Raw genomic sequence first — 57,671 nt, forward strand, 5'->3', positions numbered from 1 at the left:
CACTCATCGCGTCGCGGTACTCGCGGTAATAACGCTGCGCTTCTTCTTGCCGATCAAGTCGCCACAGCGAATCAGCCATGTTCAGCATCAGCACCGTGCGCTTGCCGACAGCCTCTACGCCGCGATAAAACTTAAGTGCCAACTCATCTCTACCGCCCTCGGCCAGATAAAAACCCAGGTCGTTGTACGCCTGAACATTTTGCGCCGGGGGATGGCACGCCATGTAGGACTCTGGACTTAGAAAGTTCAGGCTCGATTCGATGGACTCTGCGCGGGACTGCGCAGCTTTGATGGTCGAGATATATTTCAACCACTCCTTCGGGGACTCCGTTTCCAGGATAGGCGTAAGGACTTCACCATCTTCCGAAAACCACTGATTACCCACCCATTTGCCGAGACAAAAACGAGGGGAACGCTCGGCCAGCACGCAACCGGTTTCCATGGAGATCACATCGCAATGCTGTTGCGACACGAGTTTTTCTTCTTGATTCTCGTCCGACAACATGCCGAAGACCACCGGGTCGAGCAATAAGGTTTTATTGTCAGGACTGAGCCAATCCGAGTGCCCATCGGCGCCAACATCAGCACTGAAGAGCGGGAAGGTTTTGCCGTTGGCGGTGAACCATGCGGTCGCCGAATCCACACCGGGCATCGTCCATTTTGTCGCTCTAAACGTCACGGAGTGCCCATCGATACCGACTATTGGCGGGTCCTCGGCGAGGGCACTTGTGGCGGCAAGAAGGCAGCTGATCATCAACACCCATTTAAGGCTGGCCATAGACGATCCTCTTCACCGCCGGGCTTTCTGACATTAACTGTCTCTTCGTAACGCCATAGGCCTTGATCAACTCTTCCCGAGATCCCTTCGAGCCAAAAGAGCGTTGGTTATTATCGAAGCTGTATTGCTCCAATCGCCCTGCTGTCGAGTAATACCCATGCCACTCCGCGCAGGCACCACAACCGCCATATCCGCCTATCGAAACAAGACTGCCCTTGGTGCCTTCCACGCAATCCATCCCCACAACAACATTGCTCAACATTTTCGTCTTCGCACCGTCGGAAGTGAGTTGTGAAACTTTGCTGATATCGCGTCGAAGCACTTTGCTACCGATGTTGATGGTCTGGTCGGAGCAGACCGGGATGACGTGGGTTTGCGCACCATCCACCGTCACCGATCGGCAGGACGACACCAACACCACTTCAACACCGCCGCACTGCATGACATCGCGCTGAGTAAAGGCGTCCGAAGGCGCGGCGAGAGCTGGCGGAGAGAGCAGGAGCGAAATACTGCCCGCGAGAAGACGGTTCATCCACTCACTCCTCATCCATCGGCAACGATTCCACGTCGGTCATGCTCAGCAGCCGGAATTCGTTGTTCACAAATTCGTAGTAACGGTCCCGGTTACCACTTTCCAAAGAATTCCCCTGCGCATCTTCTTCGCCGTCGAGCGTGATGCCGGAGACGATGATCAAGCGGCTGTCGGGCTGGTAGACCATGCCTAAGGTGCTGCCGTCGTAAGCATTCGGCAGACCGCCAACAACCTCACCGGTCTGGGCATCCAGCACTTCGCCGCAAATGGCGCTGCCGCCACAGCCGAGTCTGTTCAGGATGTAGTGGCCGGCAAAGTTGACCTTGCCTTTTAGGACTTGCACCCGTGCCTGATCCATCAATGGGCTGCTGTTCTCTTGCGGAACCAACTTATGGTTGGGGCCGGTGAAAACGGGCGAGACGGTGTAATCCTTGAAGGTTGGATCGGCGGCGAAAGCCATGGACGCGGCAACCAATATCAAGCTGCCGAGAACAATCGAAAATCCTTTCACGTAGTAACTCCGTAAATGCAGTGGGGACCGTCGACTTACTCGGACTGCCCTTCATAACGCTCTGTCTGCGGGTTGAATTGCCACAGATGGGTTCGGGTCATGGCCTCTTTGCCCTTGTAGCGGATCTGGCCGCGCTTATCGCGGATGTAGGAGTAGATCTCGATGTCTTTTACATCGCCGCCGTTCCTAGGCGGACCGTCCAGTACCTTGATCCCGGCGAAGTAATCACCGCCCGTGTGTTTCAAGTAACCGCGGCACTGGATCAGGAAGGCATACGTCATATCACCTGCTGAGCCGTGACTTGAATATGAGAGAAAAATGAAGTCATCCTGGCCGTCGCCATTAAGGTCACCCTGATACACGACCTTGCCCTTTTCCAGGGAAAAATGACCGTCGTAGAACGACGAATGCACATCAATCTTTCGATCTGCACTTTCCATCCATTGCGAGAGAAAGTTCTTGGTATCGCTACTCTCGTTGCACAGATCCGTCGCCATGCCAGCCATTGGCATACAGCTCATCAATAACATCAGCAGTCGTTTCACTTCATATCCTTCGAATTGATCAATTCCAAATCCCCATCCCGATAAACCACCTCACACCCCACCCACGCCGGATCAACCTGCGGCATCACCGCCGATGGCTTGCGCAACTCACGCAACAGCGTCGAGCCATGCGACAACCGCCCACCCATCCGCGCAATCACCGCCCGCGCAGCTTGATAGTGCGCATGACGTCCCGGATCAAGCGTGTCCTCCAGCAAAATGTCCTTCCCGAGAACACCCCGCACCTGCCCCGGATAAATCATGAATCCGGTGGCCTGCTCCGCACCTTCGCGACCGTCCTGCCAGAAGCTGCCGTCGCGGCTGCGTACGTCCGGATGCGGCGCGAACCAGTGCTCGCGATCCGCCAGCGGCATGGCGTGGTGCAGGCGGAAGAAGATGCGCATCAGGTTGTCGCGATACCACTCTCGCACTTGCAGGTAGTAACCGCGCAGGCCCGGCAGGCCGGTCGCGTTGGCGAGGCGGATTAGCCGTGACCATTGTGGGAATGGCTGGAGCGGCAATTCGCTCGCCGCTGGCCGAGGGGTGGCCGGGTCGGTCTCCCAAGGCAAACGATGCGGGCTGTTTTCAAGGTTGTCGTACGCGGTCGGCGGGCGGCCCAGCCAGTCGCCGCCACTGCTGGCCAGTGCCGTGGCGATGCACAGATTGCCTTGCACCACGAACACGTAAAACCGGGTGAACCAGTCCGCCAGTTGCTGGCCGTCGGCACCCTGGGCGACGAGGTCGGTCAACTCCTGATCGAAACGCTGCAAACCACGCTCAAGGGTCAGCAGATGACCTCGGGCGATGCGTTGCATACGCAGGAACAGCGGCAACGAGCGCAGCACTTTCAGCGGTTGCCACGGCAGATACGGGGTCGCGCCGCCGACTTCACCGGCGTAGTTGCTGGCGCTGATGCCCCAGTCGGCGAGTCGGGCGAGGAACAGGTCGTTGTTGATGTAGGACGCGCCGCCGAACACGGCAGTGAACGGCTCGTTGTCCTGCAACACCCGCGCATCCCACCGCGCCATGATCGCCGGGATACTCGCCGCCGCGCGGCGCTGAGCGTACTCGACAAAAACGCTCGGTTGCGGCGGCAGGATCTCGGCGATGTTCGCGGCGGTGAGGTGCCGGCGCCAGCCGTAGTCGCTGATCGGCCGGTATTGCAGCAGCCACAGTTGTGAGCCGTCCCAGGCCCATTCGACGTCGCCGGGCACGTAGTGGAATACGCGCAATACGTCTTGCAAGAAACGCCAGAGCAGGTCTTCGGTCAAGCCGTGGGATGGCGTGAACGCGCCGCTACGCCAGGCATCGCCAACCCGCGAAAGCGTTGCCCGCGAAGGGCTGACGTGACCGTCGGCCAGCGATTCGAGATGGCCTTCAACCCATTCGAGTTCTACCGAGAGATGTCGCACGAAAGCGATCCCGGACACTACCGGCGTGATGAAGCGTTGCACCACCACTTCCTCGACGCCTTCGGCGGTCAATTCGGCGATGCGCGTTGGCACGTTGGCGGTCGGCTCGCGCAGGAAAGTCGTGCTCAACCCGGCGTTGGCCGAGTCGGCCTGATCTTCGCCGTAACTGGAGGAGCGCACCGCCCAGGTCACGTCGGGTTGGGCGGCGAGAAACGCAGGCAGACGCGGATCAGCGCAATCGTTGAGCGTCAGTGCCGCCGGCACCGGTTGCCGGGCCAGCTCAGCCAAGCGCAAACGCCCGCCCTTGGTGTGCGCAACAAACCCGCGCTCGCCCGACTCCAGCCACTGCGCGAACTGCGCGGGCGAGTCGATCCACGGGTAGTGACCCCAACCGGGTTTGAGGCTGATGGTCAGATCAGCGCGAGCGAGAATCGCCGACCACGCCGCCGCTTGCTCGATGCCCAGCACGTTGTCCTGATCGCCCCAAACCAGCTCGACCGGATCGGTGATCCACTCCAGCAGCGGCAGCGCGGTGTCGGCCCGCACCAGATCCCAGTGCGGCACGAATGCCCGGCAGCGCGCATAACCGGCGCCCATGCGCTGGTACTGCGCGGGCGTCCAGGTCTGATTGGAAAACTTGCGCGCGAACAGCGTGGGTTTGTTCGACAGCAGCCAGTGAATGGTCTTGCGGATTGGCAGTGGTGACATCAGCGCCGGTAGCCGCCGCTGCCACAAAAACGCCCCGACCGGCGCCAGCAAAACACTGCGCGAAAAGTGCCCGGGCCGCCGTTGCAACGCATGCAACACCAGCAAAGCATTGACCCCGACCGCCATGATCGCGCTGCCCTTTTGCGTCATCGCCAGCAAGGTCTCGGCGTAGGCCGCGAGATCCTCGCAGGGTGGCTGCGGATTGGCGCCGAAGCCCGGCAACTCCAGCGGCACCACGTCGTAGCGCTGAAAGTGCGGCAACGCATCGTCCCACCAATCGGCGGCGCTGCCGTTGCCGGCCAGCAGGTACATCAAGGGCTTGCTCATGGACGATCCTCAGGTCAGATCGCGCAGAGCGGCGTCGAGGGTGGGATAACGGAATGTGTAGCCGGCCTCGGTCAAACGCTGCGGCACCACGCGCTGACCGTCGAAGAACAACTGCGCCATCTCCCCTGCCATAGCACGCACTGGCGCAGCGGGAATGTGGAACCACACCGGGCGCTTGAGGACTTTGCCGGCCTGCTCGGCGAACGCGGCCTGACTGACCGTTTCGGGCGCGACCATGTTGTAGGTGCCACACAGAATGTCGTCGTTGAAGGCCTGCGCGATCACCTGAAGCACATCGTCGCGATGCACCCAGCTCATGATCTGCCGACCGTCACCCATGCGCCCGCCGAAGCCCAGACGGAACGGCATCAGCAACGGTGTCAACGCACCGCCCGGGCCGAACACCACGCCGAGGCGCAGCACCACCTGACGCACGCCAAACTCGGTGGCCGGTTGCGCGGCGGCTTCCCAACGCACACAGAGTTCAGCCATGAAACCGTCGCCCTTGCCGGCGTGTTCGTCGAGGCTTTCGCTGGCATCGCGCACGCCGTAGTAGCCGATGGCCGAGGCTTGAATCCATAGCGCTGGTTTGTGCTTGGTGTTCTTCAGCCAGGTCATCAGTGCTTCGGTTGTGCCGACTCGGCTGGCGAGCAGTTGAGCCTGACGTTTCGGAGTCCAACGTGGGCCGGCAACCGGCGCGCCTGCGAGGTTGATCACCACATCGAAGGTTTCATCGTGGCTGAGTTCGCTCAGGGACTGCACGCTGCGAACGCGACCGCCGAACAGATTGGCTGCTTTTAACGGATCACGTGCCAGCACACTCACAGTGTGGCCGGCGTCGAGTAATTGGTTGATCACGGCCTCACCAATAAACCCGGTACCGCCGGTGATCAGCACACGCTTGTGGGCGCTGCCGGCAAACGGGTTGGACGTGCTCTGAGTCTTTACTCGAGGGGATTTTCGACGGTCATGGCGATACAGACAGACCAGCGGCGGCAACAGCAGCAACAGCGCAAAACCGTCGAGCCACAGGTGCGACCAGACCTGTTGTTGCGCTGACAGCCACATATCCTGCGGCGCCCATAACAGGATGCCGGCGATCAACCAGCCCCACACCATCGGCGCTTTCGAGCGATTGCCGATGTGCACCAGCGCGAGCATGTACAGCGAATAACTTTGCAGCGTCGCACCGAAGAGTGCGAGCCACCAGACCTGTTGTTCGTGGCCGGCGGCGGGTACTGCGTCGGCGCCCCAGAATGCCAGTTCGAGAACTTGCAGATAGCCGTCGAGTAAACCGGAATGCCCGGCCCAGGTCAGGGTGAGACCGGCGAGTATGTGCACGATCGCGGCGGCGTACAGCCAGAGCACTAGCGCGGTGCGAAGCGAGGTCGAGGGGGCTGGCATTCCGTGTCCTGAGCGCATTCCTTGGGGGTGGGGAGTTTAAAGGAAAAGCTTGGGGTTTCGGGGGTTGTCAGTAGCAGTGGCTGGGTTTGATTGGCGTGGTGGAGTTTTTCTTCAAGTGTTCCAAACCGAAACTCGCGCCTTCGCTACCCTTCGCGAGAGCCAGTTGATAACAGGCCATGGCTCGGGATGGATCTTTGGTACCCCATTCGCCGCTCGCGAAGGTAGATCCCAACTTGCTGATCGCGTTGGCATCGCCCATTTTCACGGCGCCCATCAGTGCCTGCTCTGCAAGCGCAGGATTTTTGCAGGGACCATCAAATGTTAGCTCGTTGCCGTCGCAGTAAAACTCGGAAAGCCCCATCGCACCGTTCGGCAAAGTGGTGGCCGCTGCTTTGAATAGTGACTCCAAAGTATCCGTCGGCACCTGCGGCGCCATGCCCGAGAGACTCAGAATGGCTGCTTTATAACTGGCGAGTGGGTCTCCGGAGTGCGCTGCACATAATAAGTTTTCTAGCGTGGCCTCAAACAACTCAACGGTGCGAGGCTGGTCTTCCGGCGCACCCAATGCTTCGAACGCCTCGGCACGCTGGAAACAGAAACTTTCTTTCTTGCTCATCGTCGGCGTGCTCGCCGCTACCAGGTCTTTTTCCCGAATCGACCAGTCTTCAACACCCTCGAGCACCCAACACGCCTGCCGGGAAAAGTTGAAGGCTTTGACGTTGCTCCAACCGGCGCGTCGATCCACAACAGTGGAATGGCTGTCGTCGTATTCCCAAATCACAACACCCGGGGTTTTGCGAGATTCGATAGGCGCCATCAACGGATAGGCCAACCCAGCCCCCTTCTCGCCCGTGGTCACCGGTTCGAAACGACCCGATTCGGCCTTTGGCTTTAATACCAGCGATTTGACGGTAAACGCAGTGAGCCGGCGCTGTGCTTCGATATCGGCAGAAAACACTGCCAGGAACGGTAAGAAATCCTCGGATGGACAAGCGTCGCTGGCATTGCCTTTATCGGATAGATGCGCGGACTGTTCCGGCGCAATCTTGTCCAGATACGCCGAACGCTCGCGACTCATTCTGGCGATACACGAGTTGACGGCGAACACATGCGCTGGCATCCCCGTCTCGATTTCGAATGCCTCCAACGGACAATTCGTATCGCGCAATTTCAGCCACGCACGCTGCGACTCCTTGACCTTCGCCGCGTACTCCGCGCCCAACACCGGATCTGTTCGATAGTCAGATTCAAGCCGCGTCATCAGCTGCTTGTAGCTGACGTTCAACTGCGCATCGGCAACCTGCTTCGCCGCCTCCGAGCAAGGCACCATTTCCAGACTTGAGGTGACCTGGCTGCAGTCATCCTGCGCATAGACCGCTGAAACTGGCAGCAGCATGGCCAGCAGGGTAAAAACAAAACGGTTCACTGTGTTCATCCTTGAGTCATTCAGGTTTTGCGTTTGGTGAATCGGGTGATGCATTGCTTGGGGATGTTCATTTCCCAGTAAGTGCTGAGCAACGCTTTACGTTTTTTGTCGACGCGCAGGTTAAAGAAGCCATCGCCGCAGTCCGGCTGCAACTCTTCGAAGGTGCCGGTTTTGACTTGGTAAATGAACACCCGGTAGTAGTGGTAAGTGCCCATGCCGTCATCGAGCTGCCAGATTGCGAAATCCTGGGCGCCGTCGAAATTGAAATCGTCGAACTGCATGTGGAGTTCGTTTTCGGCTTCAAAATCGATTGTTCGCGACTCGCTGTGCGTTTCACTTTTAACCGCGATGCTCAGCTTGGAGCTTTCGAGAATCAGCGTCGCTTCAACGCCTTTGGCTGGGCTGATCGTGGTGGTTTCGGCTAACGCCGGGATCGTCCACATCAGGCCGAGCAGTGATACCGCTAGAGTTTTGAATTGCATGTGTTCGCCCTACTCCCACTTGCATCCGGACTCCGGAGAGGAGTCAACACTGGTGCTAATTCCGAAGCTGTAAGCCTTACCGTTGGACTGCTTTGTGTAAGACATCGAGACGATCTGTGAGCCCTGCGTCATCAACTCATAAGTGCCCGTGACCTTGCCGTTGACGACTTCAGACCAGGTTCTGGTGTGCCGCCAAGGGGCGTCCGGGTCGAGAGTTTCGTTTTCTGAATCCGTTAGAACAATGGAAATGGGCTCATAGGATTTGGCGTACTTCACAAAGCCACCAGACCATTTGCTGGTTTCGTCGTAGTAGGTACGAAGCTCGAACTTTACCGGGCTGGATTGCGAGAGTTCAAAACAGAGTGATTCGGTAGTGACTGCGCTGTGCGCCATCAGCGGAAAGAGGCTGACCAGCAGAAGAAGTACTTTTTTCATGTTCATTTCCTTATGAGAGTCGGGTTCACTGCTGTTCCACTCCCGACTTTCTCCACAAAAAACCTGTCATCGGTAGGCGTCGGTTACGTGGATAAGCCGTTGTTGTCAGACCAATCCTCTTTGTGTCGCAACCACTTAAACAGAAGTCACGATTTTTCCGTTTCCTACTAAACGGATGTCATGTTCGTCGGACATTTCCCGCAAGACGCCGAGCCATCCATGAACTATCCACCTCTTGCATTCACCGCTAACCTTGATTTGTCACCGCAAAAAACGGTGACACGGACGTGCAAGTCCGGGTAAAAGACGACACGCAACGTCATTGGTCGCTGATCGGGTATATACCTGCTCGCGCTACCGACTGTATGGCGGCTGTGCGTGGGAGATCTTTCTTTCGAGAGCGATCTGCCGGGTCCGTCTGCCCGGTCTTGCACACCTGCGCACAGCTGCCACCTTATTCGCGTGCAAGCGAACGGTGGTAGCTCCTTACCTACAGACGGAGAAAAACCCATGTTCAAGGTGACGCCCAACCCGCCAGATAACGCTGGCCCCCCCGCCGAACAATCCCTCGACACGGAACAGCTCGACAAAGAAGCCGCCGACCGCGCCTTCGCCCATTACTTCCCACCTACCAACGACAAACCATCCAAACGCCGTAAAGGCAGACTCTTCACCATCTCCACCGGCATTGATTCTGAAGCCCTCCTAGCCAACGCCTCCGAAGACATGCTGTCCATCAGCGCCATCGCCGCCAAATTAGCGGACGATGTCGAAGGCTCGAACCGCTCGGTGGCATTGGCACTGAGTCGAATTTCCGATGGCGCGCAGCTCATGGTGGAACGTGCGTTGGATCATCTGGAAGAGTTGATAGCGGCGAGACAGGAAGCGAAAACGTAAGCGCAACGAGGGGGCGGATTGAGAACCAACTGAAAGTCCGTCCCCGCTTTCCATAGGTTTAAAGGCTTTCACTCATATCCGCGCATTCTTTCACATCGGCGAGAACCTTGCGGTCACCATAGTTAAAAACGCAAACAGGCTTTATGAAACTACCTCGCATTTTCTGGCACGCACCACCGCTTTTTTCTTTGAAAACACACTGCTCATCAGAAATCATCAACTCTTTGCCTGGCGTCAAGGTCAAAACCTCCTGACCTTCTATACGGTAAATACTTTCGTATATTGAGCCACCTGACTGCTGAATATCTTTAAAACTTCCATCCTGCAACTCAGAAGCGCTTGCGGGAATAGATCCAATATAGTGAGCCACTCCGTCATTAGCAGAAGCAGCAAAAATCATGACTTGAGCGTTGAGTCCCATATCATCACTGATTGGATAAGAAAATATAAAAGGCACGCTGTAATCACCTGACACTACTCTATAGACGTACTCAGACCGACAGCCACGATCAGAACCCAAGAGGGTAAAAAATTCTTCTTTGAAAGAAAGTACCAATTCAACTGCTTCGTTACCCCCCTCCTCCTTGCACACTAGCTTATGCTCTATTGATGCGGAATTTGCTGCACCACTATATATAAATAGCAAAAGCATCAGGAGTCGAACCATTTGTGTATATCTCAAAATAAACAAACTAGCAAAAAATGAAAAATAAGGAAAGCCGTAGTCAGGCCACGATTTTGGTCATTACTAAAACGTGGCCTTACCCAACTCCACTGATCATTAGGCGCAGAGCTTGAAGTAATTTGTAAGCCCTCTCATAAACAAACCATTTTGTTCGAATAATTACTAACCTATTACGTGCCCATTTCGCCTATGGAGCCAGTCTATAAAAGACTGTCTCTTTTCATAAGTAAAACGACCACTACGCCTCATATCACCCCCATCTACTTCAATCGTTCTGCAACTCGCGCGGGCATTTTCCCCAGCAGGCCTTTCTTTGCCATCGCCGAACGATAATCAACGTAATAGCCCTTTGCTTCTTCGTGTTTACCAAGCGCCCAGAGCGAATCTGCCACATTAAGCTTCAACGGTACCCTATTCCCTGCAAGAGGAAGTAGACGCTCATAAATTTGCATTGCTAATAGGTGTTCACCACCCTGCGCAAAGTAGAACGCGACATCGTTATATGCTGGAATACTTTTTTCCGGTGGGTAACATGCCATATATGAAGGAACTCCCATAAAAACATAATCTTTTAATGCACTAGCACGAGATTCACTTTCGGTAACTCCAGCCACGTTAGAAATCAATCGACTTGGTGGAACCCCTCCTGTAGAAGCGTCAAAAACATCTCCTGTAGAGTCCTTCCACCGTTCATCCTGCCAAGCACCATCACACTGCTGCACTGAGCCAATATTTTTAACACAACCTGTTTCTAGCGATATCACGTCACAGTACGCTTGAGAGGAAATTTTTTTATTACCATCCCCATCAATAACTTCCCCAGCATTGGTTCTTTGAACGATCAAATATTCTTTCTGAGGAGACATCATGCTCACATCAGAACTGGCCACAATTCCTTCTTCTGAATTATCAGTCTTAGTAGGAATCGCGTAAATCTTGAATTCAACTTTAGAGTTTTTAAACTCAACCTCACTCCACCCTCCAAATCTTTCGTTATACCCCGTAAAGCTTAGCTTGCTATTGTTTATGCCAAACATTCCTAAACTTGAATTCTCAGCATAACTAGGCTCAATAGCTAACAACGCCAAAACCGCGAACAAGAAATTATTGAACATTAACCGCCGCCTTCAACTTATCATATCGATCTGATGGGTCCGTCATACCGACCCGATTAGGTCCATAAATATCGGTAATTTTTCGCTCATAGAGTGCGTGATTACTACCCCAGGTTGCCAAGTCTTTACTTACAGTAGGGTTCTGCAAAAAAAACTTGTTTAACGCACTTTTCAAATTTGCCCCCACGTTTCCAGGCCGATTGACATGCTCATCTAAAACGGTAGCTAAGCCAAGTGTTGACAGAAATAGCTGCCCAACATTAAAGCTATACGTACTTATCGACTTGACACGAACATCTCTCAAGCGCTCAACAAATTCTGAGATTTGAAGTTCTACATATTCAGGCGATCCTACTGCACAAGACAAAACAGCTACTGGCTTACACTGAATTACATGTCCAAAATTAAACTCACCGCAGCCTTCCCTTAATTTATTCTTCAACGCCCCCCGCTCAAATTTTTCACCGTTTGAAAACTCAGAATCTTGATAGTAGAGCTTAGGTTTATCTGAACTCAGGTCCAAGTGCCAGCCTTGATTCTCGAATAATTCTACATACTCTTCAGGATAGAGTTTTTTGAAATTTTTGATTTGAATCGGAAGCTCGCCCTCACCATCGATATTGACAGTTTTTTGCATTGCGCCTGCAGATATTATTTCACTGTCATACGCTTGAACAGTATTCACCTTCCCCTCATTTTCACACATGACGGAAATAACTTTTTTCTCAAAAGCTGATACGTTACTAGCGGCCTCTACAGCGCCCCATTGAGGAGCGTCCCCCAATTTTCCATCTCCCCAAGCTGCTGGACCATAACGACCATGGTATCTGGTAACTTTCACAACAGCATTGCAAGCACATTGTTTTTTTCGATCAAAATTAGCTATCAGTGCAACAACGTGTACGTGCCAAATTTTTCCATCTGAATTAAGGCTTTCCTTTGCAGCAACTTCTTTCCACCAAGACAACGAATTGATTCGCTGCTTTTGCGCAACCCAATCCAAGTTCGGACGATCCGCTGAATGCCCCATTAGTTCATCTAGGGCATCCCATTTCGCCGCATTATAGAACCACTCACTTTCGCACTTAGTAATAAGCTGGGATATAGATTGCGCGAACCAAGGCTTCGCAAGTGCTGCCTGGATTTCAGTAGATGTCAGTTTGTTGTTCTTATCAGAATCAATAACATCGAACAACCCTTCCTTTACTGGCCCTTTAGTAGATTTACTAGCCAAGGGGACGAAGGTAGCTTTTTCTTCCTCTGTGAGCATATCGCGATCATGAAGGAATGAAGAAAGGTGATCGGCATTACTGCCAGTCTCTTCAATAAATTTAAACCCGACCCATTCCCACGGTTTATGGCGAGTGGTCATCAAATCCTTATCGCACACCCATCCGCTGATGGGATTTCCCTGGCCGTCACCCAGTATCCCTTCGAGGTGCCACCATCTAGTCGTACTTGTAGTTGCGGGAGCGTTGCCTGTGCTGGGGGTAGTGGTAGATTGTTTGATTTTTTTTGAATCCGGCAGGGCCTCTAAAACACTTGAGGGAACAACCAGATCATATCCAATCACCACACCGGCGTCGTTGGCTTGTGGTGGATTGGTCGCACTTATATCTGGGCGATGAGTAATTAGCTTCGTATCTTTGTGAATCTTTAACAGATTTTTTTGATCGTCTGGTAAGGCAGCAGCTGCACCTTGGCTAAGAGAAACAAATTTCTCAATGTCATCGCACGTGAATACTTCCACATGAACTAGGTTGCGAGGTGCTCCTTCATCATGTTCTTGATAATGACCTGCAAAACCAACCAATGCGCCGGCCTTAATGGTCACAGGTTCATCGAGCAAAACGACCTTCCCCATATCCTTGGGCTCAGTCTTAGTTTCAAGAGAGGGAAACCATACATAACCTCCAATATTGCCAGCCTCATCAGCAGCAAGTGCAGGAATTGGATTACCACTCACAACTTTTACTAGTTTTCGATAGTTACCAACTGCGCCTTCCTGGCTAATTTCAATTTGAGTGCCAGCAGGCAGAATCGACATAACCTCGCCGGTGGTCGACCCCGTTCTACGAACTCTCAACCCCTTGGCCTGATTAGCAGGTATATTTTTTGCTAGCTCGCCAATCAGGTACTGATCTGGGCCTTTACTGTTCATTTGGGTTTTGAACACCCAGCCGCCTACAGCTACGGATTGGTCAGCTTCCGGCGACACACTTACAACTTTTAGCCATTTTCCATCTGTACTCGCGCCTCCCGTGGTGACGGTTGTGCCACGCGGCAATGTAGTCAGAATATTGGTGTAATCCGTGGTTCCTGGAAGCCCTGCGCGCACATTCAGGCCCTCGACGGGATCCTTCACATCCGCTTTTACTTGGTAGCCTCCATTAACCCAATAGGACGGCCGCTCCAATATAGGCGTTTTCGTCCTGTAGCCATCCATGTCCAACAGATGCATATACAGGCTATAAAACGTCAATATCGGTCCCGCAGCTGGAGCAGGTGGCGGAGGTCCACCTGCTCCGGCAGGTGGTGCTGGAGGGGACGGCACCTCCAAGACGTGCTTAATCAGCACAAAGCCTGTCGAAGCAAAGGCGGTACGGTCGGTATATACCGTGGCTGGATAAGTGTCATCGATCCGATAGGCAACTACTTGCCCATCAGCGATGCAACGAACCTCGCTCTGTGCCGAGACTAATCCAGAAGCCTCATCAAAATGCACGCCGCCATGCCACAAGCCATTGCTGCCAAGTGGGTAATAACCATCCTGCGCCTTCGCTAATGCCGCGTAATACTGCTGTGGATCTGTGCCACCTGCACCACCTATCTTTATTGGGTAAGACCACTTTTTAACTTTCACTGGCTCTGTCATTTGTACTTTTACCTAATCCTTTTTGATCCGTTGGCGGTCAACCAGAGAACCTGATCATTCGCATTGGTCGAAGGTCAGCTTTCTGAGGCACCGCATTCCCCAACGCCTGATCCATCAAACTCCCCGCCTTATCCTTATCCGCCGCCCCCGGCAGCACCGGCGGTTTAATCCCGATCCCGGTGCCGGAGCCAGCCGAGCCCCCGGCATTGATCTTGATCACCGGCCCAACCACCGTCACACCACCGCCATCCAGCTTGATAAAGCTCCCACCCCCAAGAATGGTCAGCTCTGTCCCCGCCTCAATAACAATCTTGTCCCCAGCCTTGAGGTGTATCTCTTTCCCCACGCTGGTCAGTTGCGCAGTCCCCAGCTTCACATGCTGGTTTTGCCCAATCGTCAGGTGATCATCCAGCTTCGCTTCAATCTTGCGGTCGGAAATCGTGGTGCGGTGTTCCTCGGCCTTCAGCTCGGTGTAGGTGTTCTTCACCACCGTGTCATGACGTTCATTCCCGACCCGAATCTTCTGGTCGTGTTCGACGTTCTCGTCCCAGTCCCGCTGGGCGTGGATGAAGATTTGTTCGGCGCCTTTCTTGTCTTCAATGCGCAGTTCGTTATACCCACCACCACCCGGCGAGCTAAGCGTTTTGAACACGCTGCGGGTTTTGTTCGCCGGCAGTGCATACGGCACCGGGTTTTCCTTGTGGTACAGGCAGCCGGTGACGAGGGGTTGGTCGGGGTCGCCTTCGAGGAAGGTTACGAGGACTTCCATGCCGATGCGCGGGATGCTGATCGCGCCGTAGCGGTCACCGGCCCAGGAGCTGGAGACGCGCATCCAGCAGCTGGTTTTGTCGTCGGCCTGGCCTTCGCGGTCCCAGTGGAATTGCACTTTGATGCGGCCGTATTGGTCGCAGTGGATTTCTTCGCCTTTGGGGCCGGTGACGTGGGCGGTCTGGCTGCCGAGGACGCGGGGTTTCGGGTGTTCCAGCGCGGGGCGGTAGAACACGTCCCATGGGGTGGCGAGGAAGGTGTTGCGGTAGCCCTGGTGAAAGTCGTCCTTGTTGTCGGTGGTGTCGCTGGTCACGCCTTCTTCGAGGACTTGCGGCTGTTTGCCTTCGTGGACGATTTCGGTGAGCAGCCACAGGTCGTTCCACTCGCTGCGCGGGTGGTCGGACATTTCCATGAAGTGGCCACTGACCAGTTTGGTCTGGTCGCCACGACCCTCGGCCTGACGATAGTCGGCGCGGTGGCGTTCGAGGGCGCGTTGGCTGAGGAACTTACCGCGCGCACGCTCGATGAAGCGGCCGGGGTAGTCGTAGTCTTCGAGATCCGGTTCGGTGCTCTCGCCTTCAGGCTTATAAGCAGCTTCCATTTGCAGGCGCGGTTTTTCGAAGTCGTAATCGCGTCGCGTGACGCGGCTGGTGCGGGTTTCCAGGCGCAGTTTGAAGCCTTTGATCACCGGTTCGTCGGCGACCATCCCGCTGCCTTGTACGTAGGCGGTGGGCTGGCCGAGTTTCTGGAACACGGTCTGGTCGTCGCCGAATACCAGCAGGTGAGCTTTGTCGCTGTGCTGGAAGTGGTAGTGAATGCCCTCCTCTTCGCACAGGCGCTGGACGAAGTGCAGGTCGGTTTCGTCGTACTGCACGCAATAGTCGCGATCCGGGCACGGCTGGCTCAGCTGGAAGCTGTAGGCGTTGCCTTTGATGCCGTGTTCTTCAAGGATCAGCGCGATGATTTTCGGCGCCGACATCTGCTGGTAGATGCGCTGGTTGGTGCGGTGATGCAGGTATTGCAGCTGCGGCACCATCGACACTTTGTAGCGGGTCAGGCGCTTGCCGGCATCGCCTTGGGCGACGCGGTAGATCTGGCCGTGGATGCCACTGCCCTGCGGATCGAACGCCAGGAATGCCTGCTTGTGCAGAAGCTTTTCCAGGTCCAGATCCGGGTTCTCGCTGACCAGTTCGAGGTCGAAGCGATAAGGCTGGCTGATGCCTTCGGTGCCGGTGAACGACAGCACTTGCAGGTCGCCGACATAGTCCTCAACCGTCAGGCTGAAGTGGGTCTCGTTAGCTGAGTTGAACATAAAGTGCTCCCTGTTCGAATGTCATCCGTTACGCCCGAAACCGCAGACGTTGCAGCCAGGATGAAGTGGCGCCCAAAGCGTCACGCAATTGTTGGGCAGTGATGGTGCGCTCTGCCGGGTCGAAGCTCAGCGCGGTTCGCAGCGCCGGCCAGCCGTGTTTCGGTAAGTTCTGCGGGGCTTGCAGCTCACGCTCCAGATGCTCGTCGCGGGCCTGGGTCGAGGGCAAGCGGCGGAACGGGTGTTTGCCGCTCGCCAGTTCATAGATCACACAGGCCACGCCGTACACGTCCGCGCTGGCCGACAACGCTTGGCCCTCAAGCAGTTCGGGGGCGGCGTAGCCCGGGGTCCAGGCGTTGAAGCGCTCGCGGCTCAGGTGCGGCAGGCCGGGCAAGGTGCCCTCTTCTGCCTGGCCCAAACCGAAGTCGAAGAGGCGCAAACCGTCTTCGCTGAGCATGACGTTGCTCGGTTTCATGTCACCGTGCAGCACGCCGCGACGGTGGGCGTAGGCCAACGTGTCGAGCAGCGGCAGGACGATGTCGCGCAGTTCTTTCCACGGCAGTCCGAGGGGCCGCTCGCAGAGCAATTTGTCCAGGGTCAGGCCACGCATGTATTCCATGGTGATAAAGGCCCGCTGGCAGTCGGTGTCGACTTCAAAGGTGTGCGCACGCACGACGTTGTCGTGGCGCAGGCGTCGGATCAGGGCGAACTCGCTGTAGAGCAAGGCACTGGCGTCCGGCGATTCGGCAAATTCTTCGCTGAGGATTTTCAGCGCAATGTAAGGGTCGGGATCACCGAACTGTTCATGCAGCAGATCCCTTGCCCGGTAGACGGCGCCCATACCGCCCGCCCCGAGCAGACGCTCGAGGCGATAACGGCCCGCCAATACGTCAGGCAGTGCACCAATGCTGGCCTTGGTAGGCGCCAGCAAAGGCTCTGCATTATTGGGCTTGGCGAAGGCGAAGTAGGTCAGGTTGTTGGCCTGTTCTTCACTCATCAGCAAGTCATCGATGGGCGATTCGATTTCACTCATTGGCGGATTACCACGGCAGTCAGGTTGTCGCGAGCGGAGCCCCGCAGGGCGCCGTCGAACAAACGTTCCAGCGCCACATGCGGCGCGCTGAGGCTGAGGGCGGTGCCGAGGGCATCGCTGCTCAGGCCCTGATACAAACCATCGCTGCAGAGCAAAAACGCATCGCCCGGATAAACCTCGAGTTCCAGCACATCCAGGGTCAGTGTGTCGGCCGCGCCGACGGCTCGGGTCAATGCCTGAGCCGCCGGGTGCGCCGCCGCCTGTTCGACGCTCATTTGCTGCTCGTCGATCAGTTGCTGTTGCAGCGAATGGTCTTTGGACAGCTGATACAGACGCTGCCCGCGCCACATGTAACAACGGCTGTCGCCGGCCCAGATGCAGGCCGCGCGATTGCCTTCCACCAGCAGCGCCACCACGGTGCTGCCCATGATGCTGTCGTGACGGCCGGCAGTAACGGTCAACTCCTGCCCCAAACGCCGGTTCAACCAATGCAGGCACTGGCGAATGGCTTTGAGGCGTTCGTCGAAGTCGTCGTGTTGCGGCAGTTCAGCCAGGCTGGCGACGATCAACTGGCTGGCGATGTCGCCACCCTGATGACCGCCCATGCCGTCCGCGACCACCCACAGCCCCTGCTGCGGAAGGTCGAGGAAGGCATCTTCGTTGCGCGCCCGCACCTTGCCCGGGTCGGTACGCGCCGCGCTGCGCCAGGGACTGGCCACCAGCATCAGAGCTGCACCGGCATACGGAAGGTGCGCAACACGCCGAGGTCGAACGGGTTCGGCGAGCGTTGGCTGGTCAGCAGGTAGTTGGCGCGCAGGCCTCCTACGTCAGCTTTCAGCACCAGCACGTCGCGACCGCTCAGGTACTCGGTCTGCATCAGGTCGAACAGACGGAACAGCGACCATGGGCCGGAGTTCTTCTCGATGCCGATCGGACGCCCGGCCATTTTGTCCATCACCAGGCTGGTGCGGCCGTCTTCAGCATCGGTCGGCCATTTGAACGACATTGGCAGGATCGGGCCGTGACGGTATTCCATGGTCTTGTCGCCGAACTTGAACTCGGAACGGCTGACCGCCGGATCGAGGGTGTACGGCTCCAGTTTGAACTGCACGGTCGGTTCGGCCGGGTTGATCGAGAAGAAGCTCTGACGAATCGTCAGCGCAGCCGCCATCTGATCGAGGTAGACCTTGGACACCGGCAGGCTGTGGCCGTCGACGCTGCGCATCCGGTAGTTGCCCGGATCACCGCTGACGAACGGACGCATGTAGCTGTCGAAGAAGCGGTCGACGGTGCCTTGCGCGCGGAAGAACTCGCGGAAGTCGCTGATCGCCACGTCGCTGGTGCTGCTGGCGCTGAACGGATAACGCTTGCTGATGGTTTTGCCATACACGCTGTACAGCTCGTTCTGATAACGGCCGTTCAGGTATTGGTAGGCATCGTTGAGCACCAGGCGCCACGAGTCTTCGGCCAGCACGTTGAACCACACGCTCAGCGGACGCGGCAGGCGACCCAAAGCGGTGCGCAGGTTGGTCAGCGCATCACGCTGGCCGCTCATGCGGGTTTTCGCCATTTCGAACGCGGCTTGTTCCGGCGTACTGGAACGGGCCAGACCGGACAGTTGCAGTTGCAGGTCGTTGAGCGCGCTGAGGGCTGGTGTCAGGTCAGCGGCCGGGCCGTTGTTGTCATCGAGCAAACGATGCAGCGGTTCAAAGCGACGTTGCAGGGATTTCTTGGCGGTGTCCGGCAGGTTTTTCGCGACGCTCAGGGCCGAAGCCTTGTCCGCTGCGGCGGCTGCCAGTTTGCCGACTTTACCCAGTTTGCCTTTCTGCCCGGCCAGCGCATCGGCGGCTTCGCCCGCTTCTTCGACCGGGTCTGCGGCGGCCTCGAAGCGCGTGTTTTCGCGCACTTCCGTCAGCAACGCGAGCACCGGCGAGTTGGCCGAAGTCAGGCCCGCCAGTTGCTCGGCGCCTTCACCGGCGTCGCTGATCGGTGGCAAGGCCACTTGGCCAACGGCCTCGCTCCAGTAGTTGGCATAGTCGCGGAAGTACAATTGCTCCAGTTCGACCATCAGGCGACGCAAGTCCATGTCGCTGATGCCCGCGCCTTCACCCAGTACCCAGTTGTCACGCAGGATGTCGGTGACCAGCGCCGAACCCTGTACCGAGAAATACTGCTGATAACCGGTTTGCGTGTAGAAACCCGGGATCACGTACTCGGTGCCGATAAACAGCGAACCCTGCGGGCCGAGGTGTTGGCTGAAACGGTATTCCGGCAGGTCGCGCGCCTGCTCACGAAGCATGCGATAGACCACGGTAGCCAGCGACTCGCTGCGCAGAACCTGACGCGCCTGAGTCACCAACTGATCGTTCAGCGGGTAGATGAAAGGTTGCTTCAGCAGGCGTTCGAGGTGGACGTTCAGGCCGTTCTGCACCGCCGTGTTGCCGGTGTAGCGTTGCGACCAGTCACTTGCGATCCAGTCCTTGAGCCATGCGGCATCGCGGCGATCCTTCATGTTCAGCATCAGGTACGCGCGCAGGCTGTTGAGCAGCTTTTCGCGGTCCTTCATGTTGGTGCGGATCTGCCCTTCGAGCATCGTTGCAACCCGTGGCAGCAGTTGCGCTTCGAGCTCACGCTCGTACGCCGCTTTGACCGACGGATTGATGTCTTCGCCCTGATACAGACCGCCGCGCTCGTGGTACGACACGTCGCCCTTCTTCGGGAACACCTGAGTGGCGGCGTAGCTGGTGTCGAGGGTTTTCAGCACGCCCATCGCGTCATCACGCGGGGTCAGCGCCGAGCGCTGCTGAGTCCAGTTTTGCGCCAGTGTGCGCAGGTTTTCCAGACGTTCGTAGTTGGCCGAGAATCCGCCCGCCCAGAGCATGCCGAACAGCGCCAGCGCCGCCAGTGCGCCGACATACAACGCACGTTGGCCCCAGTGGATGCGGCTGCGTTCACGTTTATCCAGACCGGCCAGATCGGCCTCGGGGAAAATCACTTGGCTAAGCAGGTGGTGGATGAAGCGCGAACGACCGCTGCGCAACGTCGGCAGCACACCGGCATTCATGCCGAGGCTGGCGCCGATGCCGGCGGTGGTCGAATCCATTTCCTGGGTCAGGTGCGGTGCGCTGGTCAGGTAGAAACCACGCAGTTGCGTTGCACGCTGATAGCGGTTGCCGGTGAACGCCATGTCGACGAACAGGCACAGACGCTCGCCGATCTGCCCCAGTTGATGCGGGAAGTCGAGGATGCGACCACGGCGCTGGGTATCGCGCTCGGAGTGCATGCGCATGATCACCTGGCTGTTGAGGCGACGCAGCAGTTCTTCGAACTCGTTGCGCAGCACAGCCACGTCGGTGCCGACCTGTTCCTTGCGGAAACTGGTGCCCAGCACCTGATCGCTTTCTTCGCGGGTCAGTTGATCGAAGAACTCGTCGAAACCGAGCAGCTTGTCAGCCTTGCTCAACACCAGATACACCGGCACATCGACGTGCAGCTTCTGATGAATGTCCTGCAAGCGACCGCGCACCTGGCGCGCCAGGGTGTCGATGTCCTGCTCGCTGCCACCGGTGAGGGTTTCCACCGGAATGGTCACCAGCACGCCGTTCAACGGACGGCCGCGACGACGCTTGCGCAGCAACTCGAGCAAGGTGCGCCAGGCACTGCCGTCGACTTCTGCGTCCGGCTGGGTGGTGTAGCGCCCGGCGGTGTCGATCAGCACACCGTGATCGGCGAAGTACCAGTCGCAATGACGGGTGCCGAGGGTGTCGCGGGTCAGCTTGCGGTCGATCTTGTTGATCGGGAATTCCAGACCGGAAAAGTCCAGCAGGCTGGTTTTGCCAGAGGCTTGCGGACCGATCAGCAAGTACCACGGCAAATCACTGCGCCAGCGCTCGCTGCGACCACGATACAGGCTCGACGTCTTCAGGGTTTTCAGCGCGTCTTTGAAGCGCGCCTTCAACTCTTTCTGCTCGTCGTCGATCTGCTCTTCACGGCGGATACGGTCCTGGCCGTCTTCGCTTTCTTCGACGGCTTTCTTGCGGATACCGGCGCGCCAGCTGACGAAGACCATGGTCAGGCCCCAGATCAGGAACAAGACACTGATGGTCAGCAGACGCGAGGTCGCGCTTTCCCAGAACTTGTAATCATCAACCGCCAACAACGGGCCGACGAACCACACCAGCAGTGCCACGAACAGCACCAGCAGCAGGGTCCAGACCCAGGTCTGGCGCAGGAAGGCGCCGACTTTCTTGAAAAACTTTTTCATCACACGTCCCTGTTTACGGCTGCGACTGCGGTTGAACCGCGGCTGGATCAAGCGGCTGGTATGGTTGCAGAACGGTTTCGCGCTGCTCGCCCAAGACCCAGGCGAAGCCCGAATACATCACCACCAGACAGACGACAGTGAACAACACCACCATCCACGCCGGCACGATGCGCACCAGACTTCGGCGCTGATCGTTGAGGCCTTCCCAGTGCGGCGACAACTCACGCGGCACGTCGCCACGCAACTGACGGATCTGGCGATACAAGGCATCGCGGATGCCTTCAAGCTCGAGCATGCCACGCGCCTGTACGCGGTACTTGCCCTCGAAACCGAGGGACAGGCACAGGTACATCAGCTCGAGCATCGGCAAGTGCTTGACCGGGTTTTTCGACAGCCGATCGAGCAGCTGGAAGAACTTCTCGCCACCGAAGGTTTCGTTGTGGAAGCTGCTGAGCAGGCTCATCTGCGACCATTCGCTTTCGTTGCCCCACGGCGTGGTCACGACAGCTTCGTCGACCACGGTGCAGAGCACGTAACGCGCGGCCATCACCTGGCTGCTTTCGGCGCCGTTGTGCAAGGCGCGCACTTCAAACAGCTTGAGCCCGGCGGTCAGGCGCTCATTGAGCGCGTAGAGGTCTTCGCGGGTTTCGCTGTGCTTGAGACGCACCACTTCCGAGAGCAGTTCGGACGAGGCGGCCACCAGCGAATTGAGGCTGATATTGAACGCCTCCGCCGGACGCAGGCGCGCGGCGTAGATCATGCGTTCTTCCAGTTGCTCGAAACGCGGCGGCGCGGCGAAGTCAGTCAGCGGACTCGCCGCCGGGCCGTGGCCCTGGCGGTCGAGCAAGACCGTTTTGTCGTCCTGGCTGTAATCCGTTTCCTTGATCATGTCGGTCAGTTCCTGATGGCCCAGAATTTCAGTTCAAGCTCGGCAAATTCGCCGGACACGTGGAACGCGAAGCCGCCGGAGCGCTCGAGTTGTGCCAGGTCTTCGGAACTGAGTTCGAGGATGAAATAGGTTTTGTTGGAGTGGAACGCGATCTGCCGCGGGGCCACCGGCAACGGTTTGACCTTGATCCCCGGCAAGTGCAGGTTGACCAGCTGGCGGATGCGCTCCACCGGGCCGACCTTTAGGTGCGCCGGCAAGCGGTGGCGCAGTTCTTCGGAGTCGCAATTGGCACTGGCTGCCAGCACGAACGAGGCCGAGCCGAGCAGTTTGTGGTCGTGCAACGGCGACACGATGATCCCGTACTGACGCGCTTGCAGGATCAGTTCGATGGCGTGCTGTTCGAGCACCATCGACAGCACCTGACGGATCGCTTCCATCAGTTTGCGAAAGCTCCCGCCCTGGTCGGCGTGGGAGTAGCGGCTGTCCAGGCGCGGGCGTTTGCTCTCGCCGGAGAAGGTCGCCAGATCGCCGAGCATGGTCAGCAACGTGCGATACAACTCTTCCGGATGCACCTGCTCCAGGCCCAGATAGTGGCGCAGCAGCAGTTCGGTGCGGTTGATCAGTTGCAGCATCATGAAGTCACCGACCTCGGCGCCGCCGACCTTGCCGTTGGAGCGAATCCGCTCGGCAATGGTGTCGCCCCGGTGGTTGAGCATGCTGATGACTTCTTTCAGACACGACAGCAGATAGCTGGACGCGTGAGCCTGAATGTAAGTCGGCACAAAGTCCGGATCGAGACTGATCACGCCGTCGGGCGTGGTGTCGAGCACGTCGCAGATCTTCAGCTTCACGTAGGCCTGATCGCTCTGCTGCTCGCCGAGCAACAGTTTGAAGTCCGGGCGACCACAGCTGACCTGGCTGGCGGAATCGTCGCCGGCGTTAGAGTCGGCCACTTCGGCGTCATACGCGGTGTAACGCGCCAGTACGTCTGATTGTTCCGGACGGCGCGACTCGATGTGGTTACCCGTGACCAGCGGCAGCGCCAGATAGATCGGCGTGTTGCCGGTGTTCGGTGGCACGTCCAGCGCCAGCGGTTCGGTGTTGCCACCGAGCTCGAACAGGCTGCCGTCCGGCAGAATCCCCGAGGCTTCACTGATCACCAGTTTGCCCATGTTGAGGAACTGCAAGTCGATCTCCAGATTGAGGAAACCCCAGGTGTAGCCACCGAGCAACTGGGTGCGGGTTTTCATCTGGTGATCGTAATAGCGATCGTTGTGCTGGAAGTGCTGCGGACGCAGCAGCATGCCTTCCTGCCAAATGACTTTATGGGTATTCATGATCAGTCATCCGCCTTGGCGAGCACTTGATGGGTATTGCGGATACCGGCCTGGTCCAGGGTCAGATCAGCCTCGGTGACTTCCAGCGGGGTGATCTGCACCGTGTAGCGCCACTGGCTTTCCGGCAGGTCGCGGTAGGCGGCGAGGACGCCGACGTAGAGGCTGCCCTCCTCCACGCTGAGCTTCATTTCCACGGTTTCACCCGGACGCAGTTCGAGTTCTTCGCTGGCCACCAGATCCGGGTTGAGGGATTCCTTGGCGCGCTCGTAAAGGCTGAAGAAATCAGCGTTCTCGAATGTCACCGGGTGCTTGAGTTCGAACAGGCGCACCACAATCGGCGACGGGCGACCGTTGAGGTCCGGGTTGAGCTGATCGCTGCCGGTCAGCTTCAGGTTGATCTTGGTCACTTTCGAGTACGGCGACAGCGACGAGCAACCGGCGAGCAGCACCAGCACGGTGAGCGCAGTCAGCGTCTTGAAAAAAGCGGTCGAACGGCGAGACATGCGCATCATCCTTGGTGGTCGGTGTGGAGGGTGGAGATCAGGCGGATCTGTTCTTCGTAAGCCTGGGCGAAGTCGCGGGCCAGCAGACGCTCGCTCCAGTCATCGTCCTGACGCAGCGCCTGGTGATAACGACCAAACGCTCTCCAGCGCCCGCCGGAAGTCGCGATCAGCGGCTTGCTGTCGCGCTCGAAACGCAAGGTCAGTTGCTCGGGCGAGAAGTGCTCCAGCGTGCCGCGCACGGCGGCGCGGCTGGCGGTCAGCAAGGCCACCTGATGCGCCTGCAAATCGCGGAACGCGCGGGAGATGGCTTGTTCGGCAGGCAGGTGTCCGGGCTTGCTTGGCTGCAACATAATCTCCAGCGCTTCGCTCGGATCGACGGCGAATTTCAGCGGGTTCTTGTTGGTGCCTTGCACGGTGGTCTGGGCCAGACGCAGTTCGTTTTTCAGCTCCGAGCGGGTACGCAGGCTCTGCTGCAAACCGCCGATGCTCTGACGCAGCAAACGCGCGGCGTTCAGCGCCAGGGCTTCGCGTTCGTCGTGGCCGAGGCCTTTGACGTCAACGCCGAGCGCGGCGCCAAAGTGCTCCCAGAAACCTTCGCTCTGACGCTCGACGGCTTTCGGTGCCGGAGCGGGCTCAGGTTCTGCGGGCGCGGCGATCAGCTCCGGCACCATCAGGCTTTCCATGTCGATGCGCGCGTAGTCGGCACGCTGACGGGAGTCTTCAGGCTTGGTGTTCGGCGCCAGCAGTTCGTCGATTTCCGAGTACACGCGCTCTTGCTGTTCGAGGGCGTTGAGCGGGTCGAGATCGAGGAACGCGTCGTCCGGAATGATGCTGCCGGCCGCACGCGGACGGCCGACTTCGCCGTCGAAGGTCGCCGGGTCACGCACAAGGCGCGCGCGAATTTCGAAGTCGCCGAGCACATAGGTGCTGCCGTGCTCGATGCGCATCGGTTCGCCCTTGTGCAGGCGTGCACCGCTTGTGCCGTCCTGAACACCGTTGCTGCTGGTGTCGGTCAGGAAAAACGTGCCTTCGCGGTAGCTGACAATCGCGTGGTGATTGGACAGATGACGCTTGCGGTCAGGGATGATCCAGTCGCAGTCCTCGCCCCGTCCGATCACGCCGCCGGCCTGTTTGAAGGTCTTCTGGCACAACTCGGTGGGCACGAACTGCTTGGTGTTCAGCATTTCGAAAACCAGTTCCATGTTTGATGCTCCTTGCGGTCACTTGCCGCGATTGACCGCTTGCGGATCACCCAACGGGCGATAGTCGGTGTCATTGAATTTGTAATTGCCGCTACAGCCGCCAAGGCCACATAGAACGACGAGGGTCAGCAGGACAGCTTGCCAGTGACGAACAGACATCAGAGGGTCTCCAGGGGTAGACAAAGCACAAAGCGCCGGCCCTTGCGGGCGGCGCTGAAATAGGTTTTTCGAGGAGAAAACGATGATCTTTGCCTACCCATCGAAATCTCCCAGATTGATGTTCAACCGCCCGAGGCGGTACAGCAGGGTGCGGCGTGGCAGGCCCAATTCGCGGGCGGCGAGGGTCTGATTGCCGTCGTTCTTGCGCAGGCAATCGAGCAGCAATGTGCGTTCGACCCGCTCCATGCGCTCGCGCAGATTCAAGCCACTGTTGTCTTCGGGCATCGGCTCCATACGCAGGGAGAAATGCTCGGCCAGTAACTCACCGCCCTCGCACAACAACACCGCGCGCTCGACCAATGCCTTGAGTTCGCGAACGTTGCCGGGGAAGGTGTAACCGGACAAATGTTCCAGCGCCGGTTCCGACCAGCGCACCGGATCACGTTGCAGGAATCTGCAGGTCTTCTCGGCGAAGTGCCGGGCCAGATCGAGGATGTCGCCTTCGCGCTGACGCAGGGCCGGCAGTTCGATGGGGAATTGCGCGAGGCGGTAATACAAGTCCTCGCGGAATTTCCCTTCGCTGACCAGCACCGACAAATCGCGGTGCGTGGCGGCGATGATGCGCACGTCAATCTTGTGCGTGTCGTTGGAACCCAGCGGGCGGATCTCGCCCTCCTGCAACACGCGCAAGATTTTCGCCTGGAGCGACAGCGGCATGTCACCGATTTCGTCGAGCAACAGCGTGCCACCGTTGGCCGCATCGAACAGCCCGGCGCGGTCGCGATCAGCGCCTGTGAACGCGCCTTTGCGATAGCCGAACAGCTCGCTTTCCAGCAGGTTCTCGGGGAACGCCGCGCAGTTCTGCACGATGAACGCCTGGGAACGACGCGGCCCGCAATCGTGAATCGCCCGCGCGACCACTTCCTTGCCGGTGCCGGTCTCGCCACGCAACAGCACGGTGTACGGGCTGTGCAGCACTTTGCTGATCAGCGAATAGGTCTGGCGAATCGCCGCGCTTTTACCGATTAGCCCGTAACCGCTGATGCTCGGCACGCTGCGTACCGCTGGCGCCTGAACATCCAAAGGCTGGCGCAGGCGTTGCAGCAAGTGCAATTGGCCAAGCACGAACGAGCCGAGCTGGCCGAGCGAATCGGCAAAGCCTTGCAGATCCATGCGACAACGGCTGGCACACAGCAGCAGACCTTCCACTGCCTTGTGCTGATTGACCAGTGGCACGCACAACAATGATTGCCACGGCGAAGACGCGGCCGGCAGAAAACTGGTTTCGTGCAGGCTGGCGCTGAGGTCGTCGAGGCACACCACGCGGTTCTGGCACAGGGCGAATTGCAGCAATTGCTCACCGTTGTAATCCGCCGGCAGACTCGCCGCCTGGCGCGGTTGCAGCGCGCCGTCGAGGTATTCGGCGTTCATCCCAAGGCAGGTGTGGGTGGCATCGAGCAGATACAGCTGCGTCAGTTCGCAACCGCTCAACTCGGCCAACCCGCGCACAAAGTCACCCAGCAGCGCAGCACCGTCCGCCGCCCGCGACAGGCTGGCGAACTGCGCCAGCAACGCTTCGGCGTAAGCCAGCGGCTGCGGCACTTGAGTGAACATCACGCCCACCTCAGGCGAACTCGCACGTCACGCTGGCGTTGCCGTCGAGCGTGGCATGCACGCGCTTGAGGCTTTCACCCGTGGCCATGGCATCGAGCAAGCGATCGGCTACCAGTGGCAGCACATGCTGGTCGAGCAGATGGTCGATCAGACGCGCGCCGCTGTCGCTTTGCGTGCAGCGCTCGGACAGATGATCGACGAGGTTCTGGCACCAGCTGAAATCCAGCTGACGACGGTTCAGGCGCTCGCCGAGACGACCGAGTTTGATCTCGATCAGCTCGCGCAATACCGGGCCGCCGACTGGGTAGTAAGGCACCACTTTCATCCGCGCCAGCAGGGCGGGTTTGAAATGTTTGCTGAGTACCGGGCGAATCGTCTCTTCGAGCACTTCGGCGGTCGGCCGCGCGCCACCTTCGCAGAGGTCGCTGATGCGATCGCTGCCCAGGTTCGAGGTCATCAGGATCAACGTGTTGCGGAAGTCGATCTCGCGACCTTCGCCGTCGTTGGCCACGCCTTTGTCGAAGATTTGGTAGAACAGGTTAAGCACGTCCGGATCAGCCTTCTCGACTTCATCGAGCAGCACCACCGAGTACGGTTTCTGGCGCACGGCTTCGGTGAGCATGCCGCCCTCGCCGTAACCGACGTAGCCCGGTGGTGCACCGATCAGGCGGGAAACGGTGTGCTTCTCCTGGAACTCGGACATGTTGATGGTGGTAATGAAACGGTCGCCGCCGTACAGCAAGTCCGCGAGGGCCAGCGCGGTTTCGGTTTTACCGACGCCGCTCGGGCCGACCAGCAGGAACACGCCAACCGGCGCGTCAGGCTTGTTCAGGCCGGCAGCTGTGGCGCGCATCGAGCGATCCAGTGCGTGCACGGCTTGCTCTTGACCACGGATGCGCGTGCGCAGATCAGTGGCGAAACTGGCGACCTTGGCGTTGTGCTCACGGGCCAGTTGCGCCAGTGGCACGCCGGTCCAGGCGCTGATCACTTCGGCGACCAGACGCGGGCAGACTTCGAAGCTGACCAGACGTTCTTTGACCTGGGCGGCGGTGAGTGCGCTGTGGGTTTCGTTGAGTTGGGCTTCCAGCGCTGCGACGCTTTGACCTTCCTCGACTTCAGCGGCCAGGGTTTCGATGACGGTGCCTTCGGCGTCTTCCTCAACCGATACGGTCGGCTCGACCGCAGCGGCTTCGCGCGCCTTGGCCAGTTGCTGACGCAGGTCCAGCAAGCGCTCGGCCAGTGCCTTCTGTTCAGTCCACAGGGCTTCCAGCGCGACCATTTCGTCTTCGGCTTCTTCCAGTCGCGCTTCCAGTGCATCCAGCGCTTCGTGGTCGATCAGCAGACCGGCCTCGGCATCGCGGCGCAAGGCCTGACGCTGACGACCACCTTCGGCCAGTTCGCCACGCAGACGCTCGAGGCTTTCCGGGGCGGCGGCGAGGCTGATGCGCACGCGGGCGCAAGCGGTATCGAGGACATCGACGGCTTTGTCCGGCAGTTGCCGACCCGCCAGGTAACGCGCGGACAATTCAGCCGCCGACACCACCGCGTCGTCACGCAGATAAATGCCGTGGCTCTTCTCGTAGACCTGGGCCAGGCCACGGAGAATGGTCACCGCTTCGCTGACGGTTGGTTCATGCAGTTGAACTGGCTGGAAACGACGGGCCAGCGCCGGGTCTTTCTCGAAGTATTTCTTGTACTCGGCCCAAGTGGTGGCGGCGATGGTGCGCAGTTCGCCACGGGCCAGTGCAGGTTTCAGCAGGTTGGCTGCATCGGAACCACCGGCATTGCCGCCCGCGCCGATCAGGGTGTGGGCTTCGTCGATGAACAGAATGATCGGCTTCGGCGAAGCTTTGACTTCGTCGATCACGCCTTTGAGACGACGCTCGAATTCACCTTTGACGCTGGCGCCGGCCTGCAACAGGCCCATGTCCAGCGACAGCAGTTCAACGCCTTTGAGCACTTGCGGCACTTCACCGGCAGCGATGCGCGAAGCCAGACCTTCGACGATCGCGGTTTTACCGACACCGGCCTCACCGACCACAATCGGGTTGTTCTTGCGGCGACGGGCAAGGATGTCGACCATCTGGCGGATCGCGCCATCGCGGCACAGCACCGGGTCGAGTTTGCCGTCGCGGGCCTGTTGAGTCAGGTTGTGAGTGAAGCGCTGCAACAGCGATTCGCCCTGCGCGGCAGGTTTACCGTTGGCCGCCGGTTGCTCCTTTTGCGACAGGGCAAATTCTTTCAGGCGATCGATATTCAGCTTGGCGAGCAGCGGCTGATAACGGCTGCCGGCATAACGCATCGGGTTGCGCAGCAAAGCGAGGATCAGCGCGGCGTCTTCGACCTGGGTCTGGCCCAGTTCGAGGTTGGCCACCAGCAGCGCGTCTTGCAGCCATTGCACCAGTTCCGGGGCGAATACCGGGTTGCGCGAAGCACTGTGCTCGACCCGCGATTGCAGCGCGGCGCTGAGTTCACCGGCATCGACATCGGCGTCCTGCAACGCGCGTGCGAGCAAGCCGTTGGGACGCTCCAGCAGGCCGAGCATCATGTCTTCGACGAGGATCTTGCTGCCACCACGGGCTACACAGCGCTCAGCCGAACGCTCCAGATCACGACGGGTTTCGGCGTCCAGCGCCTGAATGAGTTGTTGCAGGTCTACGTTGATCATGGCTCACGTCCTTAATGAATTTTGCTGCCCAGGGTCACCACGCCGTCCGCCTTCTCGCGGCCCAGCCAACTGGTCCAGCCGAGGCGACAGGCGTTCTGCTCACCGATGCGCAGTTCGCGGATTTCTTCCTGGCGCAGGACCAGGCGAATGTCGTAATCGAGCGGGTCACGCAGGGTGAACCGCACCAGCGCGCAGAGCGGCTGGTAACCAAACCCGATCGGCAGGAATTCGTGGAATCGCTGCCAGTCGAGTTGGGTGATATGAATGCGGAATTTGCCGCTGCGGTCGCGCACGCGCTCACCGAGCACCAGGTCCTCGCCAAGCACGCTGTTGTCGCGGCCCAAACGATTGCGCTGCTCGTCGAGAATTTCCACGCGGCGCTCGATGCACTGCTCGATGACCAGGTCTTCGTGCTTGAAGTAGTAACGCAGCACGGCCTCGATCAACGCCGCCGAGTGCGCTCGCAAACTGAGCAGACCGAGGTACGGCAGCAGGCGTTTCCAGTTGAGTTCCTTGGCCTTGCGAATCTCTTCGCCACCCAGGCCGATCAGCGCGAACAGCTGCGACGAAAACGGGTCAATCGCCCCGCTCTGGAAACTCGCGCGGTAGCGGTACTTGCGCCAGATCGGCAGCATCAGCCGTTGCAGGCGATGGTGGAACAGGTCGAGGAAATTGCGCGTCGGGTTGCCGTCTTCGCTGTCGCCCAAGGCTTGTTCGCCGTAGAACGCCGGCAGCGGTGAACCGGAACCGACCAGGCCGATCAGGTTGAAACGCACGCGCGCGCGCATCTGCCCGTGCTCTTCGAAAAACTCCACGCGATCGACATCGCTGCGCGGAAATCCGAGGCTCGGGTTGGCCTGGAACTCGACCTGATCGTACAGATCGTCTTCGCTCAGGTGCGGGTGTGCCTCGCGCAGCCGGTCGATCACCAGCAGCACGGCCTGAAACAGCGAGTACTCGCGTATTACCCGGGTCAGCCCGCTTAAAGCAGGGGCTGAAGGCCCATACGTGGTGTCCATTGGTACACCTCTCCCTGTGTGCTTTTTACCCGCAGCTCATGGAATGAATTGAGACTGGCGTAAAGCGCGAAAAACTCGTTAAGAACCGAAGCGAAAACGAACAGGTCGCCTTCGCCGATATACCCTTCCGGATCGATGGTCAGTTCGGTGCGCAAACCGCGCACCGGCAGGCCACGGTGCAGCCGATCGACGTGGTGGTGCTTGATATGTTTGAGGCCACCGAGCAGGCGCTTGCTGACTTTCTCCGCGTGCTGGTCGTAGTAGCGCGGCAGGTCGTAGGTTTCCAGAATCACCTTCAACGCATTGACGTCGGCCAGCGACAGATAGTTAAGCGACATGTTGCTGATCAGCTTCCACAGGAAGTCACGATTCAGCGGCGGCGCGAAGCTTGGGGTGGCCGGGGTGATGTTGCGGAAGCTCAAAAACTCCGGCGTCTCTTCGCAGGCCATGCAGATGTCGCCGAGCTTGAGCTTCTTCGGCAGGTTCTGGTTAGTGCACATCAGCTCGATCGACAGCGTTTCGTGAGCTTCGGTGTGGCGGATGCCGAAGCTCAGGTAAGTGTCGAGGCCATCGTGCAGCAGTGACGAACGCTGACGGATACTGTAATGCGGACGGCTGTTGGGCACGTCGAAACTCGGGTCGTGCTCGAAGGATTCGAACGGCACGTACTCCTGATAGCCGAGGCCGCCGGGCTTCCATCCCGTCACGGTTTCCACCGAGAACACGCCGCAGTTTTCCAGATCGTATTCCGCCGGCAGCAGCAGGTATTCGTCCTGTTTGCCGTCGAGGCGGATTGGCAGCGCGTCGTGCTCGAACAGATTGACGATCGGCGTGCAGAACAGCTTCACGTTATCCAGCGTCGGCCGCATGCGCATGATGCCGCTCTTGCGAATGTCGAAACGCAATTCCAGGCCGCGCATCTGCTTGAGGGTGTCTTCGGGCAGCGCCTTGAGAATGTCCAGACCGTTGACGTCGACGAACAGGAATTTGTCCTGGAAGGCGAAGTATTCCTGCAGGTAGCGATAACCACGGAAGGTGTTCAGCGGATAGGGGATCAACGCTTCTTCTTCGGCAAAGCCCACTGGTTTGACGCGATCACCGGGAATCTTGAACGCCATCGGTTTGCCGCTGACGCCATCAATCGGCTTGCCGGCGCCGTCGAGCGGGATCAGCTCGATGCCTTCGAGGTTGCGCAGCAGGCTCAAATACAGCATCTGGCTGATGTAGCGCTCACCGGCAAAGTGCAGGCGCAGCTTGCTCAGTTCCAGTTCGCCGAGGTGGCCGTCGGCGCTCATTTCCAGACGCAGGCTGAGCAGCGAACCGTCGCCCTTCACCGAGTAATTCAGCGCGGCCAGATCCAGCGGCAGCACCTCAGTCGGGTAGCAGGTACGGAAGCGGCAACGCACGTCTTCGATCGGTTTGCTTTCCACCGGCGTATCGCGCGCGACCACCAGCGCCGGGCCGGAACGCTTGAGCGGATCGAACTGCAAAATGCTGAACGCCGGCAGCGGCCGCATGTAGTTCGGCCACAGCAACTGCATCAGCGAATGGCTGAGCTCCGGCAACTCGTCATCAAGCTTCTGGCGCAGGCGCCCGGTCAGAAACGCAAAGCCTTCCAGCAACCGCTCCACATCCGGATCCCGCCCGGCCTGACCCAGATACGGCGCCAACGCCGGACTACGCTCGGCGAAACGGCGACCGAGTTGGCGCAGTGCGGTGAGTTCGCTTTGGTAGTAGTGGTTAAAGGACACGGGTTACCTGCCTGGTAGTGGAACTCATGGAAAAACTGTCCTGTGGATTACGCTCGATGTCCGACCTGATCATTGGATTGCACCTGCAGGCTGACTTGGCGGGATTCGATCCGATACGTTTCGCAAAACCCAACGCAACTCGATGACTTGAGTGGTGAGAATTGCCAGCAACGTGACGCAACCTTGTGCAACGCCGTAAAACAGGGCTCTCAACGGGTTGTCCGGCAGCATCCATAGCAGAATGAAGCCCACCATCAGACCAAGGATGACTAGCTTGGCGACCAGACTTGGAATCAGCGCAACGATCAAGTTGACGCCCAGAAAAATGTAAAACAGTGCGTAACTCGCCATGCCGATGGCGACACCGCGGGAGGTGAATCCGCCGTTAAAAAGCTTGTAAGCATGCACAACCGCGTCATTCAAAAACGCGTAAGCCACGCATCCGAGGGCGTGGATTAACAGGCATAGGCCAAGACGTGCGTAGTTACTCATGCAAGCCCCAGATTCCCATACCACGAACCAAAACCACCCTGTTTCCCGGCCCAGAACATCAATTTTCCAGAACCTTGTAGGGCGTATTACTGATAAAAAAATCCAACCAGTGCTTTCTCGGATTAGATAGCGCCAGCGTGAACTCCTTGCTTTTTTTATCCAGCTCGATGAAAACAACTCCGACAACTTCGTCATCCTCATCGGCATTCATATCCAATGAAACATCAGAAAACAAAGGGGTTCGATATGCACGATCAGGATTATTCAAATCCGTAAAACGCAAATACACCGAATCTCGCGGAGTCAAAAGGGAACTCGCCGGAATTGACTCTATAAAATACTGTCCGGACGGACTCTTTTTTGAGACATCAGGTGCACGATTCAAAATACCATTTATAATAAAGGCGACAACGATGAACAAGCTGACCAATAGCGTAGCCAAACTCATAAAAAACTTATTCCACGAACTCATTTAGAGATTTCCTCAATAGGAGCCACGGATACGCTCTCGTACAAAATGTCCGAATAAACGCGAAAGTCCCCTCCTTTTTTATTCTGATCCCGATAATCTCGAAAATCGCTATTTTGTACGAGCATATAATGCTTGCCTTCCAGCTCTCTATATCGCCGCACGGCTTCGTCCTTTTGCTGAGGGCTTTGTTCTCCCTTGATCTGCTTGTACGTGGACTCAGCTATCAAAGAAGTCATTTCGGCAGCCAGCTTCGTGTTTGTTTTAGCGCCTTCCACAGGATCAGTGACCAATTTATCAAAATTCCAGTAACCTAGAATTTGACTAAAAAGAGCAATACCATCATTGAAGTCATAAGCATCTTCAATATAAAAACCGATTTGCGATGGCGTAAAAACAATACTTTTGCCTGTTACGACTACCGAGCCTTCGGCAATCACGCGCATATTGAAATTTGCAAGCGCAGCGCGAAGCTCGTTAACTTCATCAGCACCAGCCTGTTCGAACTCGACAACTTTATTATTGGAGTAACCAAATTTCTCAGCAGCACTGGCCACGCCATTAAAAGCCACTGGATAACAGCCGGGAACGCTATTGGAAAAATTATCTCGCAATCTCTTCTTTATCAGATTGATCCCAGGAGGACTGTTCCAGTTCGCTTTCAAGTGTTTGAATGCTGCATTTGCTCGCTCAAACCCAAGCACCCAATTCATTTTAACGATGGACTCTTCGATGTAATTTGCCGGAGCAAATGCGTCGTGCCTTTTTACGACATCATCCATTCCACCATCTTTTGTCGCCCATGGTTCACCATTGAACCAATGGCTCATCAAAGCAGCGGCAACAGGCCAGTTTATTTTTTTCATCGTGGCCGGGATATCAGTAATCTTGAACTGGCGCGCAGTAGCAGTCTGACCGGTTTTATTGCTCGCCGGAGTCATGGTGGTTGCCACTGTCTTCGCTGCCATCTCTATATCCCTTTGATATATTTTCCAGCAATCAAACTTTGCTGAATCTCAAAACCAACAAAACTAAGCAAGCACAACTCTGCTCTGAGGTTCAATGATCAATTCAACGGCTTCTGCGGTGGCTGAAAATACTTTTTGAGTTTTCCCGTCCGCACCTGTCACGCCGTTTATGATCTTCCCCGAGGAAGTTTTAAGTGTGTATTCCACCCCCGCGAGGGGTTTGCCTGTTTCTTCGCAATTGATTACAAAATGCTCGTTAAACGGCCACTGAATCTCCACCGGCAACGGCGGCACAAACGGCGCCGGCGAATGCGAATTGCCGATAATCACCGTCCCGGATCCAGCCGTAACCTTGTTGCCATGCGTACCCACCGAATCAACCGTCGCGGCAGGTTTGCCGTTGATCAACACAGTGGTCGCCAAACCTCCCGACATCGCACCACCACACGCCGAAGCATCGCCTTGGCGGGCGGCCGCGAGGCCGTCGAAGAACACGTCGCCGGAACCGGCGGCGATCGGGTTGGTACCGTGGCCTGGAAGTGGGCAAGCGGTGGGGTCGGATACGCGTGCTGCGGGTTTTCCTGACATTGAGCTCTCCTTAACAGGCTTTGACGTGATGACTGTTCATTGTTCCTGAGTGCGGTTCATCGCATTAATTTTCCATGAGCATGTAAGACGTATTGCTGATGAACCTATTCATCCAGTGTTCATCCGGACGGGACAAGGCGAGAGAAAACGTATTGGCCTTTTTGTCCAGATAGATAAAAACCACACCCACTTCTGCCTCATCCTCGCGCGCCCTCATGTCCAGAGCCAGCTCGGAAAACAAAGGCGTTCGGTACACATGAGCTGGATTTTCACGTTCATAAAAACGAAGGTAAACCGTCTCTCTTGGCGTCAGCAGTGAGGCTCCCGCAACCGACTCAATGATGTATTTCCCGCTTGGACTCACGACAGACACATCCGCTTTTCGGCTCAGCAGCTCATAGACAGCAACAGCAAAAATCACCAGGAGCAACACAACGACTATCGCAACGGAGGTCAGCAGTTTTTGAAAAGCATGACTCATCGGCATTCTGGAATGATCCAACTTTCCCAGCCCTCTGAGCCCGGATATAGAATCATCTCGCCCTGAAACTCAGGGGCAATGCCTGGATCGCCTTCCCTCATCCACAGATTCCACTCCGACGTTTTCAAGAGCCGTCCATCTGTTGTGTAAACACGGTAGAAAAACTGACTGCTGAACAGCTCGAAAATACCGCCCATCGCGCCCAGGAACGCGTAATCAGGTGCATATCGGGAGATGTGGCATTTACCCGATTCACTTGCATTGGTTTTCAATAGCTTTGCAGTCAGCGAACTGAACACCTTCAATACAATGAACATCAGCAGAAACAGGGGTACCGCTATCAGGAGAACAAACCCGGATTTTCTGGTGAAACGTGCTGCAGGTTTGCCAGACATCGGGATTCTCCTTAGGTGACCTTCACTTGACCGCTGCCATCCAGGCGCGCGGAAAAACTGACCTGACGCTTGAATCCTTCAACTTCCAGCAGGCCTTCGATACTGAAGGACAGGCGAAGTTGATCGTGGTCACGCGGCAGGGAAATGACACGCACGTTGCTCAGGCGTGGCTCGTAGGCTTCGATGAAAGTTTCGATGGCCAGACGGGCCTGACTCAGGGAGTCGTGCAGGCTCAGACGCATGTCATTGAGATCGGGCAACCCGTAGTCGGACAGCGTTTGCACGCTGCCGGCCCGGGTGCTGAGCATTTTGGCCAGATGGGCAGCGACTGACGCCATGGCAGAAACCTCGAGGCTCCTGCCCTTGCGTTTTTCCGCGTCGCCATTGAGACGTTCGAAAAGGCTGCCGTATCCGTCCATGAGTCGCTCTTACTCTTTGTCCAGCTTGCCAACCAGCGACAGGGTGAAATCGGCACCCATGTACTTGAAGTGCGGACGCACGTTCAAGCTCACGCGGTACCAGCCTGGCTCGCCTTCAACGTCGCTGACGATGATTTGCGCAGCGCGCAGCGGACGACGGCCACGTACTTCGGCGCTTGGGTTTTCCTGGTCGGCAACGTACTGACGGATCCACTTGTTGAGTTCCAGCTCGAGGTCGGTACGTTCTTTCCACGAACCGAGTTGCTCGCGCTGCAGCACTTTCAAGTAGTGAGCCAGGCGGTTGACGATCATCATGTACGGCAGTTGGGTGCCGAGCTTGTAGTTCAGCTCTGCCGCCTTGCCTTCTGCGCTGATGCCGAAGAACTTCGGCTTCTGCACCGAGCTTGCGGAGAAGAACGCCGCGTTGTCGGAGCCTTTACGCATGGTCAGGGAGATGAAGCCTTCCTCGGCCAGTTCGTATTCACGACGGTCGGAAACCAGAACCTCAGTAGGGATCTTGGTTTCGATTTCGCCCATGCTTTCGAAATGGTGCAACGGCAGGTCTTCAACAGCACCACCGCTCTGAGGGCCGATGATGTTCGGGCACCAGCGGAATTTGGCGAAGCTGTCAGTCAGCTTGGTGCCGAACGCGTAAGCGGTGTTGCCCCACAGGTAGTGCTCGTGGCTGTTGGCAACGGTTTCCTTGTACACGAACGATTTGACCGGGTTTTCTTCCGGATCGTACGGGTTACGCAGCAGGAAACGCGGCACGGTCAGGCCAACGTAACGGGAGTCTTCCGAAGTACGGAAGCTCTGCCATTTGGCGAATTGCGGGCCTTCGAAGTGGTCTTTCAGATCTTTCAGATCCGGCAGGCCGGTGAAGCTTTCCAGACCGAAGAATTTCGGGCCGGCAGCGGCGATGAACGGCGCGTGGGACATGCAGGCTACGCTGGACACGTACTGCATCAGTTTCACGTCCGGCGAGCTTGGGGACATGTAGTAGTTGGCGATGATCGCGCCAACCGGCTGACCACCGAACTGGCCGTATTCAGCGGTGTAGATGTGCTTGTACAGGCCCGACTGCATGACTTCCGGCGAATCTTCGAAATCGTCCAGCAGGTCTTCTTTCGAGACGTTGAGGATTTCGATCTTGATGTTTTCGCGGAAGTTGGTGCGGTCTACCAGCAACTGCAGACCACGCCACGACGATTCCAGAGCCTGGAAGTCCGGGTGGTGCAGGATTTCGTCCATCTGACGGCTGAGCTTGGCATCGATCTCGGCGATCATGCGGTCAACCATGGCTTTCTTGACCGGCTCACCGTTGTTCTGCGGCTTGAGCAGCTCTTCGATGAACGCCGACACACCGCGCTTGGCGATGTCGTAGGCTTCGTCGTCCGGCGTCAGGCGGGTTTCGGCGATGATGCTGTCGAGAATGCTGTACTCGCCGCTCGCGGCGCCTTTCTCTTGTGCTGCGCTAGTGCTCATTGTGTTGGCTTCCTTGGCTGCTGGGTTCAGGCGTCGGTGGCTGCGGCGTTCAGGCCCAGCTCACCGAGTACGCGACCGCGGGATTCGTCGTCGGCGAGCACGCCTTCGATGGCTTTACGGAAAGCAGGTGCGTTACCCAGCGGGCCTTTGAGGGCCACCAGCGCGTCACGCAGTTCCATCAGCTTTTTCAGCTCAGGCACTTGCTCGACCAGGCTGGCCGGGTTGAAGTCCTTCATCGAATTGACGCGCAGTTGCACGCCCAACTCTTCAGTGCTGCCTTCTTCCTGCAGACGGTTCGGCACGTTCATCGTCAGGCTAAGCTCTTGCTTGGCCAGCACTTCGTCGAAGGTCATCTTGTCGATGCTGATCGGCTTGCGATCTTCGATCTTGCGCTCGTCCTTGCGGTGGGTGTAGTCACCGATTGCCAGCAGTTTCAGCGGCAGTTCAATCTCTTCCTGAGCACCGCCGGTGGCGGGTTTGAAGGTGACGTTGATGCGTTCCTTGGGGGCTACCGAGCCTTCTTTGGCCATGGCTTTTCTCCTTGCGGTTGTGGCCCTGGGGCCTATTCGAGTACCACTTCGAGATCGAGGTGGCACAGCCTGCGATAAATCTCTTCCTTGCGTTCACGCACTGCATGGTTCTGCGGTAACAACTCGCAGCAACTGTGCAGCAGGTGCAGCACTTCCAATGCAAGATCGGGCTCCCAGGCGTGCAGGCCTGAGTCCTGTAATGTCTGATCGAGGGTTTCCAGCTGGTTTTTGGCCAGCTCGTATTTCTTGGCCATGAAGCACAGCCTTGCGAGCGCGAACTGCCAGAAGAAGCGCTCGCGCCCGCCGTGGGCCGATTGCAGCCCTTGCTTGAGAATCTGCACGGCAGGCTTGAGGCCTTCCTTGCGCAGAGTCGGCAAGACTTCTTCGAGGGCTTTTTCCCAGGCTGGCTGGGTTTCGACGTTGTCGCTTTCAACCTTGCGTGGCGCGCTGGCGCTTTGCAGGTGCGGCATGACGTTGGCGGCAATCCACGCCCGGGTGGACGGATCGGCAAACGGCGCGCCGTCGTGGTAACGCAATTCGACAATGCCGGGAAGGCGCTGAATCAAAAGCGCGAAGTGGATTTCCACTTCGCGCATGGCCAGCTCGGCGTTGAGGTTCTGGAGACATTCCCAGACCATCCTCTGGCCATCGAACCAGAACGGCGCCTTCGCCAGACTCGCCTCCAGTTCCACCAGCAGGTCTGCGTATTTGCCCTGATCGAATCGATCCTGATAGAGCTTCAACTTGTCGAGCGGCAGACCGCGCAACACGGTGATCTGCTCGGCATTACGCTCAGGCACGGCGTCGATGGTCATCCACAGCAGCGTGCGGTTCAGGCGCAGGGCGCGCAGGTCGGTGGCTTTCTGCTTGAGCCACCAGGCGCACAACGGTCGGGCGCTTTCCTGCTGGGCGCGGAGCGCTTTGTGGGCGTCTCTTTCGTTATCGATCGGCGCGCCGGGCGTGAGCAGCTGACTCGCCGCCTGCTTGACCTGCGCCACCGCCGCCCCCACAACACCTGGGGCCGGCTGGTTGTCGGCGGCGCGCTGGATCATGGTTTTCAGGCGTCGGGAGATCGGCAGCAACAGCGGCGAGTCGTCGCCCAGATGTTCAGCGCAAGCGGCTTCGAGACCGGACAGGTGCTCGGAGAGCTGCCGGAACATCGGCAACTGCTCTTTGATCGCAATGTTTTCGGTGATGACCTGCTCAAGACGCGGCACCAGCCAGCCAATGGCAGCGGCACGTGTGCGGGGTTTGAGCGGGTGAACGTCGGCCCAGTTGTTTTCCGACAAGTGGTGCAGCAAGCCAAGGCCGGCCAGCAGCCCGGGGAAGGATTCACGCTGGTAAAGCGACCAGGTCAGCCAGGCGCCGACACGCAAATCCTTGGATTGGGTACGCAGGAGGTTTTCGCTGTTTTCGCGAATTTTCAGCCAGTCGATCTGCCCGCTTTCGTGCATCGACGAGGCTTTGGCCAGCTCGCTTTCCAGCGCCTCGAATTCGCTCGAAAAACGAACGTCTTCGCCCGCGAAATTCTCTTTGGAAACAGAGACTTTGGCGAGTTCGAGGTAATGGGCGGAAAGTTTGCTTGAGTAGGACATCCATGGCCTTTATTAAGGATTACAGTCAGGCGCCAATTTGAGGTGCGGCAGCGCGGGACAGTATCGAAGAGCAGTGATGAAACTCATCCAATTGAGTGAGAGCTCTTTCAAGTGGGCGCATCGTAATCACTATGATGGCCACTAGCAAGCATCTGGTTAAACAACAAGACGAACTGTTGATTGGGGCTTGTAGGAGATCGCCCTATATATGACAAGGGATTCCCTGACACCGACTTATATTACGTGCATTTGCCCCGCCCCCTCAGAACCCCTGATCCAGAGCGGCCCGACCATGCTCGACCGCAGCGACCAGAACGCCTGTCCCGTTTCACGGCAGCGAGCATGACAACTCTTGAAAAAAATAGAAGTAGGACTCTTCCGAAAATTCGCTGGTTTCAATTAATAATTTACCGGCGACAACGGTCAACTAAAAAAGTGCCATCAATTTGATGGCATTGATATTTCTGCAACATGACGTCTCCGCAAATACTGCACAACCGTGCTAACTCAATAATTATCGAAGTGCTTTCCTACAGTCATTTCCGTCAATCCACCCAGCCACTTCACACCCGGAATACTCTGACAAATCTCAGGGATACTTCTTACATCAATTTATTTCCTGCATTGCTAGCTTGGCTTGGCAAATTCTTTTTGCGTGGCGATCACGGACGATCGGACACCGCGCATCGACTCACTTGCTTAAGGACAAGCGTATGTTCAGTGCAGGCAATTGCGCGCTATTCACCCTGCTAATCCCCGCTATTCGGCACGACTTCAAGGTGCTTGCCTTTAACGGCACCGAAGCCATCAGCCAGCTTTACTCCGTCAGGATCGAACTGGTCAGCGAGCATCCGGATTTCGATCTGGAGAGCCTGCTCAGCCAACCCGCGTTTCTACAATTCGGCCTCAACGGCGAAGGCATTCACGGGCGCATCGAAGATGTGATGGTGGCAGAGTCCGGTAAACGTCTGACTCGCTATGAGCTGACGCTGGTGCCGGCGCTGCACTATTTGCAGTTCAGTCAGGATCAGCGGATTTTTCAGAGTCTTACGGTGCCGCAGATCATCGCAAAGGTGCTCAATGGGCACGGCATTCAGGCCGATGCGTTTACCTTCCATGTCAGCACCTGCGAGCCTCGTGAGTACTGCGTTCAGTACGCGGAAAATGATCTGGAATTCATCCAGAGGTTATGCGCCGAGGATGGCATTGCATGGCATCACCAGCACTCCGAGGAGGGCCATTTGCTGGTGTTTACCGATGATCAGGTGTTCCTGCCCAAACTCGGCGCCACGCCCTATCAGCAAGATTCCGGCATGGTCGCCGCGCATCCGGTAGTTAGCCGGCTCAGTCTGCGGACCAGCACCCGCACCAGCGCGGTAACTCGCCGCGACTATGATTTGAAGCGCCCGAACCTGCTGCTCGAAAGTCGCTTCACCGCCGAGTTCACGCCGACGCTGGAAGACTATCGCTACCCGTTACTGCTGGATAACGAGAAGCGCGCCAAAAAACGAGTTCGACAGACGCTGGAGCGGCTTCGCGCCGACTATGAATTGGCCGAGGGCGTAAGCGATCAGCCGAGCCTGCGCTGCGGCTATCTTTTCGACCTGACCGAACACCCGCGTAAACAGTGCAACGACTTGTGGCTATTGCTCAGCGTTTCCCACACCGGCCGACAGCCACAAGTGCTTGAGGAGGCGGGCACCAGTGACGTCAAACCCGCCGACGGCTTCACTCAGGGTTATCGCAATCGCTTCAGCGCAATTCCCGCCGAGGTGGTTTTCCGCCCACCGCTGCCGGTGCGTCGTCCACCGCTGGTAGCACAGACCGCGCGAGTCACCGGGCCTCAAGGCGAGGAGATCTACTGTGATGAATCAGGGCGCGTGAAGATTGAGCTGCCGTGGGATCGCGCCGAACTGAACAGTGAGCGCAGCAGTTGCTGGGTACGCGTGGCGACCGGTTGGGCCGGGGATCATTTTGGAGCGATGGCCATTCCGCGCATTGGCATGGAAGTCGTGGTGACCTTTCTGGAAGGCGATCCGGACAAACCGCTGATCACCGGTTGCGTGGCCAACACAGTCACTTCGCCGCCCTACTCCTTGCCCGAGCACAAAACCAGAACCGTGCTGCGCAGCCACAGTTCGCCTGACAGTGGCGGCTACAACGAACTGGCGATCGAAGATCGCGCCGGCCAGGAGCTGATCTATTTGCGCGCGCAGCGCGACATGGTTCAGGAGGTCGGCAACAGCATTCAGCTGGAAGTCGGCAATGAACGCCGCGAAACCATCAACGGCAACAGCCACACGAGCGTCGGCAAGATCCTCGACGTCGAAGCCGGCCAGCAAGTGCATCTCAAGGCCGGCGCCAATGTTGTGCTGGATGCCGGCGCCAGCATCACGCTGAAAGCGGGCGGTCATCACATCGTGATCGACGCTGGCGGTATTTTCAGCAGCATCGAAATCGAAACGGGCCGCCAGCCAGCCGACAGCGCAGACAGCCATTTGCTGCTGCCTGGACTGGAGGGCGCATTGCCCGTGTCCGCCTCGGCACCGACACAAGCACTTATCGAGGAGGAACTCGAAGAAGAGGAGGAAGAAGTCGATCTGGAGGATGAAACGCCGGGGGGCATTACTTTGCGGATCGGCGTGTTTTTCGATGGCACGGGGAATAACAAGGCCAACAGCGAGACGGTCGCCGCTTGTTACGCACCGGATGCCAGTCTGGCGGAAGCGGCCGAAGAGATTCAGAAGCATTGTGCCGCTTATGGTTACGACGGGAATGGGAGTTCGCCGGATAACAGTTATGGGAATGATGTGAGCAACATTGTGCGGTTGTATGAGTTGTATACGGATCATTCCTTCGAAACACTGCCGGAGAAAACGAGAAACGCCTCTTTGCGCGTGTACATCGAAGGTATTGGCACAACAGCTGACGCAGGTGACTCACTTTACGCACAAGCGACAGGCCGAGGTGAGACTGGCGTATCAGCTCGTGTGGAGCAGAGCCCTGAAAAAATTATCGGTCAAGTGCGCTCACTGATCGACAAGAATCCCAATCTACTTATAGAAAAGATCGAGTTCGATATTTTCGGCTTCAGTCGTGGTGCCGCCGCGGCTCGACACTTTGCAAATGAGGTTCTCAAAGGCGAGCGCAGTATTCTCGCAGATGCGTTTCCAGCAGGTTCTCCTGCACTCTCCAGCACCTTTGACTGGCGCCCGCAATCGAGCATCAGCATCAATTTCATTGGTCTGTTTGACACCGTTGCAGCAATCGCCAACCCATGGCTGTTCGATTTTACCGGCGCTAACAGCAGAAACTCCGGACTCGATTTAAAGCTGCCTGATGGTTGCGCCAACAAAGTAGTCCATTTGGTTGCGCGCGATGAATATCGCGAGAACTTTGCACTCAACAGCCTGGGCGACATCGATCTGTTTTTGCCCGGCGCTCACTCGGATCTGGGCGGCGGCTACTTGCCCAGAGCCAAGGAAAAACTTCTGCTAAGCAACCCGATCACCAGCACTATCAGCCGAGACAAGGACGCGACCCGAAGTGCAGCCTATGTTGCTGCCGAGAAAGAAGCATTTGCCTGGTATGCAAAAGGCGTCATCGAAGAGGACGTCCAGGGCAGTCAATTGCGCGTGGCATTTTGGGAAAGAGCCGTGACTCAATCAACACAAAAGGGCAGAACCAGTCCGGATCCCCAAAAGCGGGTTTACGCGGCGGCCAGCATTGAGCGGCCAGTACATGGCGAGCTGTCGCTGGTGTATCTGCGCATCATGCGTGAACTTGCGGTAAGACATGAGGTGCCGCTTGACGTGATTGATCCCAATGACCCAAAACTTGCATTACCTGCCGAATTGGAACCCATTTATAAAAAGCTCGAGGCTTATGCGCTGGGAAAGACAGCCGTAGAGGGGCTTACCGTCAAAGAACGAGAGTTGCTGCGTGGTCGCTACATCCACCTTTCCGCTCATTGGAACGCGGCCAAGGGGTTGAATAGCAGCGACATGAATATTCTATTCATCAATCGACCAGCCAAAAACAATCGACGCGTGGTACATCCCCATGAATAACTTTGCTCGACTCATCAGAAAATGCGCAGCTTTGATCTTAGGGCTGCTGCTGGCTGGTTGCGCACAGACAAATGCCCAGGCAAATAACAAGCAGCCATGGTTCCTTGGCTTTGGCGCACCGGACTACATGGAGGTCTGGATTGAAACAGCCGATGTCGTGGATATCCGTGAACGGGTGTTCCGTCGTGCCGGAGCCGGTATTGCTTCGGTAAGAACCCCGATCAACAACACGGGCACACCCGCAGGCTGGCCGGACAATCCCGGTAGTGGCGCTGGTCGCGACGTCAACGGCGCCGATCTGCCCCGTTTGATCTACGTGCGCTGGCAATCTCTGGCCGAACCTCAAACCTATGAGGCTTACATTGTAATTCCCGAATCAGCCCGGGAAATCATGCGCAAACCGGAGAAAGCCTTCTGCAGGGCTGATGGCAAGTGGATCTCGGATTACCGAGATGACATTGGTATTGGTCTGGCGCCCGGCGGAATCGCCAAGGTCTGGTTGGGAGGGCCCTGCTTGAAGGCTGTCGAGATTGCCCGCGTAGAGGGAACCATCAATCCGAAAGGCCCTTATGAAGGCAAATCCAGCGGTAAGCATCGACCTCTTACCGATGTATCCAAAACCTACATCGAAAAGTTCGGGATTCCCTATGGGAGCTGGTGAGACGTCAAAATCTCCGGGGATTCATTTACCCACCGTCGCTCACCGACCATTCACCACAGTCGGCCCTTTCATTTCGACGTCAAACGCTACTAAAGAGGGTTGCTCGAGACACTACGCAGTTATCTATCCGTTGCTTCTTGAACTGTAATTTGAAACTTTCATCGGAAAATCCAATACGTAACGAAAGCTGGTAAGGAGTAATTACCTCATGGAACTGAAAACACTGTTTTTTGCAGCACTGATGTGGCTGCCCATCACCCAAGCATCAGCAGACACCTCGCCACTGGACGGCCATTACTACCTGACGGGCGCAATGGAAATGGGCGCCGAGTTGCTATTGCGTAAGGACGGCACCTTTTCTGCTGGTATCGCCTACGGATCGGCTGGCGGTGTCGCCAAGGGAAACTGGTATGTCGAGGAAAACACTCTCATGCTGGAGCAAGAGCCTGCTGCCCAACCAGCAAAGAAGCTTTCCTACAATCTTTCACGCGAGAGCACTCTGATCGAACTCAAGGAATATGCCGACAAAGAAAAAAATGAGTTGGCTAAAGAGAGCTACGTTTTAGAGCTACGGTACGATCACCAACCTCTGCCGCCGCCCCTGAAGCCCGTGATGATCAGTCTCGAATTCAATTCAGGTCCACCGGGTCAATTGCTCTTGAGCTCGAATCAACAAACAGACCTCTGGTTTCCTTATGATCACCAGAGAACGCTGAAAAAAATTGGCTTTGGCGCAGATCATAATCGTGGAACCTATCAATGGTTCGATGTCGCGGGGGATAGCCGAGCCTTCAACATTGGCTGGAAGAAACGAAAAAACCAGCCCTTAACGTTCGAACAACCAATCGGATTTGATCTGGCGACCACCAGCCAATATCTGGCTCCAGAAGAGCGAGAACGAGTTGACCATAACTATTGGTTGACGTTTTATCACTTCGATCCGGTCGCACCACCCGCGATCCATCCAGTGGAAGTTCATTGGCAATTCAAAGACGGTTCGACGTTGAAGGATGTTTGGACAGACTCGCAGCGAAACACGCTGACAATGCCGTTCTCCCCAAATAAAGAATTGGCGAAAATCGGCTTACATACACAAAATTCTCCTGATGAAATCGAGTGGTTCACCGTCATGCCGGAAACTCGATGGGCGACGCTGGACTGGCAAGCCTATCCTGACCCTGCCAACGGCGATCTTTCTGTGTTGTTCAAAGATTTGCAATTAGCCATCGAACCCAACTGCTTGGCCGTCAATTTTGGCAACGGCAAAGCCTGCTTCCGCCGCCAATAACCTGGCTTTCAGCCACAAAAAATGGGCACCCGACCGCAATCGGTGTGCCCATTTTTATTGCGGTTCTCCCCGTTATTCAGGGAGCTCGCCGCAATTATGGATTAACGCTGTCTTTCAACGATTTGCCTGGCTTGAACGCTACGGTATTGCTGGCCTTGATTTTCACCGGCTCGCCGGTTTGCGGGTTTTTGCCGGTACGGGCGCCGCGGTGGCGTTGCAGGAAGGTGCCGAAGCCCACCAGCGTGACGCTGTCCTTGCGGTGCAGAGCGCCGGTGATTTCTTCGAGAACGGCGTTGAGCACGCGGTTGGCCTGTTCTTTGGTCAGATCTGCTTTTTCAGCAATTGCAGCGGCGAGTTCTGGTTTACGCATTAGTGAAGCCCCTTTGACGGTTTTTTGTTGTTATGTCCGTGCTGTTCTCGTTGGAACAGCGCCCAAGGCGCCGCAGGCTCTACGCTGCGGCAGACGGGAGTGAGAATGGCACGCGGATACGGGCGGCGCCAGTCTCCCCGCGACCTTTGTGGGGGCAAAAGCTGGGGGATTCCGACAGAACGACCGGTATTTACGCCAGCAGGGCCGGAAGCTGTTTGTTCAGGGCGAGTTTTTCCATCACCGCCGCACCGGTCAGGGCATACCCCAGCAACTGACCGTCTGCGCCGTGGCACAGGGCCTTGATGTCGGCGCCCTGCCCCTCGACGGTCCAGACCCCTTCGCTGCCCCGTGGTGGCGGCGACACCACCAATGGGCAGACGGGGGTTTTCACGGTGATCGGCATCGGGCCGTAGTTCACCGCTGTCGGGTTGCCTGCGAGGGTTTGTGCCAGCGCACGCGCACAACTCATGAGGGGCATGACGTACAAAAGATTCAGCCCATCGACCTCGGCGCAGTCGCCCAAGGCGTAGATATTGGCGTGGGATGTTTTCAGTTGTCGATCAACCACGACACCGCGATTGACCTGCACGCCGGCAGCCGCCGCCAGATCGATCCGTGGGCGCAGGCCGATGGCCGAGACCACTACGTCGCAGGGGATAACCTGGCCGTCGGACAAATGCGCTTCCAGACCGTCGGCGACCTTGTGCAGACGGGTCAGCACCGGGCCGAGGTGGAATTTTGCGCCAAGGCTTTCCAGCCCGGACTGCACCGCTGCTGCGGCCGCTGGATGCAGCAACATCGGCATGACTTGCTCGCACGGGGCAACCAGTTGCACCTCGTAGCCACCAAGGATCAGATCGTTAGCGAACTCACAGCCGATCAACCCGGCACCGAGCACCAGTACCCGACGCTTGCCAGCCGCTGCCGCGCGGAACCGTGCGTAGTCTTCGAGATCATTGATCGGGAACACCAAATCGCCGCCGTCGCCTTCGATCGGCACGCGTACGGTTTCTGCACCCCAGGCGAGGATCAGGTCGCGATAAGCCACGGTTTCTTCGCCGATCCACAGACGCTTGTGGCCCGCGTCGATGCCGCTGATGCGCGTATGCGTACGCACCTCGGCCTTCAACTGCTCGGCCATCGCGCCTGGCTCGGCCATGCTCAGGCCATCGGCGTCCTTGTTCTTGCCGAAACCGGTGGAGAGCATCGGCTTGGAGTAGGAGCGACCGTCATCGGCGGTAATCAGCAGCAGCGGTGTTTCGCTGTCGAGCTTGCGAAACTCGCGGGCCAGGTTGTAGCCCGCAAGCCCGGTGCCGATGATGACGACTGGTGCGCTCATGCGTTGTTCCCTCTGTTTTTCTTAGTTGATTTCGATCATTTCGAAGTCCATCTTGCCAACGCCGCAGTCTGGGCACAGCCAGTCTTCCGGCACGTCTTGCCACAGGGTGCCCGGCGCGATGCCGTCATCCGGCCAGCCGTCGGCTTCGTTATAGATCAGGCCACAGACCACACATTGCCACTTCTTCATTCAGGTACTTCCTCAGGATTCAGGCTTTTGCCGGCGCGAATGGTCGATGGGTGTTGCGCTGCCATCCGGCTCAGGGCGTTTTGTACTGATGGTGCCGGACAGATGCAAGCCTGTTCGGCGCAACGGCGACCCGGATCAATCAATATCGGTGCCCGCCATGGTAAGCTCGGCGCCTCATTTGCGGCCAATAATGACTCATTGTGCAACAGACAAACTCCTCCCCCGCCCCGCTCTGGCTGCCCCAAAGCCGACTGACGCCCCTCCCCGATTCATCGACCCTGGACTGGCTGTTCGACGAAGGTTCGCTGACCCGCCGCCTGACCCGTTTGTCCAACGATGGCTTCAGCGTCACGCCGCTTTTCGAAGGCTGGGACACCTTGCGTGTCGACGAATGTGCCGCGCTGGATCTGGCAGAAGGCAGCGAAGGCTGGGTGCGCGAGGTGTATTTGCGCGGCCATGGCCAGGCGTGGGTGTTCGCCCGCAGCGTGGCATCGCGCAGTGCATTGCAGGGCGACGGTTTGCACATGGATGAGTTGGGCAGCCGCTCCCTGGGCGAACTGCTGTTTTGCGACCAGGCCTTCCGGCGCCGCGCCATCGAAGTCTGTCACTACCCGGAGCAGTGGCTGCCGCCCGCCGCCCAGGCGCCCGAGTTGTGGGGCCGTCGTTCGCGTTTCGACCGTGGCGCATTGAGCGTGCTGGTTGCGGAAATCTTCTTGCCGAGCCTGTGGGACGCCGCCCGCGCCCATCCGGAGAACTGCTGATGTACCAGAGCCTGCTCAAGTCCCTGAACCGTTTGAACCCGCGCGCCTGGGATTTCATTCAGTTGACGCGCATGGACAAGCCGATCGGCATTTATCTGCTGCTGTGGCCAACCTTGTGGGCGTTGTGGATCGCCGGCAAGGGTTCGCCGTCGCTGGCCAACGTGGTGATTTTCGTCCTCGGTGTGGTGCTGACCCGCGCCGGTGGCTGCGTGATCAATGACTGGGCCGATCGCAAGGTCGACGGCCACGTCAAACGCACCGCGCAACGGCCTCTGGCAGCCGGCAGGATCAGCTCAAAAGAGGCGCTGGTGTTCTTTGCGCTGCTGATGGGCGTGAGTTTCCTGCTGGTGCTCTGCACCAATGCCCCGACAATCTGGTTGTCGCTGGGCGGTCTGGCGCTGGCCTTCACCTATCCGTTCATGAAGCGCTACACCTATTACCCGCAAGTGGTACTGGGTGCGGCGTTTTCCTGGGGTATGCCGATGGCATTCACCGCAGAAACCGGCGAGTTGCCAGCGGCGGCGTGGCTGCTGTGGATCGCCAATCTGCTGTGGACGGTGGGTTACGACACCTATTACGCGATGACCGACCGCGATGACGACCTCAAAATCGGCGTGAAATCCACGGCGATTCTGTTCGGCGAGGCGGACCGGGTGATCATCCTGACCTTGCAGGCGTTGTCGCTGGGATGCCTGTTACTGGCCGGGTCGAAATTTGAGCTGGGGATCTGGTTTCAGCTCGGTCTGCTGGTGGCCGCCGGCTGTTACGCCTGGGAGTTCTGGTACACCCGCAACAAGGACCGGATGCGCTGCTTCCAGGCGTTTTTGCACAACCACTGGGCCGGGCTGGCGATTTTTGTCGGGATCGTGCTGGATTACGCGTTGCGCTGATCACAAACCTGTAGGAGTGAGCCTGCTCGCGATGGCGGTGTGTCAGTTGAAAATAATATTGACTGACAAATCGCTATCGCGAGCAGGCTCACTCCTGCAGGGGATTTGTGTTTACTTGGCTTTGGCGACCTTCCACGCGCCGTCCATTTTGCCGTCACCGGTCATGTCACCGGCCTTCTTGTCCATCACGAATGTGTACAGCGGCATACCTTGGTAAGCCCACTGCATCGAGCCATCGTCGCGTTTGATGACAGTCCAGTCACCCATCGACTTGTCGCCCGCCGCAGCCATCAACGGCGGCCAGTTCGTCGCGCATTTGTCATTGCACACGGACTTGCCGGCGGAGTCCTTGGCGAAGGTGTACAGCGTCATGCCTTTGTGATCGGTGTACATGCCGTCCTTTTCCATCGCCGGGTCAGCGGCGAACACCATCGATGGCAGTGCCATGGCGGCAGCAAGGATCAAAGCCTTGAAGGAAACAGTCATTTGAGTCATGGAAACCTTCTCTTGTGGTTGTCAGGATTCGGACTCAAAGCTTAGTTGAGGATCTGCACATTCGCCCCCGAGCTAAAATACTGTCACACGACTGCAATAATTCCGTTATCTAATGCGGCGCAAGACAGTTAAATGACAAGAGGATTAAGGCATGGTTGGCAGGAGCATTCTGATCGTCGACGACGAAGCGCCGATTCGCGAAATGATCGCCGTGGCGTTGGAAATGGCCGGCTATGACTGCCTCGAGGCAGAGAACTCGCAGCAGGCGCACGCCATCATCGTCGACCGCAAGCCGGACCTGATCCTGCTCGACTGGATGTTGCCCGGCACATCCGGCATTGAGTTGGCCCGACGTCTGAAGCGTGATGAACTGACCGGGGACATCCCGATCATCATGCTCACCGCCAAGGGCGAAGAGGACAACAAGATCCAGGGTCTTGAAGTCGGCGCCGATGATTACATCACCAAACCATTTTCCCCACGCGAACTGGTCGCACGCCTCAAGGCCGTGCTGCGCCGCGCCGGCCCGACCGATGGCGAAGCGCCAATCGAAGTCGGTGGCCTGCTGCTCGACCCGATCAGCCACCGCGTGACCATCGACGGCAAACCGGCCGAGATGGGCCCGACCGAGTACCGTCTGCTGCAATTCTTCATGACCCACCAGGAACGCGCCTACACTCGCGGCCAGTTGCTGGATCAGGTCTGGGGCGGCAACGTCTATGTTGAAGAGCGCACGGTCGACGTGCACATCCGACGACTGCGCAAGGCCCTCGGCGACGCTTACGAAAATCTGGTACAAACCGTGCGCGGCACCGGCTACCGGTTCTCCACAAAAGCATAAAAACAGCTGCAAGCTTCTAGCTACAAGCGGCAAGAAACAGCGAGCCGCTCTGACTTGTAGCTTGCAGCTTGAAACTTGACGCTGCGGCTAAGGACGCCCCCGTGAATCAAAACTGGCATGGCACCCTGATTCGCCACATGCTGCTGCTGGTCACCGCCTGCCTGGTGATCGGTCTGATCAGCGGCTATTACGGCTGGAGCCTCGCGGCGGGACTGGGTATTTACCTGGCCTGGACACTCAAGCAATTGCTGCGTCTGCACGAGTGGCTGCGCCTGCACCAACCTGATGAAGCACCGCCCGACGGTTACGGTCTGTGGGGCGAGGTGTTCGACAGCATCTATCACCTGCAGCGCCGCGACCAACGAGTGCGCGGGCGTCTGCAAGCGGTGATCGACCGGGTCCAGGAGTCCACCGCTGCGCTGAAAGACGCGGTCATCATGCTCGACAGCGATGGCAACCTCGAATGGTGGAACCGCGCCGCCGAAACCCTGCTCGGGCTCAAGACCCCACAGGACAGCGGCCAACCGGTGACCAATCTGGTGCGCCATCCGCGCTTCAAGGAATACTTCGAGCAAGACAGCTATTCCGAGCCGCTGGAAATCCCCTCGCCGACCAATGATCGCGTGCGCATTCAGCTGTACCTGACCCGCTACGGCAACAACGAACACTTGATGCTGGTGCGCGACGTCACGCGCATTCATCAGCTGGAACAGATGCGCAAAGACTTCATCGCCAACGTCTCCCACGAATTGCGCACGCCGCTGACGGTAATCTGCGGCTATCTGGAAACCCTGCTCGACAACGTCGAAGAAGTGAACCCGCGCTGGAGCCGTGCCCTGCAGCAGATGCAACAACAGGGCGGGCGCATGCAGACGCTGCTCAACGATTTGTTGCTGCTGGCGAAGCTGGAAGCCACCGATTACCCGTCCGACAACCAACCGATTCAGATCGACACGCTGTTGCAATCGATTACGAGCGATGCGCAGCAATTGTCCGGCTCGAAAAACCAGCGCATCACTCTGGAGGCCGACAGCAGCCTGTTGCTCAAGGGCAGCGAGGCGGAACTGCGCAGCGCGTTTTCCAATCTGGTGTTCAACGCAGTGAAGTACACCCCGGCCGAGGGCAATATCCGCATTCGCTGGTGGGGCGACGAGCAAGGCGCACACCTGAGCGTGCAGGATTCGGGGATCGGCATCGACAGCAAACACCTGCCGCGCCTGACCGAACGCTTTTACCGTGTCGACTCCAGCCGCAACTCCAACACCGGCGGCACCGGGCTCGGTCTGGCCATCGTCAAACACGTGTTGTTGCGCCACCGCGCACGCATGGAGATCAGCAGCGTGCCCGGCCACGGCAGCACGTTCACCTGCCATTTCGCCCCGGCTCAGGTCGCTTACGCACGGGCGATCAGCGCCGCCGAGTGATACCGGCCGGCACGCGCCACTAGGCAATCGCCAAGTCAGCCGCTACATTGGCTGACTTGTGCCTGCCTTTCAGGTGCGGCTTTTATCTCTTTTGAATCACACGGAACCCGCAAAACTCCATCATGGACCCTTCCCCTGGCTTGTCCCTCGCAACAATATTCGCCGATTTCGGCATGATCCTTTTTGCTCTGATCCTGGTTTTGCTCAACGGCTTTTTCGTTGCGGCAGAATTCGCCATGGTCAAACTGCGCTCGACCCGGGTCGAGGCCATCGCTGACAAGAACGGCTGGCGCGGGCACATCCTGCGCACCGTACACAGTCAGCTCGATGCGTACCTTTCGGCGTGTCAGCTCGGTATCACCCTCGCCTCGCTTGGTCTGGGCTGGGTGGGTGAGCCCGCGTTTGCGCACATTCTCGAACCGCTGCTGGAAAGCGTTGGCGTGCAGTCGCCTGAAGTGATCAAAGGCGTGTCGTTCTTCGCCGCGTTTTTCGTCATTTCGTATCTGCACATCGTGGTTGGTGAGCTGGCGCCCAAATCGTGGGCGATCCGCAAACCCGAGCTGCTGTCGCTGTGGACGGCGGTGCCGCTGTACCTGTTCTACTGGGCGATGTACCCGGCGATCTACCTGCTCAACGCCAGCGCCAACGCGATTCTGCGTATCGCCGGCCAGGGTGAACCCGGCCCGCATCATGAACACCATTACAGCCGCGAAGAACTGAAACTGATCCTGCACTCCAGCCGTGGCCAAGATCCCAGCGACCAGGGCATGCGCGTTTTGGCCTCGGCGGTGGAGATGGGCGAACTGGAAGTGGTCGACTGGGCCAACTCCCGCGAAGACCTGATCACGCTGGAATTCAACGCGCCGCTGAAAGAAATCCTGGCGATGTTCCGTCGCCACAAGTTCAGCCGTTATCCGGTGTACGACAGCGAGCGTCAGGAGTTCGTCGGCCTGCTGCACATCAAGGATCTGCTGCTGGAGCTGGCAGCGCTGGATCACATTCCCGAGTCGTTCAACCTGGCTGAACTGACCCGCCCGCTGGAGCGCGTGTCGCGGCACATGCCGCTGTCGCAGCTGCTGGAGCAGTTCCGCAAGGGCGGCTCGCACTTCGCCGTGGTCGAGGAGGCTGACGGCAACATCATCGGCTACCTGACCATGGAAGACGTGCTGGAAGTGCTGGTCGGCGATATTCAGGACGAACACCGCAAGGCTGAGCGCGGCATCCTCGCCTATCAGCCGGGCAAGCTGCTGGTGCGCGGCGACACGCCATTGTTCAAGGTTGAACGCCTGCTGGGGATCGACCTGGACCACATCGAAGCCGAAACCCTCGCTGGCCTGGTCTATGAAACCCTGAAACGGGTGCCGGAAGAGGAAGAAGTGCTGGAAGTCGAAGGCTTGCGGATCATCATCAAGAAGATGAAAGGGCCGAAGATTGTGCTGGCGAAGGTGTTGATGCTGGATTAATGGGAGTTTGGGGGGCTCTTGTGGCGAGGGGATTTATCCCCGATGGGCTGCGAAGCGGCCCCAAACCCTGCAGCTCTGTACTTACTGACTGCATTGAATGGTTCTGGGACGGCTACGCCGTCCATCGGGGATAAATCCCCTCGCCACAGAATCCCTCGCCACAAAAACCCTCAACACCCTATCGCGCCTACTGCTTGCCCAACGCAAAGTTGGGCAACGCCCCCAGCGGCTGGTTGAACTGATACGGAATCGACACCAGCCCCGCGCCGCTGTTGCGCTGCACCACAAAGTGCAGGTGCGGGCCACTGCTGTTGCCGGTATTGCCCGACAGCGCCAACGGACTGCCCACTTTCACCCGCTGCCCTTCGCGCACACTCACCGAACCTTGCTTGAGATGCAGGTACACGCCCATCGTGCCGTCGTCGTGCAGCACCCGCACGAAATTGCCGGATGCATCATTGCCGCGCCCGTTCTGCGAATTCTCGGTCTTTACCACCACGCCGGCCCGCGCCGCGATAATCGGCGTGCCGACCGGCATGGCGATGTCCATTGCATATTTGTTCTTCGGCCCATAGTGGCTGTATTGGCCGTTGGCACCCTGACTCAAGCGGAACGGTCCACCACGCCACGGCAGCGGATAACGATAGCCCTGGGCCGCTCCTGAAGGATCGCCGAGGGAATAGTGAAACTGCGGCGAATACACCAATGGCTGGCCGCCGGACACCGCTTTGAGCAACGCCAACCGCGTATTGCTGCGCGCCGGCAACACCCGGCGAATGGTTTGAGTCGGCGCGCCACGCACGTTGCTCAGCCCGGTAAACGCCAGCGCTATCTCAACCGGCGCATACAGGTCATTGCGCACGAACACCACGTCGACGCCCTTCTGTTTCTTGATGTCGAGGTAGACCTGGCGCTCGAGGCGCTCGACCATTCGGTCCTGAAACACGAACACCTTCGCACCTTTGCTCGGACGGTCGCTGTACGAGACCACGCCGTTGGCATCGGTGGATTTGTAGATGGTCATTGCCACAGCCAGGTTGGAGGCCATGACCAAACCACAGAAAAACAGCAGGCGCGCGAGCATGGGCAAGAGTCTGTCGAAGTAAGGCCTGGGAAAGAGCCTAGCAGGTGAGACAGACCAGGGTAGTCGAGAGATGTTTCAAATTTGGCACAGCCCAAAGCAAAAGATCGCAGCCTTCGGCAGCTCCTACATTGGAATGTGATCCCTGTAGGAGCTGCCGCAGGCTGCGATCTTTCGGGGCGCCCCGCTTACGCGCCGGGTACGAAGTGCTTCTGCGCCGTGCCGCGGGCGATCAGGCGGGAGATGTAGTCGAGTTTCTGCGCGTCCTGGTCGACGAAGCGGAACGTCAGTTGCAGCCAGTCGCTGTCAGGTTTCTGCTCAAACGCGACGATGGCGTGGAGATAACCATTGAGGCGGGCGATTTCGGCGTTGTCTCCCTGCTCCAGGTCGAGCACAGCGCTGTCGAGGATCTGCGGCAGGGTGTCGGTGCGTTTCACCACCAGCAGCGCTTCCTTGATGCTCAGGGCCTTGATCACGCATTGCTGCGTGCCGCTCGGCAGGCGCAATTGGCCCTGACCGCGACCGCTGGCAGGCGAAGACGCAGCCACAGGCGCCTTGACCGGTGGGCTGTTGAGCAGGCCACGCGACGCGGCTGCCGCCGGTGCAGGCGCCGCGGCGACGGGTTTGACAAACGGGTTTACCGCCGCCGCAGCCGGGGCCCCGCCACCAATTACCGCTGCCTTGCCGCCGGTCAACGCGCTCAGGGAGTCATTGCCGAACGCCGAGTTCATCTTGGTCGGTGCGCTGTTCATCAGGGTGTCGAGCTTGCCGACCTTGTTCAGCGCCTGCTTGACCTTGGTCAGCAGTTGTTCGTTGGTGAACGGCTTGCTGACGTAGCCGGAAACGCCGGCCTGGATCGCCTGCACGACGTTTTCCTTGTCGCCACGGCTGGTGACCATGACAAACGGCATGGTCTTGAGATTGTCCTGCTCGCGGCACCAGGTCAGCAGTTCCAGACCCGACATTTCCGGCATTTCCCAGTCGCACAGGACCAGGTCGAAAGCTTCACGGGCCAGCATGGCCTGGGCCTTCTTGCCGTTGATGGCGTCCTCGGTGCGGATCCCCGGGAAGTAATTACGCAGGCACTTTTTCACCAGGTCACGAATGAACGAAGCGTCGTCCACAACCAACACACTGATCTTGCTCATCCAACACCCCTATTAAAATCCCGGCAAGCATAACGCTGGCTGATGGCACATTGCCAAAACTCTTCAGTCACGCCGGGACTTTTCGTTCGCGGGTGCTGCTTTTTAATTCGATTGATTCAAAAGCACCGGAAACAAAAACGCCCGGCCAAAGGGCCGGGCGCTTTTCTCAGGCAATCTTACTTATCGTCAGCAACGCCCGGAACATTAGCGGTTTCGCCGCTTGTGCCTTGAACTTCTTCCTTCATGCGCTTGAGGCCCATGTGGCGCACGTCGGTGCCGCGCACCAGATAGATCACCAACTCGGAGATATTGCGCGCGTGGTCGCCGATGCGCTCCAGCGAACGCAGCACCCAGATGATGCTCAAGACGCGCGAGATAGAGCGCGGGTCTTCCATCATGTAGGTCGCCAGTTCACGCAGGGCAGTCTTGTACTCGCGGTCGATGATTTTGTCGTATTGCGCCACCGACAAGGCCAGATCGGCGTCGAAACGGGCAAACGCGTCCAGCGCATCGCGAACCATGTTGCGCACCTGGTCGCCAATGTGGCGAACCTCGACGTAACCGCGCGGGGCTTCGCCTTCTTCGCACAGTTGAATGGCACGGCGGGCGATCTTGGTGGCTTCGTCGCCGATACGCTCCAGGTCGATCACCGACTTGGAGATGCTGATGATCAGACGCAGGTCGGACGCCGCCGGCTGACGACGGGCCAGAATGCGCAGGCACTCTTCGTCGATGTTGCGTTCCATCTGGTTGATCTGGTCGTCGATCTCGCGCACCTGCTGAGCCAGGCCGGAGTCGGCCTCGATCAATGCCGTGACCGCGTCGTTGACCTGCTTCTCGACCAGCCCGCCCATGGCCAGGAGGTGGCTGCGCACTTCCTCAAGCTCGGCATTGAACTGCGCGGAAATGTGATGGGTAAGGCCTTCTTTACTAATCATGTTGGCGTCCTTGGAGCGTCCGGTAAGGTGCGGCGGGCCGCAGCGTCAATTCTGTGAGTAACCCGCAACTGTCAGCCGTAACGACCGGTGATGTAGTCTTCGGTCTGCTTCTTGGCCGGATTGGTGAACAGCGTATCGGTATCGCCAAATTCCACCAGTTTGCCCATGTACATGAACGCCGTGTAGTCGGACACCCGCGCGGCTTGCTGCATGTTGTGGGTCACGATGACGATGGTGAACTTGGACTTCAGTTCGTAGATCAGCTCTTCGACTTTCAGCGTCGAGATCGGGTCGAGTGCCGAGCACGGCTCGTCGAGCAGCAGGACTTCTGGCTCCACGGCGATGGTGCGCGCGATTACCAGACGTTGCTGCTGACCACCGGACAGACCCAGTGCCGACTCGTGCAGACGATCTTTGACTTCGTCCCACAGCGCCGCGCCTTTCAGTGCCCACTCAACGGCTTCGTCGAGGACGCGCTTCTTGTTGATGCCCTGGATGCGCAGACCGTAAACCACGTTTTCGTAGATGGTTTTCGGGAACGGGTTCGGCTTCTGGAACACCATGCCGACGCGACGACGCAGTTCGGCCACATCTTCGCCCTTGCGATAGATGTTGTTGCCGTACAGGTTGATTGCGCCTTCGA

At 57.9% G+C, this 57,671-nt stretch carries 52 protein-coding genes (2 of these 52 running past the window's edge); 9 read left to right on the forward strand and 43 right to left on the reverse strand.

Annotated features, from left to right (window positions below):
• The 9 genes from ICA16_RS12155 to ICA16_RS12195 form a co-directional block, all read right to left on the reverse strand.
• Positions 1-778 carry the 5' portion of a tetratricopeptide repeat protein gene (locus ICA16_RS12155; RefSeq protein WP_210700682.1) on the reverse strand. The gene continues 71 nt to the left of window position 1, outside the view, so only the first 778 of its 849 coding nucleotides appear in the window; it begins with the start codon at positions 776-778; the stop codon falls past the left edge of the window.
• Positions 765-1,310, reverse strand: a complete 546-nt coding sequence (locus ICA16_RS12160) for a hypothetical protein (RefSeq protein WP_210700683.1) — start codon at positions 1,308-1,310, stop codon at positions 765-767. The genes ICA16_RS12155 and ICA16_RS12160 overlap by 14 nt, the downstream gene beginning before the upstream one ends.
• A gap of 4 nt (positions 1,311-1,314) precedes the next feature.
• Entirely contained in the window at positions 1,315-1,770 is a 456-nt protein-coding gene (locus ICA16_RS12165) for a hypothetical protein (protein ID WP_210700801.1), read from the reverse strand.
• A gap of 86 nt (positions 1,771-1,856) precedes the next feature.
• Positions 1,857-2,366, reverse strand: coding sequence for a hypothetical protein (locus ICA16_RS12170; protein WP_338049925.1), 510 nt, complete (start codon positions 2,364-2,366; stop codon positions 1,857-1,859).
• Positions 2,363-4,813, reverse strand: a complete 2,451-nt coding sequence (locus ICA16_RS12175) for a PEP-utilizing enzyme (RefSeq protein WP_210700684.1) — start codon at positions 4,811-4,813, stop codon at positions 2,363-2,365. The genes ICA16_RS12170 and ICA16_RS12175 overlap by 4 nt, the downstream gene beginning before the upstream one ends.
• 9 nt (positions 4,814-4,822) lie before the next feature.
• Complete coding sequence (locus ICA16_RS12180) at positions 4,823-6,217, reverse strand: TIGR01777 family oxidoreductase (RefSeq protein ID WP_210700685.1); 1,395 nt, start codon at positions 6,215-6,217, stop codon at positions 4,823-4,825.
• 67 nt (positions 6,218-6,284) lie between these two features.
• The gene (locus tag ICA16_RS12185) at positions 6,285-7,643 is read right to left on the reverse strand and encodes a lysozyme inhibitor LprI family protein (RefSeq protein WP_210553352.1); all 1,359 of its coding nucleotides are present in this window, start codon (positions 7,641-7,643) and stop codon (positions 6,285-6,287) included.
• A gap of 20 nt (positions 7,644-7,663) precedes the next feature.
• Positions 7,664-8,125, reverse strand: coding sequence for an XAC2610-related protein (locus tag ICA16_RS12190; RefSeq protein WP_210700686.1), 462 nt, complete (start codon positions 8,123-8,125; stop codon positions 7,664-7,666).
• 9 nt (positions 8,126-8,134) lie between these two features.
• Positions 8,135-8,560: a hypothetical protein gene (locus ICA16_RS12195; protein ID WP_210700687.1), complete on the reverse strand. Its 426-nt coding sequence runs from the start codon at positions 8,558-8,560 to the stop codon at positions 8,135-8,137.
• A 510-nt stretch (positions 8,561-9,070) separates the two neighbouring features.
• On the opposite strand from ICA16_RS12195, the gene ICA16_RS12200 reads away from it, so the two are divergent.
• On the forward strand, positions 9,071-9,457 hold the full coding sequence (locus ICA16_RS12200) for a DUF6124 family protein (protein ID WP_210700688.1): 387 nt from the start codon (positions 9,071-9,073) through the stop codon (positions 9,455-9,457).
• A gap of 58 nt (positions 9,458-9,515) precedes the next feature.
• Here ICA16_RS12200 and ICA16_RS12205 read toward each other — a convergent pair whose 3' ends face one another.
• The 26 genes from ICA16_RS12205 to tssA all read right to left on the reverse strand — a co-directional run bounded on the left by ICA16_RS12205 (position 9,516) and on the right by tssA (position 40,070).
• On the reverse strand, positions 9,516-10,109 hold the full coding sequence (locus tag ICA16_RS12205) for a hypothetical protein (protein ID WP_210700689.1): 594 nt from the start codon (positions 10,107-10,109) through the stop codon (positions 9,516-9,518).
• 293 nt (positions 10,110-10,402) lie between these two features.
• Positions 10,403-11,257 carry a tetratricopeptide repeat protein gene (locus tag ICA16_RS12210; protein WP_210700690.1) on the reverse strand — a complete coding sequence of 285 codons (855 nt, stop codon included), beginning with the start codon at positions 11,255-11,257 and terminating at the stop codon, positions 10,403-10,405.
• On the reverse strand, positions 11,247-14,120 hold the full coding sequence (locus ICA16_RS12215) for a hypothetical protein (RefSeq protein WP_210700691.1): 2,874 nt from the start codon (positions 14,118-14,120) through the stop codon (positions 11,247-11,249). The genes ICA16_RS12210 and ICA16_RS12215 overlap by 11 nt, the downstream gene beginning before the upstream one ends.
• 49 nt (positions 14,121-14,169) lie before the next feature.
• Positions 14,170-16,212, reverse strand: coding sequence for a type VI secretion system Vgr family protein (locus ICA16_RS12220; RefSeq protein ID WP_210553345.1), 2,043 nt, complete (start codon positions 16,210-16,212; stop codon positions 14,170-14,172).
• Between the two features lie 28 nt (positions 16,213-16,240).
• Positions 16,241-17,242, reverse strand: a complete 1,002-nt coding sequence (locus ICA16_RS12225; protein ID WP_210700692.1) for a serine/threonine-protein kinase — start codon at positions 17,240-17,242, stop codon at positions 16,241-16,243.
• Positions 17,239-17,967: a PP2C family protein-serine/threonine phosphatase gene (locus ICA16_RS12230; RefSeq protein ID WP_042561783.1), complete on the reverse strand. Its 729-nt coding sequence runs from the start codon at positions 17,965-17,967 to the stop codon at positions 17,239-17,241. Before ICA16_RS12230 ends, ICA16_RS12225 begins: the two co-directional genes overlap by 4 nt.
• On the reverse strand, positions 17,967-21,506 hold the full coding sequence (gene tssM, locus ICA16_RS12235; protein WP_210700693.1) for a type VI secretion system membrane subunit TssM: 3,540 nt from the start codon (positions 21,504-21,506) through the stop codon (positions 17,967-17,969). The genes ICA16_RS12230 and tssM overlap by 1 nt, the downstream gene beginning before the upstream one ends.
• A gap of 13 nt (positions 21,507-21,519) precedes the next feature.
• Positions 21,520-22,395: a type IVB secretion system protein IcmH/DotU gene (gene icmH / locus ICA16_RS12240; protein WP_150604656.1), complete on the reverse strand. Its 876-nt coding sequence runs from the start codon at positions 22,393-22,395 to the stop codon at positions 21,520-21,522.
• A gap of 5 nt (positions 22,396-22,400) precedes the next feature.
• Positions 22,401-23,732, reverse strand: coding sequence for a type VI secretion system baseplate subunit TssK (gene tssK, locus ICA16_RS12245; protein ID WP_007920300.1), 1,332 nt, complete (start codon positions 23,730-23,732; stop codon positions 22,401-22,403).
• Between the two features lie 2 nt (positions 23,733-23,734).
• Positions 23,735-24,235: a type VI secretion system lipoprotein TssJ gene (gene tssJ / locus ICA16_RS12250; RefSeq protein ID WP_150604657.1), complete on the reverse strand. Its 501-nt coding sequence runs from the start codon at positions 24,233-24,235 to the stop codon at positions 23,735-23,737.
• 5 nt (positions 24,236-24,240) lie between these two features.
• Positions 24,241-25,437, reverse strand: a complete 1,197-nt coding sequence (tagH, locus tag ICA16_RS12255; protein WP_210700694.1) for a type VI secretion system-associated FHA domain protein TagH — start codon at positions 25,435-25,437, stop codon at positions 24,241-24,243.
• An 18-nt stretch (positions 25,438-25,455) separates the two neighbouring features.
• The gene (locus tag ICA16_RS12260) at positions 25,456-25,596 is read right to left on the reverse strand and encodes a type VI secretion protein (protein WP_150616891.1); all 141 of its coding nucleotides are present in this window, start codon (positions 25,594-25,596) and stop codon (positions 25,456-25,458) included.
• A 93-nt stretch (positions 25,597-25,689) separates the two neighbouring features.
• Positions 25,690-27,210, reverse strand: coding sequence for a sigma-54 interaction domain-containing protein (locus ICA16_RS12265; RefSeq protein ID WP_210700695.1), 1,521 nt, complete (start codon positions 27,208-27,210; stop codon positions 25,690-25,692).
• 10 nt (positions 27,211-27,220) lie between these two features.
• A complete protein-coding gene (gene tssH, locus ICA16_RS12270) occupies positions 27,221-29,878 on the reverse strand; it encodes a type VI secretion system ATPase TssH (RefSeq protein ID WP_150604659.1) in 2,658 nt (885 codons plus the stop codon).
• 11 nt (positions 29,879-29,889) lie between these two features.
• Complete coding sequence (gene tssG, locus ICA16_RS12275; protein WP_150604660.1) at positions 29,890-30,897, reverse strand: type VI secretion system baseplate subunit TssG; 1,008 nt, start codon at positions 30,895-30,897, stop codon at positions 29,890-29,892.
• A complete protein-coding gene (tssF, locus tag ICA16_RS12280; protein ID WP_150604661.1) occupies positions 30,861-32,648 on the reverse strand; it encodes a type VI secretion system baseplate subunit TssF in 1,788 nt (595 codons plus the stop codon). Before tssF ends, tssG begins: the two co-directional genes overlap by 37 nt.
• Before the next feature lie 69 nt (positions 32,649-32,717).
• Entirely contained in the window at positions 32,718-33,140 is a 423-nt protein-coding gene (locus ICA16_RS12285) for a hypothetical protein (RefSeq protein ID WP_210553339.1), read from the reverse strand.
• A gap of 58 nt (positions 33,141-33,198) precedes the next feature.
• Positions 33,199-33,612 carry a hypothetical protein gene (locus ICA16_RS12290; protein ID WP_210700696.1) on the reverse strand — a complete coding sequence of 138 codons (414 nt, stop codon included), beginning with the start codon at positions 33,610-33,612 and terminating at the stop codon, positions 33,199-33,201.
• Entirely contained in the window at positions 33,609-34,577 is a 969-nt protein-coding gene (locus ICA16_RS12295; RefSeq protein WP_210700697.1) for a DUF6402 family protein, read from the reverse strand. The genes ICA16_RS12290 and ICA16_RS12295 overlap by 4 nt, the downstream gene beginning before the upstream one ends.
• Before the next feature lie 63 nt (positions 34,578-34,640).
• The gene (locus tag ICA16_RS12300; protein WP_210553336.1) at positions 34,641-35,165 is read right to left on the reverse strand and encodes a PAAR domain-containing protein; all 525 of its coding nucleotides are present in this window, start codon (positions 35,163-35,165) and stop codon (positions 34,641-34,643) included.
• A gap of 64 nt (positions 35,166-35,229) precedes the next feature.
• Positions 35,230-35,646 carry a hypothetical protein gene (locus ICA16_RS12305; RefSeq protein WP_210700698.1) on the reverse strand — a complete coding sequence of 139 codons (417 nt, stop codon included), beginning with the start codon at positions 35,644-35,646 and terminating at the stop codon, positions 35,230-35,232.
• Positions 35,643-36,041, reverse strand: a complete 399-nt coding sequence (locus tag ICA16_RS12310) for a hypothetical protein (RefSeq protein WP_210623211.1) — start codon at positions 36,039-36,041, stop codon at positions 35,643-35,645. Before ICA16_RS12310 ends, ICA16_RS12305 begins: the two co-directional genes overlap by 4 nt.
• An 11-nt stretch (positions 36,042-36,052) precedes the next feature.
• On the reverse strand, positions 36,053-36,460 hold the full coding sequence (gene tssE / locus ICA16_RS12315) for a type VI secretion system baseplate subunit TssE (RefSeq protein WP_042561803.1): 408 nt from the start codon (positions 36,458-36,460) through the stop codon (positions 36,053-36,055).
• A gap of 9 nt (positions 36,461-36,469) precedes the next feature.
• On the reverse strand, positions 36,470-37,945 hold the full coding sequence (tssC, locus tag ICA16_RS12320) for a type VI secretion system contractile sheath large subunit (protein WP_042561804.1): 1,476 nt from the start codon (positions 37,943-37,945) through the stop codon (positions 36,470-36,472).
• A gap of 26 nt (positions 37,946-37,971) precedes the next feature.
• Positions 37,972-38,475: a type VI secretion system contractile sheath small subunit gene (gene tssB, locus ICA16_RS12325; RefSeq protein ID WP_042561805.1), complete on the reverse strand. Its 504-nt coding sequence runs from the start codon at positions 38,473-38,475 to the stop codon at positions 37,972-37,974.
• Between the two features lie 32 nt (positions 38,476-38,507).
• Positions 38,508-40,070: a type VI secretion system protein TssA gene (gene tssA / locus ICA16_RS12330; protein ID WP_042561806.1), complete on the reverse strand. Its 1,563-nt coding sequence runs from the start codon at positions 40,068-40,070 to the stop codon at positions 38,508-38,510.
• Between the two features lie 713 nt (positions 40,071-40,783).
• On the opposite strand from tssA, the gene tssI reads away from it, so the two are divergent.
• The 3 genes from tssI to ICA16_RS12345 all read left to right on the forward strand — a co-directional run bounded on the left by tssI (position 40,784) and on the right by ICA16_RS12345 (position 46,089).
• Positions 40,784-44,140 (forward strand): type VI secretion system tip protein TssI/VgrG, encoded by a 3,357-nt coding sequence (gene tssI, locus ICA16_RS12335; protein WP_210700699.1) that lies wholly within the window; start codon positions 40,784-40,786, stop codon positions 44,138-44,140.
• Positions 44,133-44,801, forward strand: coding sequence for a DUF2931 family protein (locus ICA16_RS12340; protein ID WP_210700700.1), 669 nt, complete (start codon positions 44,133-44,135; stop codon positions 44,799-44,801). Before tssI ends, ICA16_RS12340 begins: the two co-directional genes overlap by 8 nt.
• Positions 44,802-45,009: 208 nt before the next feature.
• The gene (locus tag ICA16_RS12345; RefSeq protein ID WP_210700807.1) at positions 45,010-46,089 is read left to right on the forward strand and encodes a hypothetical protein; all 1,080 of its coding nucleotides are present in this window, start codon (positions 45,010-45,012) and stop codon (positions 46,087-46,089) included.
• A 94-nt stretch (positions 46,090-46,183) separates the two neighbouring features.
• Here ICA16_RS12345 and ICA16_RS12350 read toward each other — a convergent pair whose 3' ends face one another.
• The 3 genes from ICA16_RS12350 to ICA16_RS12360 form a co-directional block, all read right to left on the reverse strand.
• Positions 46,184-46,459 carry an HU family DNA-binding protein gene (locus tag ICA16_RS12350; RefSeq protein ID WP_003213368.1) on the reverse strand — a complete coding sequence of 92 codons (276 nt, stop codon included), beginning with the start codon at positions 46,457-46,459 and terminating at the stop codon, positions 46,184-46,186.
• A gap of 190 nt (positions 46,460-46,649) precedes the next feature.
• Complete coding sequence (locus ICA16_RS12355; RefSeq protein WP_210700701.1) at positions 46,650-47,798, reverse strand: NAD(P)/FAD-dependent oxidoreductase; 1,149 nt, start codon at positions 47,796-47,798, stop codon at positions 46,650-46,652.
• Positions 47,799-47,819: 21 nt separating this feature from the next.
• Entirely contained in the window at positions 47,820-47,987 is a 168-nt protein-coding gene (locus ICA16_RS12360) for a rubredoxin (protein WP_007954349.1), read from the reverse strand.
• 200 nt (positions 47,988-48,187) lie between these two features.
• Here ICA16_RS12360 and ICA16_RS12365 point away from each other — a divergent pair, with 200 nt between their 5' ends.
• Both ICA16_RS12365 and ubiA read left to right on the forward strand, forming a co-directional pair.
• Positions 48,188-48,748: a chorismate--pyruvate lyase family protein gene (locus tag ICA16_RS12365; RefSeq protein WP_210553332.1), complete on the forward strand. Its 561-nt coding sequence runs from the start codon at positions 48,188-48,190 to the stop codon at positions 48,746-48,748.
• Positions 48,748-49,638, forward strand: a complete 891-nt coding sequence (ubiA, locus tag ICA16_RS12370) for a 4-hydroxybenzoate octaprenyltransferase (RefSeq protein ID WP_210623216.1) — start codon at positions 48,748-48,750, stop codon at positions 49,636-49,638. Before ICA16_RS12365 ends, ubiA begins: the two co-directional genes overlap by 1 nt.
• Positions 49,639-49,749: 111 nt before the next feature.
• On the opposite strand, the gene ICA16_RS12375 is transcribed toward ubiA, so the two are convergent.
• Positions 49,750-50,133 carry a COG4315 family predicted lipoprotein gene (locus ICA16_RS12375; RefSeq protein ID WP_150604672.1) on the reverse strand — a complete coding sequence of 128 codons (384 nt, stop codon included), beginning with the start codon at positions 50,131-50,133 and terminating at the stop codon, positions 49,750-49,752.
• A 151-nt stretch (positions 50,134-50,284) separates the two neighbouring features.
• Between ICA16_RS12375 and phoB the strand changes: the two genes are divergently transcribed.
• From phoB to ICA16_RS12390, 3 genes are all read left to right on the forward strand, one after another.
• The gene (phoB, locus tag ICA16_RS12380) at positions 50,285-50,974 is read left to right on the forward strand and encodes a phosphate regulon transcriptional regulator PhoB (RefSeq protein ID WP_007896474.1); all 690 of its coding nucleotides are present in this window, start codon (positions 50,285-50,287) and stop codon (positions 50,972-50,974) included.
• Between the two features lie 137 nt (positions 50,975-51,111).
• Positions 51,112-52,398 (forward strand): phosphate regulon sensor histidine kinase PhoR, encoded by a 1,287-nt coding sequence (gene phoR, locus ICA16_RS12385; protein ID WP_215731844.1) that lies wholly within the window; start codon positions 51,112-51,114, stop codon positions 52,396-52,398.
• A 122-nt stretch (positions 52,399-52,520) separates the two neighbouring features.
• Positions 52,521-53,861 (forward strand): hemolysin family protein, encoded by a 1,341-nt coding sequence (locus ICA16_RS12390; RefSeq protein WP_150593411.1) that lies wholly within the window; start codon positions 52,521-52,523, stop codon positions 53,859-53,861.
• 187 nt (positions 53,862-54,048) lie between these two features.
• Here ICA16_RS12390 and ICA16_RS12395 read toward each other — a convergent pair whose 3' ends face one another.
• The 4 genes from ICA16_RS12395 to pstB all read right to left on the reverse strand — a co-directional run.
• Positions 54,049-54,945 (reverse strand): peptidoglycan DD-metalloendopeptidase family protein, encoded by an 897-nt coding sequence (locus ICA16_RS12395; RefSeq protein WP_210553329.1) that lies wholly within the window; start codon positions 54,943-54,945, stop codon positions 54,049-54,051.
• A gap of 185 nt (positions 54,946-55,130) precedes the next feature.
• On the reverse strand, positions 55,131-56,090 hold the full coding sequence (locus ICA16_RS12400) for a response regulator (protein ID WP_210700702.1): 960 nt from the start codon (positions 56,088-56,090) through the stop codon (positions 55,131-55,133).
• Between the two features lie 176 nt (positions 56,091-56,266).
• Positions 56,267-57,028, reverse strand: a complete 762-nt coding sequence (gene phoU, locus ICA16_RS12405) for a phosphate signaling complex protein PhoU (protein ID WP_042561816.1) — start codon at positions 57,026-57,028, stop codon at positions 56,267-56,269.
• 71 nt (positions 57,029-57,099) lie between these two features.
• Positions 57,100-57,671, reverse strand: the 3' portion of a protein-coding gene (pstB, locus tag ICA16_RS12410; protein WP_093429626.1) for a phosphate ABC transporter ATP-binding protein PstB. It continues 262 nt past the right edge of the window; only the last 572 of its 834 coding nucleotides appear in the window; its start codon lies beyond the right edge, outside the window — the gene reads right to left on this strand; the stop codon is at positions 57,100-57,102.

The organism is Pseudomonas anatoliensis, assembly GCF_017976235.1.
GTDB lineage: Bacteria > Pseudomonadota > Gammaproteobacteria > Pseudomonadales > Pseudomonadaceae > Aquipseudomonas > Aquipseudomonas anatoliensis.

What these genes read in the sequence shown, in the direction of transcription:
- ICA16_RS12160 (WP_210700683.1), bottom strand. Translation starts at nt 1,310, where the DNA reads ATGAACCGTCTTCTCGCGGGCAGTATTTCGCTCCTGCTCTCTCCGCCA.
- ICA16_RS12165 (WP_210700801.1), bottom strand. Translation starts at nt 1,770, where the DNA reads ATGGCTTTCGCCGCCGATCCAACCTTCAAGGATTACACCGTCTCGCCC.
- ICA16_RS12175 (WP_210700684.1), bottom strand. Translation starts at nt 4,813, where the DNA reads ATGAGCAAGCCCTTGATGTACCTGCTGGCCGGCAACGGCAGCGCCGCC.
- ICA16_RS12180 (WP_210700685.1), bottom strand. Translation starts at nt 6,217, where the DNA reads ATGCCAGCCCCCTCGACCTCGCTTCGCACCGCGCTAGTGCTCTGGCTG.
- ICA16_RS12190 (WP_210700686.1), bottom strand. Translation starts at nt 8,125, where the DNA reads ATGCAATTCAAAACTCTAGCGGTATCACTGCTCGGCCTGATGTGGACG.
- ICA16_RS12195 (WP_210700687.1), bottom strand. Translation starts at nt 8,560, where the DNA reads ATGAAAAAAGTACTTCTTCTGCTGGTCAGCCTCTTTCCGCTGATGGCG.
- ICA16_RS12200 (WP_210700688.1), top strand. Translation starts at nt 9,071, where the DNA reads ATGTTCAAGGTGACGCCCAACCCGCCAGATAACGCTGGCCCCCCCGCC.
- ICA16_RS12205 (WP_210700689.1), bottom strand. Translation starts at nt 10,109, where the DNA reads ATGCTTTTGCTATTTATATATAGTGGTGCAGCAAATTCCGCATCAATA.
- ICA16_RS12210 (WP_210700690.1), bottom strand. Translation starts at nt 11,257, where the DNA reads ATGTTCAATAATTTCTTGTTCGCGGTTTTGGCGTTGTTAGCTATTGAG.
- ICA16_RS12220 (WP_210553345.1), bottom strand. Translation starts at nt 16,212, where the DNA reads ATGTTCAACTCAGCTAACGAGACCCACTTCAGCCTGACGGTTGAGGAC.
- ICA16_RS12225 (WP_210700692.1), bottom strand. Translation starts at nt 17,242, where the DNA reads ATGAGTGAAATCGAATCGCCCATCGATGACTTGCTGATGAGTGAAGAA.
- ICA16_RS12230 (WP_042561783.1), bottom strand. Translation starts at nt 17,967, where the DNA reads ATGCTGGTGGCCAGTCCCTGGCGCAGCGCGGCGCGTACCGACCCGGGC.
- tssM (WP_210700693.1), bottom strand. Translation starts at nt 21,506, where the DNA reads ATGAAAAAGTTTTTCAAGAAAGTCGGCGCCTTCCTGCGCCAGACCTGG.
- icmH (WP_150604656.1), bottom strand. Translation starts at nt 22,395, where the DNA reads ATGATCAAGGAAACGGATTACAGCCAGGACGACAAAACGGTCTTGCTC.
- tssK (WP_007920300.1), bottom strand. Translation starts at nt 23,732, where the DNA reads ATGAATACCCATAAAGTCATTTGGCAGGAAGGCATGCTGCTGCGTCCG.
- tssJ (WP_150604657.1), bottom strand. Translation starts at nt 24,235, where the DNA reads ATGTCTCGCCGTTCGACCGCTTTTTTCAAGACGCTGACTGCGCTCACC.
- tagH (WP_210700694.1), bottom strand. Translation starts at nt 25,437, where the DNA reads ATGGAACTGGTTTTCGAAATGCTGAACACCAAGCAGTTCGTGCCCACC.
- ICA16_RS12260 (WP_150616891.1), bottom strand. Translation starts at nt 25,596, where the DNA reads ATGTCTGTTCGTCACTGGCAAGCTGTCCTGCTGACCCTCGTCGTTCTA.
- ICA16_RS12265 (WP_210700695.1), bottom strand. Translation starts at nt 27,210, where the DNA reads ATGTTCACTCAAGTGCCGCAGCCGCTGGCTTACGCCGAAGCGTTGCTG.
- tssH (WP_150604659.1), bottom strand. Translation starts at nt 29,878, where the DNA reads ATGATCAACGTAGACCTGCAACAACTCATTCAGGCGCTGGACGCCGAA.
- tssG (WP_150604660.1), bottom strand. Translation starts at nt 30,897, where the DNA reads ATGGACACCACGTATGGGCCTTCAGCCCCTGCTTTAAGCGGGCTGACC.
- ICA16_RS12285 (WP_210553339.1), bottom strand. Translation starts at nt 33,140, where the DNA reads ATGAGTAACTACGCACGTCTTGGCCTATGCCTGTTAATCCACGCCCTC.
- ICA16_RS12290 (WP_210700696.1), bottom strand. Translation starts at nt 33,612, where the DNA reads ATGAGTTCGTGGAATAAGTTTTTTATGAGTTTGGCTACGCTATTGGTC.
- ICA16_RS12295 (WP_210700697.1), bottom strand. Translation starts at nt 34,577, where the DNA reads ATGGCAGCGAAGACAGTGGCAACCACCATGACTCCGGCGAGCAATAAA.
- ICA16_RS12300 (WP_210553336.1), bottom strand. Translation starts at nt 35,165, where the DNA reads ATGTCAGGAAAACCCGCAGCACGCGTATCCGACCCCACCGCTTGCCCA.
- ICA16_RS12305 (WP_210700698.1), bottom strand. Translation starts at nt 35,646, where the DNA reads ATGAGTCATGCTTTTCAAAAACTGCTGACCTCCGTTGCGATAGTCGTT.
- ICA16_RS12310 (WP_210623211.1), bottom strand. Translation starts at nt 36,041, where the DNA reads ATGTCTGGCAAACCTGCAGCACGTTTCACCAGAAAATCCGGGTTTGTT.
- tssE (WP_042561803.1), bottom strand. Translation starts at nt 36,460, where the DNA reads ATGGACGGATACGGCAGCCTTTTCGAACGTCTCAATGGCGACGCGGAA.
- tssC (WP_042561804.1), bottom strand. Translation starts at nt 37,945, where the DNA reads ATGAGCACTAGCGCAGCACAAGAGAAAGGCGCCGCGAGCGGCGAGTAC.
- tssB (WP_042561805.1), bottom strand. Translation starts at nt 38,475, where the DNA reads ATGGCCAAAGAAGGCTCGGTAGCCCCCAAGGAACGCATCAACGTCACC.
- tssA (WP_042561806.1), bottom strand. Translation starts at nt 40,070, where the DNA reads ATGTCCTACTCAAGCAAACTTTCCGCCCATTACCTCGAACTCGCCAAA.
- tssI (WP_210700699.1), top strand. Translation starts at nt 40,784, where the DNA reads ATGTTCAGTGCAGGCAATTGCGCGCTATTCACCCTGCTAATCCCCGCT.
- ICA16_RS12340 (WP_210700700.1), top strand. Translation starts at nt 44,133, where the DNA reads ATGAATAACTTTGCTCGACTCATCAGAAAATGCGCAGCTTTGATCTTA.
- ICA16_RS12345 (WP_210700807.1), top strand. Translation starts at nt 45,010, where the DNA reads ATGGAACTGAAAACACTGTTTTTTGCAGCACTGATGTGGCTGCCCATC.
- ICA16_RS12350 (WP_003213368.1), bottom strand. Translation starts at nt 46,459, where the DNA reads ATGCGTAAACCAGAACTCGCCGCTGCAATTGCTGAAAAAGCAGATCTG.
- ICA16_RS12355 (WP_210700701.1), bottom strand. Translation starts at nt 47,798, where the DNA reads ATGAGCGCACCAGTCGTCATCATCGGCACCGGGCTTGCGGGCTACAAC.
- ICA16_RS12360 (WP_007954349.1), bottom strand. Translation starts at nt 47,987, where the DNA reads ATGAAGAAGTGGCAATGTGTGGTCTGTGGCCTGATCTATAACGAAGCC.
- ubiA (WP_210623216.1), top strand. Translation starts at nt 48,748, where the DNA reads ATGTACCAGAGCCTGCTCAAGTCCCTGAACCGTTTGAACCCGCGCGCC.
- ICA16_RS12375 (WP_150604672.1), bottom strand. Translation starts at nt 50,133, where the DNA reads ATGACTCAAATGACTGTTTCCTTCAAGGCTTTGATCCTTGCTGCCGCC.
- phoB (WP_007896474.1), top strand. Translation starts at nt 50,285, where the DNA reads ATGGTTGGCAGGAGCATTCTGATCGTCGACGACGAAGCGCCGATTCGC.
- phoR (WP_215731844.1), top strand. Translation starts at nt 51,112, where the DNA reads ATGCTGCTGCTGGTCACCGCCTGCCTGGTGATCGGTCTGATCAGCGGC.
- ICA16_RS12390 (WP_150593411.1), top strand. Translation starts at nt 52,521, where the DNA reads ATGGACCCTTCCCCTGGCTTGTCCCTCGCAACAATATTCGCCGATTTC.
- ICA16_RS12395 (WP_210553329.1), bottom strand. Translation starts at nt 54,945, where the DNA reads ATGCTCGCGCGCCTGCTGTTTTTCTGTGGTTTGGTCATGGCCTCCAAC.
- ICA16_RS12400 (WP_210700702.1), bottom strand. Translation starts at nt 56,090, where the DNA reads ATGAGCAAGATCAGTGTGTTGGTTGTGGACGACGCTTCGTTCATTCGT.
- phoU (WP_042561816.1), bottom strand. Translation starts at nt 57,028, where the DNA reads ATGATTAGTAAAGAAGGCCTTACCCATCACATTTCCGCGCAGTTCAAT.